Origin of the sequence: Enterobacter sp. Ag1, from assembly GCA_000277545.1 — a bacterium.
Taxonomy (GTDB): Bacteria; Pseudomonadota; Gammaproteobacteria; order Enterobacterales; family Enterobacteriaceae; genus Cedecea.
Genome location: AKXM01000026.1, coordinates 1 through 57671 on the forward strand (window position 1 = coordinate 1; position 57671 = coordinate 57671).

Here is a 57671-nt window from a genome sequence, read left to right on the forward strand (position 1 = left end):
TGTAATACCGCCAAAAATTACTGAAGCAATTACGTCAGACAGTTTTACTTCACCTGTTGTTCCATATTGAATACCTGCACTAGCTGCACCTGTAACACCCACAGCAATAAATTCTTGCTCAACAATATAATCATAGGCTGCACGCTGTTCCGGTGTTAGTTTTCCACCTGGTCCGCACGTCCGCCATTCATTGCCACAGAAAATACATACTGTTGTTCTGTTGACGACAGATTATCCAGCGCTGTTTTCGCTGCACCAATTCCGAGTAAAGCCCCCAGACCTTTCTCTGCCAGAGCATTACGACAGGCGGCGACTTTAGCACACCCCTGAATTGCCAGTTTTCCGCCCTGTACAACCAGACCCAGCGAGTTATTCTCAACTACATATCACGATAATAGAAAAACCATACTGGCAAACCTATCAATATTCCGACAAGAGCGACTTTAAAATAAGTAAACAGCTTAGCGATAAAAAATGACAGTATGTTCTCCCCTCCCCCAACCCAGTAACCAAGGAGACTGAACAACACAGCCATAATGAACAAAGCAATAAAAAGACTTGAGCATAGGTAAAATAAAGCAATAACAGACCTATATTTAATATTCATCACTATTTTCCCTTTTTATTTTTCAGCGCTTCATTCATACCCTCGGTAAACAACCCCGAAGCCGCAGAGTCCCCTGCGTTACCCACTATAGAAGGCAATGGGTTTTGAGTGACTGGTTTAGTAATTGTCCATACTCCTGTTGGGACCCATTCATACTGTTTTGATATTGGATTCAGTTTTTTATCAAACGGTACCTTAATAATGTTACCAGCGACATAGCCAACGGATGCACCAGCCTTACTCATCAGAGCGCCTATAAAGGGATCATCACCACTAATTTCAGCCTGGTAATAACCACTGGCTGCGTTCCATGTCACCGTAGGATTATATCCCTTACCGACTGTAATACCGCCAAAAATTACTGAACCAATTACGTCAGACAGTTTTACTTCACCTGTTGTTCCATATTGAATACCTGCACTGGCTGCCCCCGTAATACCCACAGCAACAAGCAACTCTTTGGAGTTATTCACCGCATTAGTAATAATCGCTTTGCCCCCCATTACCGCTACCGGCCAGGACGTTGGTGTCATAATCACATCCATAACTCTATCACTGGTTGTGATATTATCGTTCAGGAATTTCAGATCCGAGCCGTTAAGATATTTTACTATTGCCGCTGCATCCGGATCGTTCAGCTTCTCGCTTAACCTTACCTGATGCTTATTCGCATCCAGAGCAACGTTAGTGTTTGCCTGAATCAGCTCCTCCCAACTCACACAAGCCACACCGCCACCGGTACAGGCATCAATCAGTTCTTTACTATTTTTATTGCTGATATCGATATATTTTTCGACCACCTTTTTACAGTCACCACCAGATTTTTTGCATTCCTGCATTTCTTTATCAAGCTGACGAGCCTCTTTCTCACTCAGCCAGTTATTCTCAACCGTCGTTTTCCCGGTCTGTGCCCCTGCGACCGCATCTGCTGTACTGTTACCGGTTAATCCACCCGCCAGCCCTGCCGCCAGCGTTGCCAGCGCGCTTACCGTCTGCTTCTCCGTTTCACTCAGTTCGCTGACCGGCTTACCGTAGGCATTCGTCGCCACCATCCCGACCAGCTCTGCCGTGGCCGCTCCCGACGCGCCGACCAGTGCATTATTCCCCTGTGCCGCCGCCAGCGCCGCATTCACTGCCGCGTGAGCAAGTACCTTCCCGCCCGCGTCCAGCCCGCTGCTGCCGATGATATTCGCTATATACGGGGCCGAACCGCCCGCCACCGCTTTGGCCAGGTCGCCACCTGCCAGACCCTGTACCGCTGCCGTGGCCGCCTGAATGGCACGCTGCACTTTCCCGCCCGTACCAAAATCAGAGTCGGCAAACGCCCTGTCATAGAACGACTGATAAGCATGGCTGGCAACCTCTGCGTCAGTCGGCGTTTTATCCGGGCTAGCTTTAATCAACGCCTCTTTCGCCGCCTGAAGCTGCTCCGGGGTGACGCTCTTCATCTTCTCGTTCGCCACCCGGGTGGCTTCAATTTTGCCCTGCGTCGCCGCAATATTCCCCGCCTGCACCCCAACCTCGCCGATAAGCTGCGCCTCACGCAGCCGGTTCTGCTCTTTCTCTTTGTCGAAGATCGGGCTTAGCGTCTGGTTGGCGTGATCCGCGTCACGACTCAGGTTAGCCACATCCTGCTGCTGTTTCTCTTTATCGCGGATAACGATGGTGCCTTCGCTCACCGCCGACTTCGTCGTGGAGCTGGCACTGCCGGAGCCGTTCGCCCCCACCAGTAGCCCACTCGCCACGTTCCCCAGGAACTGGCTGCCCACGCTACCGCCCGAGCTGATGCCCACGCTCTGGTGCTCTACCTTGTACTCCGCGCTGTTCTCAATATCCTTAAAGCCCAGCGTCCCCGTATCCAGTTTATTTTTTCCGGCATCCGCCGTCGAGCCGATGACCGCCCCGTTCAGCTGCGTATGCTCGCCCACCGTAATATCAAACCCGCCTTTACCGGCAAAGATGCCCGTCTGCTCCTGCACCGACGCGTACGTACTGTGCATTTTATCCCGCGAGGCGTTGAGCGACAGCGAACCACCGCCCATACTTGCGCTCCCTCCGGCGCTCATATTGGTCTGCTTAGAGTCGTAATTGTCCGTGTCCTGCTCGCTGGTAAGCTGAAGGTTGCGGCCCACGTCCATCTTCACGCTGTTACCGCTCGCCTGCGCCCCGCTCAGCGTCGTGTCGCGCCCGCTGACGATATTGAGGTTATTCCCGGCATTCAGCGTCGTTTCGGTATGCGAGGTACCGGTGCCTTTCTCGTTGCCTTTGCCCTTATTGGCGCTGGCATTGACCGAAATGCCGTTCGCCCCGCTACCGAAGTTGATCCCCACGCCGTAGGCGCTGCCGTGACTTTCGTTTTTGCCGTCCAGCTTCTGGCTGTTCAGCGCGGACTCCAGCAACACGTCACGCTTCGCGTTCAGCAGCATGTCTTTGCCTGCCTGTAGCTCGCTGCCCTGTACGCGAATGTCGCCCTCGCTTGCCTTAATCGTCAGGTTATTCCCGGCGGTAAGCTGGCTGCCCTGGCTCTGGTTCGACGTCTGCGTTTGGGTCGATGTCGACGACTGGCTGCCCCAGGAGAGATTCACGCCCACCACGCTACCCGGCGAGCCGCCTTCGGCGTTATTCAGCTGATTCCCCTGGTAAGCCTCCACACCACTTAGCGCCGACTGCACGCCCTGTAGCGTGGCCAGGCGGCCGTTGCTCTCTTTTCTGGCGGAGTTTGCCTGGCTCACCGCCTGATTCACCGCGCTCCCCACCACGCCGGACAGCGCCAGCGTCAGGCCGCTGGTTTTTTGCTCGGTGATGTGGGTTTGCGTACTCTGATTTTCCGCCGCAAGAATGCTCACGTCCTTCCCGGTCAGCAGCAGATCCTGCTTCGCCAGCACCTCTGAGCCTTTCACCGTCAGCGCGTTACCGGTGCTCAGGTTCACGTTCCCGGCGGTGCTGCCCACCGTGCTGCCGGTGCTGCTCAGTGATTTGCCGTCGTCGGTAGTTTTCAGCTCACTCTTGCCATAGCTCACCCCAATCCCGCCGGTGCCGGACAGGCCGGAGGTTTTCTCCTGATACTGATGATTTTCCTGGCGGGTGTTTTCAGCCGTGGTTAAGGTCAGGTCGTTGCCGGCAGACAGATTAACGTCATGGGTTGCCGCCACGCTGCTGCCCTTCACGGTCAGATTATTTCCGGCCTGCAGGGTGATACTGTCGCCATCAAGCGTACTGCCCAGCGCGTCCGTTACCTTCACGTCGTCATGGGTGGTGATGGTCTTTTTCGACAGCCAGCCGCCGGAGCTTTGCCGGCTATTTTCGGTGACCTGATACGACGACTCGCCGCTGGTGATATTGATATCGTTGCCTGCCGCCACCGCAAGCTTATCTGCCGCAGTAACGCTTGCCGCGCGGGCGTTCACGTCGTGCCCGGCGCTCAACGCCACGGTGCCGTTACCGTTTATCTGGCTGCCGACATCCGTTGTCTGAACGACATGCCGGTCGTTGCCGCCGCCCCAGTCGCCGGATTCCGAGTGGGTGGTGGTCACGGTGTTCAGGCTCAGGTCATTGCCGGCCAGCAGCCGCGTTTTGCTATTTGCGCCGCTGTTGCTGACCAGGCTGCCGGTCAGGCTGATGTTGTTCAGCGCCTGCAGCCCCAGCTCGCCGCCATCGTTCTGCACGAAGATACCGGCAGGGCGGTCGATCCAGCTGTTGGTGCCATCTCCACGCGTGGTGGTGGTGCTATTGATGTCGCGGCCAGCCACGGCAATCAGGCCATCGCTGGCCTGCAGCGTTCCGCCTATGTTATTGATATCGGTCCGCGCCTGAAGACTGACGCGATTTCCACCAAGATATCCGCTGTTGGTGATGTTTTCGGCAGTGATTTGCGTAATTTCGCGTCCGCTGATATGTCCGCTGTTAGTGAGATCGTTTTTCACGTTCAGCGCAATGTTGCCGCCGGACATCAACGCCCCGCTGCCGTCGAGGTCTCCCGGCCGCACGCGGGCATAGACCTGCGGCACCAGTACGCTTTGTACCGACCCGTCAGGCAGCGTCACGTCCTGTTTCACCAGCCAGACCATATCGCTGGTCAGCAGCGCCATTTGCTGAGGCGTCAGCGCCACGCCCGGCGTGAGGTTGTATTGTTTACCAAACGCCACGCCTGCATCCATCAGCGCCCGATACTGATTCTCATCGTTATCAAACCCTTTCAGGAAGCGGTTCCCGGTCAGTTCAGTTATCTGCTGGCGGATCAGATTTTGCTCATAGAAGCCATCGCCCAGCCGCTTGAGGATGTTCCCGCCGTCCAGCGCGAACTGGCTTTGCATATAGTCGCTGCTGAGCCACTGCTTCTGATTGGTAAAACGCGGGTCGGTCTCAATCAGGAACGGGACGTCGTTCGACGGGTGCAGCTGATAAAGACTGTTATCGGGCAGGCGGAGGTCTGGCGGCGTGAGGCGAATTGCACTGTCCGGGCCGCTGGCAATCTCGACGATTTTCCCCGGTGGGACGGTAACAGGACGCTGCGCCAGCGCCGCATCCAGCTTGCCCGGATCGATTATATGGGTTGTAACACCACCGGTATCACGGCTTGAGATCGCCGTGCCGCTGCCGTTAATCAGGGCATTGCCCTGCCAGGCCATCTGCTTCAGGTCGATTTTTTGGATAATCACAGCCGGTTTGTAACTGCTGGTGTCTTTCCCCTGGCTGGTTTTGGTGCCGCCCAGTTTCTTTTTCTTCTTCTTGGCATACCAGCGCGTCTGGCTACCCACGTCGGTAATCACACGCTCGCCCAGGGTTGCCAGGTTATTCAGTTGAACTATCGTGCCGCCCAGCAGCCCACCGGCAACAACCGTGCTGTCCCGGTTGTTCAGCTGATTGCTGTTGATGGTCAGGTTGCCGCCGGCGATAATTTTGCCCGGATCGGTCTCCACGACCTGCGTCTCTTTCACCGTCCGCTGGTAGCTGTACTCATAAAACTCTTCGCTCTGTGAACCGTCCGGCATCTTAGCCGTATGCACGCCGTACTTATTCTTTTTACTGGTATCGACCTTACTCCAGTCGTAGTGCGTCGGAGAACCTTTCAGCGCCGCTTCGTGATGCGCAGAGTTTTCCGTCTCCAGTACCTGCGTTTTCAGGTTGTCATTGAGGTTATTAATCTCGCCAATATTGAGGGTCATATTACCGGCGGATTCCAGCGTCGAGCTGTGGTTATTGAACGTCAGCGCCTGCCCCTGAGCCTGCCATTGATCGTTGAGACTGCCGCCGATAGCCACATCACCTGCGCTGTAGATCATGGCGTGGCCGACGTTATTTAGCGTTCCAACGCCCAAATCCAGGCGCTGACGGGCAGCGATAACGGGGGCCACACTGTCTTTCGCTTCGTTATTTAGCGTTCCTGCCTGCAGGGCAACGCGGTCGCCATAAATACGCCCGGTGCCGTAGTTGTTAAGCGTGCCGGCGCTGATATGGGTTAAGCCGCCGTCCAGCAGCCCCCAGTTTGTCAGCGCCCCGCTTACCAGCAGGTGAGTTTCCCCGGCGCTTATCTCCCCGTTTGAACGGTTGAGCAATGCCGGAACGTTCATAGTCATTACGCCCCCGGCTTTCGCCAGGCCTTCATTAATTAGCCCCTCGGCAAAAGTGAAGCTGACGTTGCCGTTGGCAATAATCTGGCCGACGTTAAGCAGCGCTTTTTGCAGGTTCAGCGCCATTGCATCCTGCGAGAGAAGTTTGCCGTCGCCGGTCGCTGACCCGGCATCCAGCGTAAGCATCTTCCCGGCAATGAGCGTGCCCGCGCTGTTGGTCAGCGCCAGGCTCTGGCCGCCGTTCACCGTTAACTGATTGCCGGACGAAAGCAGGCCGCGCGTATTGTCCAGGACGCCACCCGAGTTAAGCGTCAGGGTATCGCTGCTGCGAACGGCGCCATCGATATTGTTGAGTGAGCCGGTATTCAGCGTTACCGACTGACCTTCGATGCCTTGCTGGTCTGAATGAGTGGTACGGTTGACTATGCTGGCGGCGTTAAGCGTCGCAGTTTTCCCGCTACGGATAAGCCCGCTGCCGTTTTCCAGCGCATTCTGCGTCGTGAGCTGCAGGTTACCCGCCACCTGAACCTGCCCGCCGGTGTTGTTGAGCGCGTGAGCGGTAATGCTCGCTTCACCTCCGACAGCAATCGTCCCGGCCTGGTTGTTGAACGGGTTACCGAGGGTGTCCAGCCGCGCATCTTCCGAGGCAACGATCCGCCCGGCGTCGTTCAGCAATACGCCACTCAGCAGGGTCAGATGCTTGCCTGAGGTCAGCTCGCCATGGCTGTTTACCAGCGCTCCGCCGCGAGTATCCAGCGAAAGCGATTTGCCCGCCTGAATCAGGCCCTGCTGGTTGTTGATGCCCTCATTGATAAGCGAAAGCGTGCCGTCGCTTGCCAGCGTGCCTGAGGTGTTATTCAGCGCCAGCGTGGTCAGGCTAGCGTCTTTGCCGGAGGCAATAAACCCGCCGCTGTTATCCAGCGCGCCGCTCTGCACGGTAAGCTGGCCCTGGCTCAGAACGCCGCCGTTTTTCCCGCTGTTGCGGTTGGTGAATGTACCGCCCGCTAAATCCAGAGAGAGATCCCCTCCCGCCTGGAGCAGGCCGGTGTCATTGTTTAGTTGGCTGCCGTTCAGGCTGAGGCTCTGCGTGCTGGCTATCACGCCGCTGCTATTATCCAGCGCTCCGCCTTTGAGGCTTAGCGCCCCTTTGCCCGACAAGTTACCGCCGCTGCGGTTTGTCAGGCTGCCGCCCTGCACGTTAACGTCCAGCGTTGAGCCGGACTGGAGCAAGCCCGCGTCGTTATTCAGCTGGCTGCCGTTGAGCTGGAGTCCCCCGGCGCTGGCGATAACGCCATGTTGGTTGTCTAACGCACCACCGTTTACCGTCAGCGCGCCATTGCTGAAAATGCCTTTCTTGCCGCTGTTGCGGTTGCTGAGCGCGCCGCCCTGCAGGTCCAGCGCTAAATCAGTCCCAGCCTGAACCAGCCCCTCGTCATTGTTCAGCCCGCCGCTTTGCAGCTTCACGCTTTTGCTGGCGGCGATTACGCCCTGCTGGTTGTTCAGGCTTTGCTTCGCGGTGTTGACCTCGACCGCATCTGCCTGAATTCTTCCCTGCTGGTTATCAAGTTTCGCCCCGCTAAGCGTCAGCTTTTTACTGTTTGCGACAATGTTTCCGCCGCGGTTATCAATGCCGCCCGCATGAGCCAGCGTCAGTTCGCTATCTCCGCTTTGCTGTAACAAACCCTGGCGATTGGAAAGCTGGCTGGCGGTAAGGTTAAGTTTATCGGCGCTCAGGCTGCCGCCGTCATTGTTCAGCATCCCGTTGGTGCTGACCGTTATCTGCTGCGCCGCGACATTCGCTTTTTGGGTATGAACATCGCCCTGCGCTGCCGCTAGCTCCACAGAACCCGCCCGGTTCTGGCTGGCGCTAAAATCAATGCTTGTGCCCTTTGCCGTCAGCTTGTTTACCGCGCTATTCTGCCCGCTAACGGTGAGTTTGCCCTCACTTTGCATCGCCAGGTCGCCCGCCGCGCTAGCGGTACCGTCCGCTTTCATCCCTGCAGCAAGCACGCCGTGACTTGAAATATCATTGCGTGAGGCAAGCTGCACGTTGTTGCTGGCCTGGATCAGGCCGCTGTTGGTGATTGAACCATCGGCATTGACCACGACGTCGCCTGCCGAGGCTCCTATTGTTCCGGCATTGTGTACGCCGACGCCGGATTCCGTCCCTCTCAGCTGGATTTTATTGGCGTACATGCCGCCAAGCTGCGCCACATCCACCGCAAACTGTGGGCGCGCGCTGCCATCATCGGATTTCGCCGTCGCAGAACGATCGCTGGCGCGGACGTTATTCCGCCCGGTGGTTATCTCAAGCTCTCTCGCCTGAATAGTGGCGTTCACTTTTACCGCCCGGGCAATCAGTTCGGTCGTGTTCTGGCGCGAACTGTCCATCCCTCGCCCCTGCACGGTAATAGTGCCCCGGCTCACGTCGTAACCGGTTATCTGGCCGTTCGACAGCTGCACCTGCCCGGTGGTCAACGTTGTGCGGTTGGCGTTGATAAAACCGCAGCCGTTACAGGTGATCCCGGCCGGGTTAGCAATGACGATTTGCGCCTGCCGCCCCGCCACTTCCAGCATCCCATTGAGCTGGCTTGGATCGCGCGAGTTCACTTCGTTCAGAATGACCTTCGCCTCGCCTTTCGCCAGCCACGGGTTAGCCGCCACCATGCCGCCCAGCTGGGTTTGGGTCATCTGATGGGAGTTGTTTAAAATCGCCCCTTTCTGGTCGATGTCGAACTGGCTGTACTTATTCTGGGAAACCCCGGCCGCGCTCGGCGTCTGGATGTTGATCTGCGGTGTGCCGTTCGCGCTGTTTATGATGGTCGGCTGCTGCTGGCCTGGCGCGCTGCCGTCGGCCACGATGTCTGCCCAGGCCGGCGTGCTGACACAGCCCATCGCCAGTAAAAGACTGAAGCTAATGCGCCCGAGGCGGCTCATGCAACGGTGCTGAGTATGGCCCACGCCCTCGGATGGAGAGGACGCAGCTCGACCCGAGGCGGCAATATCCGGCACTACCATCAGCACGCCACGCGCTTTGTTAAACACGATGCGATAGAGATTCTTATTCATCCTTGAGTCCTCAATATTGCCAGTTCAGATTGAAACCGAACGTCACCAGGTCGGTGGTAAAACCCTGCGGCTTTGACAGTGGAATACCGGCGAAAATATCGTAGCTTGCACTCAGTAACAGCCCGCGTAGCCCGAGCGCACCGCCCGCCAGGTGATTGCCTACAAGATAAGGGCTACTGTGACCGCTCACTTCCCCGTAATCCACGCCGAGATAGAGCTGCTGACCCGGCAGCGGCGTAAACCAGCCAAATTCATTGCGAACCGTCCAGCCGTTATCCGCGCTCAAGGTACGCTCGCCGTCGAAGCCTCTCACCGTCCAGCGGCTGCCGATAGAAAACTGCTCCTGCGGTGTTAAAGGCGTGTTGGTCTTCTGCCGCATATACTGCACGTTGTAGCGGAAGTTTTGCCCTGCCAGCGCGAAAGGCAACTCAAGCTGGGCGTTCATCAGCAGGATTTTGCTCAGCGCCGTTGCCTCGCCAAAATACTCTTCGGTAGCAGGGATCGAACCAAACCAGCGGGTGCCTCGCTGGTAGCTGATACCGGCATCCAGCGTAGCGGCGTAGATATAGTGGCGATGCTGTAACCCCACTTTCCAGGCAGCGGTTTTACGGCGCTGGGCGTCTATCTGGGTATCATCGAGAAAGTTTTTCGACTCACGGGTAATAATGTCGTAGGTAAAACTGGTCTTCTGGCTGCCGCTGCGGTGCAGGACGCGGCTTAGCTGAAAGGCGAGGTTATTGCTTTTTCCCCGGTAGCGGTAATCCCCGTTCAGCCCGGCGATAGTCTGGTAGTAGTCGTTGCTGCTGGCCGTCAGGCTCGTCATCCAGTAACCGAAAGGCACCGCGTATTGCCCGGTGTAGTTATGCGTCCCCTTTTCACCGTGAGGCTGCAGCGCACTGCCGGCGTTAAGGTAAAGCGTGTCGCTGAGGCTTAACGGGTTATCAACATAAAGCGTTACGCCGCCCTGATAGCGCCCTGTACTTCGGCTCCCGGAATCATCCAGCGACAGGCCAAGCCGCCACATACGCGACTGTTTCCAGTCCAGTAATATATCGCTCTCGCCCGGCTGTTCCCCGGGAATAATTTCCATATTGGCCTGAACGGTGGGTACGCGCTGGAAATTCTCCAGGCCTTGCTCGATATCGCGTAAATCCAGTAGCGCACCTGGTTTTGCCGGGAAACTATTTAATAACGAAACATAATTCCCGCTTTGCGGGGTAAATCTCACCTGCCGGATAGTGCCCGGCAAAATAGTAAGAATTAACTTACCTGAATTAAGATTTTGCTGAGGGGCAAGTACACGGGTCGTGACGTAGCCGCTATCAATAAGACGATTTTGTAATACGCTCATTAACTTATTAATGCCTTTACCACCCAGACAATGCCCGACCCCGCGATTGGCTAATTTTTGCAGCGGCAGCCAGTGAGGTATTTTTTCGCGCTGCTGTAATTCAACCTGCCGAATGGGAAAACAAGGCGTTTCCTTTGGAAAATCAAGGCTGAAAGAAGGCGTAGCCTGCGGTGACAGCCTGACGTCCGGCACCGGCGGTGCGAGTTGCGCCTCACGAGCACGCTGGCTTTCCTGTTGTCGAATAAGCTGCTCGTCAGCCAGTGGGGCGGAATATCCAGAATGAAGCAGTGAGAGTAAAACAATACCGCCATAAACAAAGAACTTTAGAACGCGCACAGAAATTCCCTTTAATTTTCACGCCATTATTGGCGCGAGGTCCATAAATCAACAGGTGAAAATTGCAGGCATTCCATTTACAGCAGCGTATTGATGAGAGCGTTAACAATTGTAGGAAGCCAATAATTGTTTCAGGTTATTAAGATATTAAATTAATGTCAATTTGTTATTTTTAGGAATTTTCCAATTATCGTACGTATTTATATAACGAATTAATTACTTGGATGAATACTTTAAATTTACCTCGCCAGACTCCCTATTAATTATAAGGGGGGATTACCAGCCAAGAAGGGTTGAACCGCCTCCGCCCCTCACTTACTGCCGTGGTTATGCTTTTATGCGGGATATAATTCATCGTATTTGGTTATGGAAAAGCATGGTTTTTTGCGCCGCCGCTTATGATGGCAGACAGCATTTTCCGCTGTGAGCGATGCAGATCACAAAATAAATCGTGCAACAATTCATCGTTTAACACAAAATTTTACCTATTCCGGACAATCGGTTCGCGCTATAGGTTGCAAATTAAGCAGTGCAATATTCTGGTAACAACCCTGTAGCATAAATTTCCCTGCTGGAAATCGTCCCGGAAGGTTTTTTTAATCTTTGCCCGCCGAATCCCACCTTGCTTGTAAATCCCCGTGACCTGTATTGACGTTTCCTTAATCTGTTGACAGATTGTAGGACGAGAGGGGCTATTTACGGACCGTCTGTGCTACCTCCATGCATGACTCGCGAAAGGAACTGCTAGCCTCACCACCGCCTCCGGGCACACCGTACCGACCACCCACCAATAACAATGGTCAGACGGTTACAAAACACAACACGACACATAATTGGAGCAGAATAATGAGTATTTCCTTGAAGAAGTCAGGGATGCTGAAATTTGGTCTGAGCCTGGTTGCCATGACCGTTGCAGCAAGCGTACAAGCCAAAACCCTGGTTTACTGTTCAGAAGGTTCCCCAGAGGGCTTTAACCCACAGCTGTTCACCTCCGGCACGACTTACGATGCCAGCTCCGTACCGATTTATAACCGTCTGGTGGAATTTAAAACCGGCACCACCGAAATAATCCCAGGCCTGGCTGAAAAATGGGACGTTAGCCCGGACGGTAAAACCTACACCTTCCATCTGCGTAAAGGCGTGAAGTGGCAGGACAATAAAGACTTCAAACCGACTCGCGATTTCAACGCCGACGACGTTGTATTCTCCTTTGACCGTCAGAAAAACAAAGACAACCCGTATCACAAAGTCTCTGGCGGCAGCTACGAATACTTCGAAGGCATGGGCCTGCCTGACCTGATCACCGAGATCAAGAAAGTCGACGATAACACCGTGCAGTTCGTGCTGGCGCGTCCAGAAGCGCCGTTCCTCGCGGATATGGCCATGGACTTCGCCTCTATTCTTTCTAAAGAATATGCGGACAACATGATGAAAGCCGGCACCCCGGAAAAAACAGACCTGAACCCAATCGGTACCGGTCCATTCCAGCTGCTGCAGTACCAGAAAGACTCCCGTATTCTGTATAAAGCCTTCCCGGGCTACTGGGGTACCAAGCCGCAGATCGATCGCCTGGTCTTCTCCATCACGCCTGACGCTTCCGTGCGTTATGCCAAACTGCAGAAAAACGAATGTCAGGTGATGCCGTTCCCGAACCCGGCCGACATTGCCCGTATGAAAGAAGACAAGAACATCAATCTGATGGAACAGGCTGGCCTGAACGTGGGCTATCTCTCCTTCAACACCGAGAAGAAGCCGTTTGACGACGTAAAAGTGCGTCAGGCGCTGACCTACGCGGTGAACAAAGAAGCGATCATTAAAGCCGTTTATCAGGGCGCGGGCACCGCGGCTAAAAACCTGATCCCACCAACCATGTGGGGCTACAACAATGACGTGAAGGACTACACCTACGATCCTGAAAAAGCGAAAGCGCTGCTGAAAGAAGCGGGTCAGGACAAAGGCTTCACCGTTGACCTGTGGGCGATGCCAGTTCAGCGTCCATACAACCCGAACGCTCGCCGCATGGCTGAGATGATTCAGGCTGACTGGGCGAAAGTTGGCGTGACCGCCAAAATCGTGACCTACGAGTGGGGCGAGTACCTGAAGCGTGCTAAAGCCGGTGAACACCAGGCCGTAATGATGGGCTGGACCGGCGACAATGGGGATCCGGATAACTTCTTCGCCACCCTGTTCAGCTGCGCCGCGGCGAAAGACGGTTCCAACTACTCTCGCTGGTGCTACAAGCCGTTTGAAGATCTGATTCAGCCGGCTCGCGCCACCGACGACCACAACAAGCGTGTTGAACTGTACAAACAGGCTCAGGTTGTGATGCACGATCAGGCGCCAGCGCTGATCATCGCTCACTCCACCGTGTTCGAGCCAGTGCGTAAAGAAGTTAAAGGCTACGTGGTTGATCCACTGGGCAAACACCACTTCGAAAACGTGTCCGTCGAATAATAAAAGTAACGTGCTTTATTCCCTCTCCCCCATGGGGAGAGGGTTAGGGTGAGGGGTATTGGCGTTGTCCAACCTCACCCCGACCCTCTCCCTCAAAGGGAGAGGGGGAAACATTTGTGAGCAATACAGACGGAACAGTTACCAGGCTTTCCGTCACTACAGAGAATCCGGGATATGCTGCAGTTCATCCTCCGACGACTGGGGTTAGTCATCCCCACGTTTATAGGTATTACCCTACTCACCTTCGCTTTCGTGCATATGATCCCCGGAGACCCGGTGATGATTATGGCCGGAGAGCGCGGTATTTCTCCTGAGCGTCATGCCCAACTGCTGGCCGAGATGGGTCTCGACAAGCCAATGTGGCAGCAGTACCTCCATTACATCTGGGGCGTAATGCATGGCGATCTGGGCATTTCATTAAAGAGCCGCCTCCCGGTTTGGGACGAGTTCGTGCCGCGCTTTAAAGCGACGCTGGAACTCGGCATCTGCGCGATGATTTTCGCCGTTGCCGTCGGCATTCCGGTGGGCGTTCTGGCCGCCGTGAAGCGTGGTTCAATCTTTGACCACACCGCCGTTGGCCTCGCGCTGACCGGCTATTCCATGCCAATTTTCTGGTGGGGCATGATGCTCATCATGTTGGTATCGGTGCACTGGAACCTGACGCCAGTGTCCGGGCGCATCAGCGACACCGTGTTCCTGGATGACTCCCTGCCGCTCACCGGGTTTGCGCTGATAGATACCGCTATCTGGGGCCAGCCGGGTGATTTTATTGACGCCGTCGCCCACATGATTTTGCCTGCCATCGTGCTGGGCACTATTCCGCTAGCGGTTATCGTGCGTATGACCCGCTCTTCCATGCTGGAAGTGCTGGGCGAAGACTACATCCGTACCGCTCGCGCCAAGGGTCTGACCCGCATGCGCGTGATCGTGGTTCATGCCCTGCGCAACGCGATGCTGCCGGTCGTCACGGTTATCGGCCTGCAGGTCGGTACTCTGCTGGCAGGCGCCATCCTGACGGAAACGATCTTCTCCTGGCCGGGTCTTGGCCGCTGGCTCATCGACGCCCTGCAGCGTCGTGACTACCCGGTAGTCCAGGGCGGCGTGCTGCTGGTGGCGACGATGATTATCCTCGTCAACCTGCTGGTAGACCTGCTGTACGGCGTGGTGAACCCGCGTATACGCCATAAGAAATAAGGGGCCATCATGACGCAACTAACAGAAAACAAAGTGGTGGCAGCACCCAAGCCGATGACGCCTTTCCAGGAGTTCTGGCACTACTTCAAACGCAATAAAGGGGCGGTGATCGGCCTGGTGTACGTCGCCATCATGATCTTCATCGCCGTCTTCGCTAACTTCCTCGCGCCGCACGCGCCAGCGGAGCAGTTCCGCGACGCACTGTTACACCCACCGGTGTGGCAGGAAGGCGGGAGCTGGAGCTACATCCTCGGCACCGACGACGTCGGTCGCGATGTGCTGTCCCGCCTGATGTACGGCGCTCGCCTGTCGCTGCTGGTCGGCTGCCTGGTGGTCGTCCTGTCGCTGGTGATGGGAATTGTGCTGGGCCTGGTCGCCGGTTACTTCGGCGGCGTGGTCGACAACATCATCATGCGCGTGGTCGATATCATGCTGGCACTGCCAAGCCTGCTGCTGGCGCTGGTGCTGGTGGCTATCTTCGGCCCGTCCATCGGTAACGCCGCGCTGGCGCTAACCTTCGTCGCGCTGCCGCACTATGTGCGTTTAACGCGTGCTGCGGTGCTGGTGGAAGTTAACCGCGATTACGTGACCGCCTCCCGAGTGGCGGGCGCTGGCCCGGTTCGCCAGATGTTTGTGAATATCTTCCCGAATACCCTTGCGCCGCTGATCGTTCAGGCGTCGCTCGGCTTCTCGAACGCCATTCTCGATATGGCCGCCCTTGGCTTCCTCGGCATGGGTGCGCAGCCGCCGACACCGGAGTGGGGCACCATGCTCGCCGACGTGTTGCAGTTCGCGCAGAGTGCCTGGTGGGTTGTGACCTTCCCAGGGGTTGCGATTCTGCTAACGGTGCTGGCATTTAACCTGATGGGTGACGGTCTGCGTGACGCGCTCGATCCCAAACTGAAGCAGTAAGAGGTTCGAGATGGCGTTATTAAATGTAGATAAATTATCGGTGCATTTCGGCGACGAAGACGCACCGTTCCGTGCCGTGGACCGCATCAGCTATAGCGTGGATCAGGGGCAGGTTGTCGGCATCGTGGGCGAATCCGGCTCCGGTAAATCCGTCAGCTCGCTGGCGATTATGGGGCTTATTGACTTCCCAGGCCGGGTGATGCCGGAAAAACTGGAATTCAACGGCCGGGATCTGAAGCGCATTTCTGAGAAAGAGCGCCGCAACCTGGTGGGCGCCGAAGTGGCGATGATCTTCCAGGACCCGATGACCAGCCTGAACCCCTGCTACACCGTCGGTTTCCAGATTATGGAAGCCATTAAGGTGCACCAGGGGGGTAACAAGAAAACCCGCCGCCAGCGCGCAATCGACCTGCTGACCCAGGTGGGTATTCCTGACCCGGCCTCACGTCTCGACGTTTACCCGCACCAGCTTTCCGGCGGGATGAGCCAGCGCGTGATGATCGCCATGGCGATCGCCTGTCGTCCTAAGCTGCTGATCGCCGATGAGCCAACCACCGCGCTCGACGTGACCATTCAGGCGCAGATCATTGAGCTGCTGCTGGAGCTGCAGCAAAAAGAGAACATGGCGCTGATCCTGATCACCCATGACCTCGCGCTGGTTGCCGAAGCCGCCCATAAAATCATCGTGATGTACGCAGGGCAGGTTGTGGAAGCGGGTTCGTCCCACGATATCTTCCGCGCGCCGCGCCACCCGTACACCCAGGCTCTGCTCCGTGCGCTGCCGGAATTTGCTCAGGATAAAGCGCGTCTGGCCTCGCTGCCGGGCGTAGTGCCTGGCAAATATGACCGCCCGAACGGCTGCCTGCTGAACCCGCGCTGCCCGTATGCGACCGACAAATGCCGCAGCGAAGAGCCAGCGTTAACCCTGCTGGCAGACGGGCGTCAGTCCAAATGCCACTACCCACTCGATGATGCCGGGAGGCCAACCCTATGAGTACCCAACAGGCCGCCGCGCAACCGCTGTTGCAGGCCATCGACCTGAAAAAACATTACCCGGTGAAGAAGGGCTTTTTCGCTCCTGAACGCCTGGTAAAAGCGCTGGACGGCGTGAGTTTTACCCTCGAACGCGGCAAAACGCTGGCGGTCGTCGGTGAATCCGGCTGCGGGAAATCCACCCTCGGCCGCCTGCTGACCATGATCGAAGTGCCGACCGGCGGGGAGCTTTACTACCAGGGCCAGGATCTGCTGATTCCGGACGCCTCGGCGGAAAAGCTGCGCCGGCAGAAAATCCAGATCGTCTTCCAGAACCCCTATGGCTCGCTGAACCCGCGTAAAAAAGTGGGGCAGATCCTGGAAGAGCCGCTGCAAATCAACACCAGTCTGAGCAAAGCCGAGCGCCGCGAAAAAGCGCTGGAGATGATGGCGAAAGTGGGTCTGAAAACCGAGCACTACGACCGCTATCCGCACATGTTCTCCGGCGGCCAGCGCCAGCGTATCGCTATCGCCCGAGGCCTGATGCTAGACCCGGACGTGGTGATTGCCGATGAGCCGGTCTCCGCACTCGACGTGTCGGTGCGTGCTCAGGTACTGAACCTGATGATGGATCTGCAGCAGGATCTGGGGCTGTCCTACGTGTTCATCTCCCACGACCTGTCGGTGGTAGAGCACATCGCCGATGAAGTGATGGTGATGTACCTCGGCCGCTGCGTGGAGAAGGGCAGCAAAGAGCAAATCTTCTCCAACCCGCGCCACCCGTACACCCAGGCGCTGCTGTCCGCCACGCCGCGCCTGAACCCGGACGAACGTCGCGAACGCATCAAGCTGACCGGCGAGCTGCCAAGCCCGCTGAACCCGCCGCCGGGCTGCGCCTTTAACGCCCGCTGCAGCCGTCGCTTCGGGCCATGCACCCAGCTCCAGCCGCAGCTGAAAGACTATGGCAATGGCCAGCTGGTGGCGTGTTTCGCGGTTGACCAGGATGTGAACGGGGAACTGCGTTAATCGTTTTCACCCTCTTCTTAAAAGGAGAGGGTTTTTTCACAACTCATTGATTAATTTATTTTTTCAAAGAAATCCTGGCAGGCTCCCGTATTATTCCCCCACAGAAACAGTGAAATCATAAATCCTGCATTTATCCCCCGCCGCTGACTGAGTAAATTGTGATCCCTGTCACTCATGCATGTCTCTGCGGAAGCGCAATACTATGTCGAATAATAAGGATAAACCTGCCACATCCCCGTGGATCGCGGTCTTTTCCCTGACCGTGGCCTGCTTTGTCATGGTTACCACCGAGTTTCTACCCATCGGTTTGCTGACCAACATCGCACCTTCCCTGAATATTTCCACCGGCACCGCCGGGCTGATGGTCACCATGCCGGGCATTGTTGCCGCCGTCGCGGCCCCGGTCCTGAGCCTGGCTTCGGGCAGCCTCGACCGCCGCCTGCTGATGCTTGGCCTGTCGCTGCTGTTGGTCGTCTCAAATCTGGTGTCCGCCCTGGCCGTTAACTTCCCGATGATGCTGCTGGGCCGCGTACTGCTGGGGATCTCCGTCGGCGGGTTCTGGTCCTTCTCGATAAACTATGGCCGTCACCTTGTGCCGGAAGCGAGCCAGGGACGCGCCGTGGCACTGATCATTAGCGGCGTGTCCGTCGGCGCGGTGTGCGGCGTCCCCGCCGGGGCATTAATCGGCGACCTGTTCGGCTGGCGTACGGCATTCTTTGCCAGCGCCTGTTTAGCCGCCATCACGCTGCTTGCCCAGTTTCGCCTGCTGGCTTCCGTGCCGCCTGGCCGGGCGCTCACCGTTCAGGATTTGCTGTCTCCGCTGCGCCTGCCTATGGCCCGCATTGGGCTTATCGCCATTGTGCTGCTGTTTGTGGGCCATTTCTCGGCTTACACCTACCTGCGTCCGCTGCTGCAGCAGGTCTTTGTGCTCAGCCCATCGACGATCACTTTCCAGCTGCTGGCCTACGGCGCAGTTGGCCTGCTGGGTACCTTTATCGGGGAACGCCTGGCGGAGCGCAGCCTGCGCGGGACCTTCATTCTGGCGACGGCAATGCTGGCCATTATCCTGCTCGTTTCCCCACTGCTTAGCGGCCTTGCGGGCGCCACGGTAATGGTGCTGGTGTGGGGCCTGGCCTTTGGGGCCGTGCCGGTCTGCGCGACAAACTGGATGTTTGAAGCGGTGCCGGACGCGCCGGAAGCAGGCCAGGCGCTGATGGTCACGGTGATTCAGGTTGCCCTGGCATCAGGTGCCCTGATCGGCGGTGAAGTCGTAGACTGGCACGGCGTCAGCAGCGCCATGCTGTTTGGCGGGGCGCTGATGCTCTCGGCCACGCTGGTTTTCGGCCTCTCCTTGCACAGCCGGATGATTAGCGCTAAACAATGTGGATGATTGTTTACGTGGATAAACAAAACCCTGCCGGAGGCAGGGTTTTTCGTTGAGGACGGCTATGGATCATCACTTACTGGCTATTCGGGTGTTTAATCGCGTGGTGGAAACCGGCGGGTTTACCCGTGCCGCCGACTCTCTGAGTATGCCGAAAGCGACCGTCACTAAACTGATTCAAAATCTTGAAAACCACCTGCAGACCAAGCTGTTTCAGCGCACAACCCGCAGCGTATCGGTCACCAAAGAGGGCGAATGCTACTACCGCCGCACCGTAAAATGGCTGGCCGACCTGGAGCAGATGGAAGGCAGCATGACCGAATCACAAACCGAGCCTCAGGGCGTGCTGCGCGTGGATGTCGGTGGATCTTTCTCTCGCGAGATACTGATTCCCGCGCTGCCGGAATTTCTTGAACGCTACCCGGGTATCTCCATAGATCTTGGCGTCAGCGACCGACTGGTCGATTTAATCAACGACAATGCGGACTGCGTGATACGCAGCGGCCCACTGGTTGATTCCACGCTGATTGCCCGCCGCCTGTTTACTATGGACTGGGTTACCTGCGCCACGCCGGACTACTTTCAGCGCTACGGCACGCCTTCCCGGCCCGAAGAACTTGAACAGGGATACCCGCTGGCGCATTACCGCCACGCGCGCAATGACCGCATCTCTCCGCTGCGCTTTGTCGATCGGGGAAAAACCATCGAGATGCAGCACCGCTATCAGATTAGCGTCAACGAAAGTAACGCCCATCTCGCCATCGCGCTTTCCGGGGCGGCCTTAACCCAGGTCGTTCGCTTTGCCGCCCAGCCATATCTCGACAGCGGGAGGCTGGTCAGCGTGCTTGAGGCTTACCCACCGCCGCCGGAACAGATGTACCTGGTTTATCCTTCCAACCGCCACCTTAGCGCCAGGCTGCGGGTATTTATTGAATGGGCCGTGGCGCGGTTTGCCTGACCGGTGTAAAGACGCCACCTCACTTTTCCCCGCATAAAAATATGTTACTCTCCGCAGGGTTAACCCTCTGGAGACGGCTATGAACGGCAAGGCAGCGCGCCCTACGATAAGCGATGTCGCGAAAGCGGCGAAGACCGGGAAGACCAGCGTTTCCCGCTACCTTAACGGTGAGCAGAACGCGCTGTCTGATGACCTTCGTGGGCGCATTGAGCGCGCCATTGCCGAACTCGACTACCGCCCAAGCCAGATGGCGCGCGGCCTGAAGCGAGGGCGCACCCGCCTTATCGGGCTGATCATTGCCGACATCACCAATCCTTATTCCGTCGACGTGCTGAGCGGTATAGAAGCCGCTTGCCGCGAGAAAGGCTTTACGCCGCTGGTGTGTAACACCAACAACGAAGTGGATCAGGAACTGCACTACCTCGACCTGCTGCGCAGCTATCAGGTTGAGGGAATTGTGGTCAACGCGGTTGGGATGCGTGAAGAGGGGCTCAACCGCCTGCAACAGTCCGCCCTGCCGATGGTGCTTATCGACCGCAAAATCCCGGACTTTGCCTGTGACATGGTCGGGCTGGATAACATTCAGGCCGCAACAACCGCCACCGAACACCTCATCGAGCAGGGCTTCGAAGCTCTCCTTTTCCTGAGCGAACCGCTTGGCATGGTGAACACCCGCCATGAGCGGTTGCGAGCATTTCACAGCACATTAGGCCGCCATTCCGGCATAATTGCCGAAAATGCAGAAACACCGCTGCATGAAGCCGAACTGATCGACAACACGCTTCGCGAGTTCCACTCCCGCCACCGCGGTATGCGTAAAGCGGTGATCTCCGCCAACGGGGCGCTAACGCTGCAGGTTGCCCGCGCAATGCGCCGCCTCGGCCTGAGCTGGGGCAGCGATATCGGCCTGCTGGGGTTTGATGAGCTGGAGTGGGCGGAACTTGCCGGCGTCGGCATCACCACCCTGAAGCAACCCACCTGGCAGATAGGCTACGCCGCGCTGGAGCAAGTTGTGAGGCGCATTGAAGGCACCGCTGAAACCGTACGTGAACAGCTATTCTCCGGCGAGCTTATCGTGCGCGGCTCCACCTCCCGCTAAATCTTTTGTTCGTGATGGCGCTCAAAAATTGGCAAGCAGGGTCTTTTCTTTGGAACCGGTTCCATCTAGCGTAAATAACATCAGTCGTTCGTTGTTATCGCCTGGAGACCACCATGCCGCGAAAAATTATTGTCGTCACCGCCGCCTACGGCCACGACCGCCTTGCCGCCCTCGGTGGCCAGCAGGCGGTGCTGCCGATCATTGCTGAAGCGGGGGCCGACGGCGTAGAAATCCGCCGCGAACTGTTCACCGCCACACAGCTGGATTTTCTGTCGACCGTGGCCGGAGAAATTACCCAGCACGGGCTTGAGGCCTGCTATTCCGCGCCGGAGCCGCTGTTCACGGGCGACGGCAAGCTAAACTCGCTGATCCCTTCACTTCTGCAGGAAGCCCACCAGCTAAATGCCCGCTGGCTGAAGCTCTCTCTCGGGCAGTTCAACACCGCCCGGGCATTCGACACGCTAAAACAGTGGCTCAGCGAAAGTCCCGTGGCACTGGTGGTGGAAAACGACCAAACCGACAGCGGCAAACTTGCGCCAATGCAGCGCTTCCAGGCCGCCTGTGGCGTTCACAACCTGCCGGTGACGCTCACCTTCGATATGGCCAACTGGCTGTGGGTGGACGACTCTCCACAGCAGGCCGCCCGCACGCTGGCACCTTCCGTGAGCTATATCCACGTCAAAACAGCGGTCGCCCAGCATAACCGCTACCGCGCTGTGGCGCTGGATGACGCCAGTTCAGACTGGAAAGGGCTGCTGAATATGCTGCCGCCAGATGCCCCACGCGGCATTGAGTTTCCGCTGGAAGGGCGAGACCTGGTCGCGGTTACCCGGCATTACGTCAATCTTTTACGCGAGGAATAACCATGCATCAGCTGGATGTCATCACGATAGGTGAAGCGATGGCGATGTTTGTCGCCAGCGAAACCGGCGACCTTGCCGCCGCCGAACATTTTGTGAAACGCGCGGCTGGCGCGGAGTTAAATGTCGCCACGGGGCTGGCTCGCCTGGGCCTGAAGGTGGGCTGGGTAAGCCGCGTAGGCAACGACTCTTTTGGCCGCTACGTGCTGCAACAGCTGGCGAAAGAAAACATCAACAGCCGCGGAGTAACGGTCGATGAGCAGTACCGCACCGGTTTTCAGCTCAAATCCAAAGTCGAAGATGGAACCGATCCCATCGTGGAGTATTTCCGTAAAGACTCCGCCGCAAGCCACTTATCTGTGGCCGATTTCAACGAGGAGTACTTCCTCTCAGCGCGCCATCTGCACCTAAGCGGCGTGGCGGCGGCACTCTCTGACACGTCTCTGGCGCTGCTGAACCACGCGGCCAAAACCATGAAACAGCTGGGCAAAACGCTTTCCTTCGATCCGAATCTGCGCCCGGTGCTGTGGCGCAGCGAAGCCGCAATGGTGAAACAGCTTAATCAGCTGGCATTCCAGGCCGACTGGGTGCTGCCCGGCGTAAAAGAAGGCATTGTGCTAACAGGTCAAAACACACCTGAAGGGATCGCCGATTTTTATCTGCATCAGGGCGTGAAGGTCGTGGTGCTAAAAACCGGCGCAGACGGCGCCTGGTATAAAACCGCAGACGGCGAGAAAGGCGCAGTCGCGGCGGTAAAAGTGGAAAACGTAGTGGACACCGTGGGGGCCGGAGACGGCTTTGCGGTCGGGGTGATCAGCGCCCTGCTGGAAGGGAAATCTTTGCATCAGGCAGTCAGCCGGGGCAACAAAATCGGCTCACTGGCGATACAGGTCATCGGTGACAGCGAAGGGCTACCGACCCGAAGCGCACTGGGCGAATAACGCCAAATCCATCGCTCTGTCCCCTACAAACAAAGCGATACGGTTAACCTCAAGATAGAGGCACTCTCATGAAAAACCAGACAATCGCGCCAAAGCGCTGGTGGTACATCATGCCTATCGTGTTTATCACGTATAGCCTGGCTTACCTCGACCGCGCCAATTTCAGCTTCGCTTCCGCCGCAGGCATCAACGACGACCTCGGCATCACCAAAGGCATTTCCTCGCTGCTGGGAGCCCTGTTCTTCCTCGGCTACTTCTTCTTCCAGATCCCTGGCGCGATGTACGCCGAGCGCCGCAGCGTGCGTAAGCTTATCTTCGTCTGCCTGATTCTGTGGGGCGGCTGCGCCTCGCTGACCGGGGTGGTGAGCAACATTCCAATGCTGGCCGCCATCCGCTTTGTGCTCGGCGTGGTTGAAGCGGCGGTGATGCCAGCGATGCTGATTTATATCAGCAACTGGTTTACCAAATCCGAACGCTCCCGCGCCAATACCTTCCTGATCCTCGGCAACCCGGTCACAGTGCTGTGGATGTCGGTTGTTTCCGGCTACCTGATTCAGGCCTTCGGCTGGCGTGAGATGTTTATCATCGAAGGGATCCCGGCGGTTATCTGGGCGTTTGCCTGGTGGATGCTGGTAAAAGATAAACCTGCCCAGGTGGGCTGGCTGTCCGACAGTGAAAAATCGGCCCTGCAGGCGCAGTTACAGAAAGAGCAGGAAGGCATCAAAGCCGTGCGTAACTACAGTGAAGCCTTCCGGTCACGTAACGTGGTTATTCTGTGCATGCAGTATTTTGCCTGGAGCATCGGGGTGTACGGTTTCGTGCTGTGGCTGCCATCGATTATCCGCAGCGCGGGCGCGTCAGGCATGGGAATGGTGGAAGTCGGCTGGCTCTCTTCCGTGCCTTATCTGGCCGCGACCATCGCGATGATCGCCGTCTCATGGGCGTCGGACAAAATGCAAAATCGGAAGCTGTTCGTCTGGCCACTGCTGCTGATTGGTGCCCTGGCGTTCCTCGGCTCATGGCTGGTCGGTGCCAACCATTTCTGGGTGTCCTATACGCTGCTGGTGATTGCCGGGGCCGCGATGTACGCCCCTTATGGCCCCTTCTTCGCCATTATCCCGGAGATGCTACCGAAGAACGTTGCCGGCGGCGCGATGGCCTTAATCAACAGCATGGGCGCGCTGGGCTCCTTCGTCGGCTCCTGGTTTGTGGGCTACCTGAACGGTGCCACCGGCAGCCCGGCGGCGTCCTATGTCTTTATGGGGCTGGCGCTGCTCGCCTCGGTATGGCTTACTCTGATTGTGAAGCCTGCTAATCATCAACAAATTCCGTCCGGCGCACATCACGCCTGACCCCGCGCCGGGCGCTCTGTCGCCCGGTTCGCGTTTAACCGAAAACGGAGAATCTCATGAAGCCGTCCGTCATCCTCTACAAGGCACTGCCTGACAATCTGCTGTCCCGGCTTGAAAGCCACTTTACCGTCACCCAGCTTGACGATATCAGCCCGGAAACCGTGCAAGCGAACGCAGCGCTGTTTGCCAATGCGGAAGGTATCCTCGGCTCTGGCGGCAAGGTCGACGCAGCGTTTCTCGCGCATACGCCAAAGCTGCGGGCAGCTTCTACCGTTTCTGTCGGCTACGATAACTTTAATGTGGACGCCCTGAACGAACGCGGCGTTGTGCTGATGCACACCCCGACGGTGCTGACCGAAACCGTCGCCGATACCGCCATGGCGCTGATCCTGTCCAGCGCACGCCGCGTGGTGGAAGTCGCCGAGCGCGTGAAGGTCGGCGAATGGCAAAGCAGTATTGGCGCTGACTGGTTTGGTATCGACGTGCATCATAAAACGCTCGGTATTCTGGGCATGGGGCGCATCGGCCTGGCGCTGGCACAGCGCGCGCACTTCGGCTTCAGTATGCCAATTCTGTACAACGCCCGCCGCCATCATAAGGAAGCGGAAGAGCGCTTTAACGCTCGCTACTGCGACCTGGACACCCTGCTGGCCGAGTCTGATTTCGTTTGTATTCTGCTGCCGCTAAGCGACGAAACTCGTCACCTGATTGGTGCAGAGCAAATTGCGAAAATGAAATCTTCGGCCATTTTAATCAACGTCGGGCGCGGCCCGGTGGTGGACGAGAAAGCGCTGATTCAGGCGCTGGAAGAGGGAATAATTCACGCCGCCGGGCTGGATGTCTTCGAACAGGAGCCGCTGCCGCTGGAGTCCCCGCTGCTCGGCATGCCGAATGTGGTCGCCCTGCCGCACATCGGCTCCGCTACCCATGAAACCCGCTACGGCATGGCGGAATGCGCGGTGGATAACCTGATTACCGCGCTGACCGGCAAGGTGGAAGTGAACTGCGTGAACCCGCAGGTACTGAAATAGTTTATTCGGCGGGCCAGAAAACGCTAGCCCGTCGAATAAATGACATTATGCCGGTATAGGGCGGACTCAGCCGAAGCCTTATACCGCATAATCATTTCCTGAATTTATGTTTGCTCGCATATAAATATAATTATTTTATCAATAATCCACGGCAGATTCCCCTGCACCTCACCATCTTAAGTATCTGGCAACGATATAAATCATAAATATGGCGAAAACACCAACAGGCCAGATGGGGCCATCAGGGAAAAAATAGACCCAGAGAATAGCGAACAAGGCCGTTGATGCTGTTGGAATACAGGGAAAAAATAAAGATCTAAAAAGTCGTTTAAAAAATCGTTTAATCACATTCATCATAGTTATCGAATAGCAAGGTAAAATACAATATAATTTACCATTTCAAGTAACGAACAGTTATATAAACCATAAGTATAAAGAAAACACCAACAGGCCAGATGGGGCCATCAGGAAAAAAATAGACAAGAACCACGGCAAACAAGAATGTTGCCGCTGTTGGGATGTACGGAGAGAATAAAGATTTTAAAAATCGCTTAAGAAGTCTTTTTATAATATTCATCATAGTTATCGAACCATGCTAGTGATAATGTCGATAATTTCGTCATCTGATGTCCAAACTACATCTCGTGCACGAGAATATTGAAACAATGGCTCAATCAGAAAGTACATCATCTCCAGATCTTGCGCGTATAGCGCTGAATAGTAACCTGGATAAGCGGCACGAAGCCGATGGGCGCTTTCTGCTGCTCTCTGGACGACACCATACATAGTCGCACCCATCGCCACTCTATTTGCTGTATGCCCAGCAAATATACTCACACCTTGTCTTGCGCCCATTCCAAAAGCAACTGTGCTCGCAACCATTAATGCGAGTCCGTGGCTGGTAAGTGTGTTGGACGCAATACGGGCATTTACAGCCATCAGTTTTTTCTGGATGTATTGTAATTGCTCAGATGTCCTAAATTTAATAAGATTAACAAAATAAATTTCCAACATATCACCAATGACGCCACCATTCTTTAACAGATAAATAACACCCTTAGTAAATCTGATATCTTCAGTTTTTTGCTGCTGGCACACATCCTGGTATTCTTCAGTAAAGCAGGATGTGTAATACAAAGCCCGCGTTGCCCCCGCGCCAATGGTTTCAATCTGATGTGAGACTGCTTTCCGAACCCCAATGACTGCACGATCAAGCTTTTGAGCAAGAATTTTATTTGACTGCAGATAACTAATAACGTCATTTCTGTAAAACATACATAGCCGCTCCGTGCTAATTATTAAGTCCTTTTTAAAAGGGTATATTTTAAAATCCGGCAAGTAAATAAAAAGCGTTTATTAAATAACCCAGCCGGCCATCCTTTTATCGAGAATATCAGCCATAATAAAAGCGGAGTCGCCGTGAAGCGCTCCGCCTTTTCTTAGTGCCTAAAACTTACTGCGTTGCAGTCTGCGCTGCGGCCCAGGCCTGAGTAAATGCCTGGTGCTGAGCGGACAGCGGGCCAATCAGCGAGTTGTACTGACTTGCCTGCAGGGAAGTCGGGAACTGAATCCCGCCGTTAGCAAAGCCAACTTGCGTTCCCTGCTGGGCGATAAAATCACCCACCTGCACCAGCTGCTGGGTCAGGGTCTGCGCGGCTGGGATCAGCGGCGCCATGGCGTTCGCCGGGCCGGTGACGACTTTCTGGTAAACCTGATAGTAAACGGTTTTCAGATCGTCAGGCTGCTTCAGCGCTGCAAGCGCACCGTCGGCCTGCATCTTGGCATTCTGAACCTGCTGACCTAAAACGTTCAGCGAACCGTTAGCCTGGCGCAGCGCATCGCGCTGGGTCATGTAATCCTGCGGAGCGCGGATGCTGCTCACGCTGTCCACAACCGGCTTCATGCCTTCGTCCATGGCCTGGCTCACCTGCTGGGAGAAGCCGTACAGAATGGCGTAGTCAGAGACCAGCGGGCCAAACTGTTTTTTCTGATCGGACGTCAGCGTCGGCAGGCGGTCGCCGCTACGCATAGCCGTATTTTGCAGAAAATCGATGAACGCCTTACGCTGATCGCCTTCTTTATCGAAGCAACCACTCAGGCTCACCACCATTAATAACGCCGCCAGCGGCGCAAACCAGCGAGACCAGGACTTACCTGTCGCCATCATTTCTACTCCTGTCACCAATGCACTACCTGGCAAATTGCCACCCAATAACGATGCTAAGAATAGTCCAACCGCCCTTCGCAAGATACCCTTTCGCAACAATCTCTTTCCGCTCTGAGCAAGCTTTGCCTCTCTGCCTGAACTTTGGCAAGGCACTGGCTGAGGAATAACAAAGCCCTTCTACTTAGCCAGGTTTAGTCATACAGAGTAAATAATAAAGCGGCCGCTAATCTGGCCGCTTATGCAAACACATCCTCGTCCAGGACCAATATCAGAAACTGTAGCTGGCGCTGACAAAACTCAGCGTGGCCACTTTCTTTGCAACAATTGGGCTGTCGGCGGCATCACCCACTAAGGCGGTGACTCCCGCCCCCGCCTGTAGCGCAATATTTTGGGTCCATTCATAATTTAGCGCTGCGGTCAGCGTGACATCCTTAAAACCACTGCCTGGTCGCCAGGTAGAAAAGGCCGTGCGCTGCGCCTGCTCGGGAGTCACGCCAAAATAGCCGCGTTGATAGCCGCTGTTTGCCCATGTTGTGGAGAGATTTGTTTGCAGAGAGAACTGATCGTTAAGAGGCGTTACGGTGCCAACCCCCAGTTCAGCCAGTAAAGTGCGGCCTAAATCCTCTCCGCCATAATGCCTTTTCTTCGTCGCCTGCAGCACCTTTACATAGCTGCGGAAGGGATCCAACAGATAGCTTAGCTCCATGCCCGCCTGCAAAGCGCCCCCCAGGTCGCCCATGCCCTTAAGCGTTCTGTCTTTGCCATCAAGCGTATTAATAACTTCATCCCGGCCTGAGTCATAATCAAGCAAGAGCGCCACGCCAAAAGGCTCATCCAGCGGCAGCGCCCAACTAAGGCCATTATTCCCAAGACTCACGCTGCCCCAGCTTCCGTGACTGTAGCCGATGCTCAAATCGTAAAGCGCCGTTGGCCGGTATTTATCCGCCCCCTGATAAGCCGGCGCAAACGCGACGCCGCCGCCAACGGTTAAATAAGCTTTTCCATCTTCAGCCTGGGCTAATACAGGAAATAAAAGGGATAAAGCAAATGCCGAGATTGCCAGAGATTTTTTTCAAAATTAAGTTCCTTTATTTAAAACCACGATTATATATTAAGGAATTGAAATCATTGAATTAATGGTAAATGTTAAAAACACATCTTTTTATATTCAGATACCGCAAAATACAACGTATAGCACTGACAGTGAAACGCAGGATAAATAAACAACAGCAAAACAAAACACACAATTAATTCATTAGACATCTAATTAATAACGGCCGATCTAATTTTATTTGGTTTTGTACCGCATCAGCGGATGAGTTATTTTTTAATGTGAGTACATTAGACAGTCCAGCAAAATTTTATCTTTGCCCGCTGCGGTCAACACCTCTGCCCCAGGCATGATGTCATAAACCGCATAACTATTTACATATTTATACTAAAAGCCCGCATCTATGGCTTTTCAAGCGCTTACTTCGACTGCGTATTCAGCTGAAACGCATAAGCATTTTTTGCAGCACGTTTAGCCACTAGCGTGATCCCACGCACGCTTTAAATCCAGCTACAGTTAATAGGCTTCTTTGCGTTCACGTTCTCGCTGTGTGATTTATGAGGAGTTCTCAATGGAATATAAAGATCCAATGATTGAGCTGCTTAGCAGTCTTGAGCAGATTGTTTTTAAAGATAATCAGGCCGTTAGCCTGAGTCAGAAACCCAGCGCCTTCTCGGAGTTTGAGCAGCTACGTAAAAGTACCGGACTAAAAATCGATGATTTTGCTCAGGTGATGGGGGTCAGCGTAACGATGGTGCAGGAATGGGAGTCCAGACGACTCAAACCCTCCATCACCGAACTGAAATTAATGCGTCTGATTCAGGCCAACCCAGGCCTTAGTAAACAGTTAATCAGTTAGAAAACCGCTGTACCGCAAGAAAACAACCCCGCCATGACGCGGGGTTTGTCATTAATAAGCCACCGTCTTAGCTCCTGTCTCTGGCAACATCGTGGGTACTAAAGAAAATCAGCGCCTGCTGCCAAAATCACTGTCCTCGCTCACCCCGTGAATCATCCGGGTTACCTCTTCGCAACGATGAATTTTTCCAGCCAGTAAGGTAAATCGGGCAAACACTTCGAATTCACTCCATTGAGCCTCATTTTTCTCGACCTTTACATAGTGCTGCGTAAATACGGTGTCTCCTTCCCCAACGGCGGCCTTAACTGCCAGATGCATTTTTTGGGTCTGCACTTTTAGCGCGCTCATATGATTAATGAAGTCATCATAGCTCAGTGATTTGCCATCGACGATTTGCCGGTAATCCGCAGCAAAGTACTGTGCAATTTTTTGTTCATCATGCTCGGGGCTACAAATAATTTCCTGTAATGCGTCAATGACGCTCTGGCTTTGCGATTTCATGGAAAACTCCTTTTGTTGGAGCCCCCAGTCTACAAAGCATTAATAACTGGATAATATCCGTATCAAGACAACTTTTACGGTTAATCAGCCATATGATAAAAACACAAAAAATTGATTATTTGCGTCAACACTCAACGCCCTGGCACAAACATACCTCGGGACAGCTTTATTGGCTTGAACAGGGCGTGATGGTGATTGAAACGCTACAGGCGCAGTGGCACGTTACCGCCGGCACGCTGGGTTGGTTTCCCACCGGAATAGAGCACCGGGCCTGGTTTCCGGGCAACGTCAAAGGAAGCAGCCTTTATCTCTCTGCAGCCTCCTGCACCTTATTCCCACCTGAACCGGGGATTTATGGGGCCGACCATTTTGTGTTTGCGCTGCTGGCGCGTTTAGAACTTAATGTTAACCAACCCCTGTCATCTGATTATTTATGTAGCCTTCTCACGCTCTTGAGCCATGAAATAAAGCAGCTCCCACAATGGCCTCTCGAGCTCACTTTGCCTTCGGATCGCCGGGCGCGTAACGTTGCAGAGGAATTATTGAGACATCCCGCCACCAGGCTCGATCAGGCGCAGCTTGCTCAGCAATGGGGACTAAGCGTCAGAAATCTCAGCCGTTTGTTCAATCAGCAAACCGGGTTAAGTTTCAGCCAGTGGCGGCAACAGGCGAAAATAGTGTCCTCACTCCAGTGGATAACTTCGGGTTTACCCATCAGTGAAGTCGCCGAGCGAAGCGGCTACAGCAATATCAGCGCTTACATAGAGGCGTTTCGGTTGAGATTTGGCAAGACGCCCGGACAATTTAAAGTGTCATCCTGCCAGCCGTCAGCAGGATGAATCATGCCTATTCGCGGAGGGTGGAATCGGAAGTCCTGTACCTTCGGCCCCCCCGAGTCTCTTCGCTCAGCACTGGCAATGAAAAAAATCAGAACGTTTCCCAGTTTGCATCAGAGGCTGAGGCCGTTTGCGGTTTCAACGTCGCTGGCTGCGGGCGAAGTTTTTCCTGCACCGCCTCCACACGGCGTCCGCCGGATTGCTGGAGCTGGAAAACCGCCACCGCCAGGCGTAGCTCGCTCGCCTGGTCTTCCAAAGCCGCAGCGGCAGAAGCGGACTCTTCCACCAGCGAGGCGTTCTGCTGGGTCACGCTATCCATCTCAGATACCGCCTGCGCCACCTGTTCAATGCCTTTGCTTTGCTCTTCAGAGGCCGACGCAATTTCGCCCATGATGTCAGTCACGCGGGTGACCGCCGAGACGATCTCTTTCATGGTCGCGCCCGCCTCTCGCACCTGGCTGGAGCCGGTATCAATGCGCGATACCGAGTTTTCAATCAGCACTTTAATCTCTTTCGCCGCCTGTGCGCTGCGGCTAGCCAGCGTTCTGACTTCTCCCGCAACCACGGCAAATCCACGCCCTTGCTCACCCGCACGCGCAGCTTCTACCGCGGCGTTCAGCGCCAGAATGTTGGTCTGGAAAGCAATGCTGTCGATAACGCTGGTGATATCCACGATTTTGCCAGAGCTTTCGGCGATTTCGTTCATGGTGCTGACCACGCTATCCACCACGCGCCCGCCTTTTTGCGCGGTTTCGGAGGCGTTTTTCGCCAGACCGGTGGCCTGACGAGCGTTATCGGTGTTCTGTTTCACGGTCGCGGTCAGTTGCTCCATGCTGGCCGCCGTCTCCTCCAGCGCCGCCGCCTGCTGCTCGGTGCGGGAGGAAAGATCGCTGCTGCCGGCAGAGATTTCGCTGGCACCGGTGTAAATAGAATCCGCATTGTCACGCACCACGCTCACGGTCTTCGCCAGCGATTGCTGCATGGATTTAAGCCCGGCAGACAGGCGGCTCATTTCGCTGCGCCCTTCGGCGTCGATCGTACGAGTTAAATCCCCCTCAGAGATCGCCTGGATATGCCCCATTACGTTTTTCAGCGGGCGCAGCAGCACGCGCTGCAACCCCAGCCAGATAACCACCAGCGCCGCGATGACAATCAGTAAAATGGTGCCCAGCGTCCAGAGCATACCGGTATAGCTGCTTTGGTTCTCCGCGCTGGCGGCCTTCAACAGCCGGGTGTTCTGAGTCAGCCACTGGCCGTAAACGGCTTTGAAATCGTCCTGAGCCTGCTGGGCGTCGAGGTTGCCATAAGCCTGGTAGTTATCGGCCTTCAGGAACTGAATAGACTGGGCCATGACGTCGTGCATTTGCTTGAAGCTGGCCGCCGCTTTGTCGTCGAGGGCTTTATCCTGACCCGGCACATCGTCGGAATCCATGTAGCTGGAGAACTGCTTTTGCGCGTCGGCCAGCAGCACACCGGCATTCGTTAGTAGCTTGTTCATCGCCTCCAGCGAGGCAGGATCACGCTGATTTTTCAGCACACGAATCGCCACGCGGTTGATGGTGACGCGAGTTTCAACCAGCGTCTGGAAGCTGCCGCCAAGCTGCTGCTGCTGGTAGTTCAGCAGGCCGGTATTCTGGAAGTTAAGGCGATCGCTGCTGACGGAGGAGTAGTACAGAGCCCCGGTCACCAGCAAGAGCACGCTGAAGATCCCCAGCGTAGTGACAATTCCGGTGATAACTTTGATATTTTTCATAGCGCCCAACGTTCCTGAGGTAATGGCCGATATGAGATATATCGGTTCGGCGCAGATTTCCCTTACCTCCTCTGACGCGACTTTCTGTTAATCCATTGATATTTGAAAGTAAAAAAATTAATAAAAAAACCCGCCGAAGCGGGTTTTGGGATTGCGTCACAACACAAGGCAATTACTGCAGCAGAGAGATGTCCGCCACCTGCAGGAACAGCTCGCGCAGCTTGGTCAGCAGCGTCAGGCGGTTTATACGCAGATCTTTATCTTCTGCGTTTACCATCACTTTGTCGAAGAACTCATCCACCGGCTCGCGCAGGTTCGCCAGCTCTTCCAGGGCTTCCTGGTAACGGCCTTCGGCGAAGTACGGCTGTAGCTTATCGCGCAGCACGACAACGTTGGTCGCCAGGCGAATTTCTTCGGCTTCTTTCAGCACGGTGGCCTGTACGGTGTCGTTCAGCACTTCGTCAGACTTGGCAAGAATGTTGGAAACACGCTTGTTCGCCGCCGCCAGAGACGCCGCCGCTTCCAGAGTACGGAAGTGGGAAACCGCCTTCATGCGAGCATCGAAATCAGCCGGTTTGGTTGGACGACGCGCCAGTACCGCCTGGATGGTATCAACCGCGTGGCCTTCTTCCTGATACCAGGTGCGGAAGCGACCCAGCATAAAGTCGATAACCTCATCCACCACGTTGGTGTTGGTCAGCTTGCTGCCGTAGAGGCGAACCGCTTCTTCGGTCAGGGTCTGCAGATCCAGCGGCAGGTTTTTCTCGACGATAATACGCAGCACGCCCAGCGCGGCACGGCGCAGCGCAAACGGATCTTTGTCGCCTTTCGGATGCTGGCCGATGCCGAAGATGCCCGCAAGGGTGTCCATCTTGTCGGCAATCGCTACCGCACAGGCTACAAGGTTGGACGGCAGAGCATCGCCCGCAAAGCGTGGCTGGTACTGCTCGTTCAGCGCAACAGCCACGTCTTCCGCTTCGCCGTCGTGGCGCGCGTAGTGCATGCCCATCACGCCCTGGGTGTCGGTAAACTCGAACACCATGTTGGTCATCAGGTCGCACTTGGACAGCAGGCCTGCTCGGGTCGCGTGGTTCACGTCGGCACCAATCTGGCCCGCAATCCAGCCGGAAAGGGCTTCGATACGGTTGGTTTTGTCGCGCAGGGTGCCCAGCTCTTTCTGGAACAGCACGGTTTCCAGACGCGGCAGATTGTCTTCCAGGCGTTTTTTGCGGTCGGTATTGAAGAAGAACTCGGCATCTGCCAGGCGCGGGCGAACCACCTTCTCGTTACCGGAGATGATCTGCACCGGGTCTTTGGACTCGATGTTCGCCACGAAGATGAAGTTCGGCAGCAGTTTGCCGTCGGCCGCGTAGACCGGGAAGTACTTCTGGTCACCCTTCATGGTGTAAACCAGCGCTTCAGCAGGCACGGCCAGGAATTTCTCTTCGAACTTCGCGGTCAGCACCACCGGCCATTCCACCAGCGAGGTGACTTCTTCCAGCAGGCTTTCGCTCAGGTCAGCCTGACCGCCGATTTTACGGGCGGCTTCTTCGGCATCACGTTTGATGACGGCTTTACGCGCTTCGTAATCGGCAATGACCTTCCCGCGCTCCAGCAGGATCTGCGGGTACTGGTCGGCATTGTCGATGGTGAACTCCGGCTCGCCCATAAAGCGATGGCCGCGAATGACGCGGGCGGACTGAATGCCCAGAATAGTGGCAGGGATCAGCTCGTCACCCAGCAGCAGCGTCACGGTATGAATCGGACGCACGAACTGGATATCGGACGCGCCCCAGCGCATCAGCTTAGGAATCGGCAGCTTCGCCAGAGAAGTGGCGATCATGTTTGGCAGCAGAGCCTGCACGCTTTCGCCCTTCACGTGGGCGCGGTACATCAGCCACTCGCCTTTGTCGGTAGCCAGACGCTCGGCCTGGTCAACGGTGATCCCACAGCCACGAGCCCAGCCTTCGGCGGCTTTGCTTGGTTTACCTTCAGCGTCGAACGCCGCAGACACCGCAGGGCCGCGTTTTTCGACTTCGCGATCCGGCTGTGAAGCCGCCAGATTAGCAATTTTCAGCGCCAGGCGACGCGGGGCAGCAAACCATTTTACTTCGCCGTGGGCGATGTTGGCCGCATCCAGCTCGGCGGTAACGTTGGCAGCGAAGGATTCAGCCAGGCTGCGCAGGGCTTTTGGTGGCAGCTCTTCAGTGCCGATCTCCACCAGAAAAGTTTTTTCAGACATGGCGGCCTCTTAGTTTTTCTTATTGCACATCGGGAAGCCAAGCGCTTCACGAGAAGCGTAGTAGGCTTCGGCCACGGCTTTGGTCAGGGTGCGAATGCGCAGAATGTAGCGCTGGCGCTCGGTCACGGAAATGGCCTTGCGCGCATCCAGCAGGTTAAAGCTGTGAGCGGCTTTCAGAATACGTTCGTAGGCCGGGAGCGGCAGCGGAGTTTCCAGCGCCAGCAGCTGCTGCGCTTCTTTCTCGTACTGCTCGAAGCAGGTGAACAGGAAGTCCACGTCAGCGTATTCGAAGTTATAGGTGGACTGCTCCACTTCGTTCTGGTGGAACACGTCGCCGTAGGTGGTTTCCCCCAGCGGGCCGTCGCTCCACACGAGGTCGTAAACGCTGTCTACGCCCTGAATGTACATGGCCAGGCGCTCTAAACCGTAGGTGATTTCGCCGGTTACCGGCTTGCACTCGAGGCCGCCAACCTGCTGGAAGTAGGTGAACTGCGTCACTTCCATGCCGTTGAGCCAGACTTCCCAGCCCAGGCCCCACGCGCCAAGCGTTGGGTTTTCCCAGTTATCTTCCACGAAACGAATGTCATGGATCTCCGGATCCATACCCAGCTCTTTCAGCGACCCGAGGTACAGCTCCTGAATGTTGTCCGGAGAAGGCTTAATCACTACCTGGAACTGGTAGTAGTGCTGTAAACGGTTCGGGTTTTCGCCGTAGCGGCCATCGGTAGGACGGCGGGACGGCTGCACATAAGCGGTGGCCATTGGCTCCGGCCCTAAGGCACGCAGGCAGGTCATCGGGTGAGAGGTGCCTGCGCCCACTTCCATGTCCAAAGGTTGAACAATGGTGCAGCCCTGGCGAGCCCAGTAGTCCTGTAAAGTCAGGATCAGGCCTTGAAAGGTCTTGGTATCAAACTTTTGCATGTTGAATTCGCACGCGTTCGGTGGATTTAAGAGAAGCGGCCAGTATATACGCAAACGCGGTCGAGTTGTATCAACACGGCAACGGAACGGCCGTGAGGGAGAAAGGCGTCAGGTTGTTGCGCGTTGGTTGAGGTTTTCGCGGCTGGAAAGGTGTGAAAATTGACCGCTTTCGTCAAACGAACAGGTAAACCCCTCTTTGCGGGCGGTGCTGCCCATCATTTCGTAGCTGGCCTGATACTGCTTAAAATCTGACAGATTAATACGCTGCGGCTGGGTGTTGTAGCGATAAGCGGCCTGATTTTTACAGGCAAGCTCCATTGCTTCGGTGTGAACCACCGGGCGCAACTTCTGCGCGGCCTGGCCTTCCTGCGGCGTAGAACTGCAGGCGCTGAGCATTAACGCCAGAAAAGCGGTTAAGAGGAGCCTATTTTTTCTTTCTGCCATCATCATTCGCTACCAGTACGTTAAACTCGGTTTCTTATATCAACTCCTCGTGCAGCAGGCATTTTGCGAAGCCGCCACGGGGATAGCAAGATGCGCCGGGCAAACTCAGACATTTCCGGACACGGGTAAGCAAGCGGGTTCAGAGGGACGAATGCAGCAAAAAATAAACTGGATAGATAACCTTCGGGGCATCGCCTGCCTGATGGTGGTCATGATCCACACCACAACCTGGTACATCACGAATCCACACACCGTCACCGCGTTTAGCTGGGACTTTTCAAACGTTCTGAACTCGGCTTCTCGCGTCAGCGTCCCGCTGTTTTTCATGATTTCCGGCTACCTGTTTTTTGGTGAACGCAGCGCGCAGCAGCGGCACTTTCTACGGATAGCCAGCTGCCTGCTGTTTTATAGCGCCATTGCGCTGCTGTATATCTGGCTGTTTACCCCCATCAGCACCGGCCTTGCGCTACGCTATATCCTGGTCAAGCCGGTGTTCTACCACCTGTGGTTTTTCTTCGCGATTATGGTGATTTACCTGCTTTCACCGCTGATACAGGTGAAGAAAGTCAGTGCCGTGACAATTCTGGGGCTGATGGTGCTGCTTGGCGTGGTGGCCAACCCCAACACGGTGCCGCAGACGGTGGGCAATATGCGCTGGCTGCCCGTTAACCTCTACATCAACGGCGACACCTTCTATTACGTGCTTTATGGGCTGCTTGGCCGGGCGATTGGGATGCTCGAAACCCAAAGAAAAGGCGTCAGCGGCCTGGCAGGCGGCCTGTTTGTGATTTGCGTCATCTCCATTGCGCTGGGCACGCATCGGCAGTTGGAAATCAACAAAAACTTCGCCGAAACCTTTTACGTCTACTGCGGCCCGCTGGTGTTTATCGCCGCCATCAGCCTGCTGGTCGTCGCCAAAAACTGCCTGAACCAGCGCCCGCTGCCCGGCCTGACGTTTATCTCACGCTACTCGCTGGGTATTTATGGGTTTCATGCGCTGATTATCCATTACCTGCGTACCCATAATATCGAGCTGACCCACTGGCCAGTGCTGGATATTCTGTGGATCTTCGGCGCGACGCTGGCGGGCAGCCTGCTGCTGGCCGTTGGGCTGGGAAAACTCGACCGCAAAAAGCTGGTGAGCTAAGCGTCGCGGCTCCGGCCTCTGGCCCGATGAAGCTGGCGCGGAGAGGAAAACCCGGCGGCGCTGGCGGCCTGTTCCATACGCTGCCCCTGCTGCAGCCGCTGTTCCGCCACCGCCAGCCGGAGCTGTTCCAGGTAGTCGCGCACGGAAATGCCCAGGTGATGCTGAAAAAGGCGGGATAAATGTCGGGGGCTGACGTGAACCCGGTTAGCAATTTCCGGGATCGGCCAGGCAGCCTCAGGTGCAGCCGAAAGCAGATCCTGCGCGCGATGCACCGCCGGGTGAATGTGGTTCCGGTAGCGAAGCCAGGGCGAAAGCTGCGGATCGTCTCCCGAACGGCGGAACCAGACCACCATCTCTCTGGCAACATCGAGTGCCATCCGTGGCCCGCAGTGGCGGTTAATCAAATGCAAAGCGAGATCGATCCCCGATGTAATCCCTGCGCTAGTCCATATGCCGCGATCTTCCACAAAAATGCGGTTATCTTTCACCTGCGCGCCCGGTGCAGCGGCTTTCAGTCTTTCAAGCACGTCATGGTGCGTTGTGCACTGAATGCCGTGCATCAAACCCGCACGGGCTGCCAGCAGCGCCCCGGAACAAACGCACATCAGATTAAGCTGCTGGCTATGGATTTGCGGCTGCAGCCGGGTTAACCAACGCCGGACTTCTTCCGCCTGCGGCGTGGCAAAAAAGCGGTTTGAATCGCATACACCGGGCAGCACCAGCAGACTTCCGGCGGGAAGGGTCTCAGGTAACGGCTGAATACCGCTGAACGTCAGGCCGATAGAGGTTTCGATCTCAGGGTCCGGGCCAATGTAGTGCAGATCAAACGCGTGCCTCGCCAGCACCAGCGTTTCCGCCGGGCCGCTCAGATCGAGGGACAAAACCCCCGGCAGCACCACAAACCAGACCCCCACACTCATTCCAGCGACTCCAGGCACTCGGCTACGGTTTGAATTTCGGCGAACCGCCCTGCCAGCACGGTTTCGGTGCGGTGGCGCAGGGTGGCGGCGTCCAGCGTAACGCCTTTCCAGGTCATCGGGAAGGTCAGCATCGCCTCGCTAACAAAAGAAACCCGGTAGCCCAGGTCGGAGGCCACCCGCGCAGTGGTTTCGCAGCATTGTTCGGTGCGGATCCCACAGATAATCAGGTGGTTGATGTCTCGGGCACGGAGCCAATGATCCAGCCCGGTACCGGTAAACGCGTTGTGGACGTGTTTCTGGAAACTGACCGCAGGCTGATGGCGTAAAAATGGCATCGGCGTAACAAACCCGGAGGCCAGCGAAAAGACATCGTCTTCATCCACATGGAAGATATCCACCACCGGCACGCCTTTCTGCCGGCAGCCTGCAATGAGTGCCAGCATCGCCCGTTGGAACGCCGGGACATCATCCTCCCGCCAATAATCCCGGTGAAAGAAAGACTGCTGGGTATCAATATTGATCAGCGCTGTACGTGACATTTTCGGACTCCTTGTTAGTGAGGTTAAAACCATTCTGACAAGGGATTTCACGGTTGCTAATACCAAAAACGGACAGGATAGTGTTGGTTTGAGACGATGAACGCCTCGCTGCACGTCCAGCATCTTCTTCAACCGCAATTTATTCCCTCTCCCTGGAAGGGAGAGGGAATAAATCATGCCAACCTTAGCTTGTGATCCCCCTTGCCACCTTGAGGGGAGGAACGAGGTGAGGGGAAAGTGAACACGACACTCAGGACATCAGCGGCAGCAGCTGCTGATAAATCTGGTTAAAGACCTGGCGCCGCCCGGCATAGCGCTGGTGGCGAGCCAAATCAGGCTGATGCCTTTGCTCCAGCGGCGGCTGAGGTAACAGAGTCTGTAAAGGCTGGCCCGGTGAGAGCGCGATTTGCGCCAGGCGCGCCGCCCCAAGCGCGGGCCCAACCTCGCCGCCGGTGCGGTAATCCAGCACCTGGCCGCTGATATCCGCCAGCATTTGCCGCCAGTACGGGCTACGTGCGCCGCCGCCAATCAGCGTGACGCTGTCCGGCGTAATACCGCATTCGTGCACAACGTCCATGCCGTCCGCCAGCGCGTAGCCCACGCCTTCCAGCACCGCGCGGGCAAGCTCGGCGGGGCCGTGCTGATGGGTCAGACCAAAAAAGGTGCCTTTAGCCTGCGGGTTATTATGCGGAGTACGCTCCCCGGAAAGATAAGGCAGGAACCAAACCACACCGGCGTCCTGATTTGCCTGTTCCGCCGCCGCCAGTAGAGCCGGTACGCTGCCGAGGCCAGTGAGTTTAGCTGCCCAGTCAAGGCAGGAGGCCGCGCTGAGCATCACCGACATCAAATGCCAGCGGTTAGGTAACGCATGGCAAAAACTGTGTACTGCACTTTCCGGCCTGCTGCGGAAACCGTCGCTGACGGCAAAGTAAACCCCGGATGTCCCGAGCGAAAGCATTGCCTGTCCGGCATCAACCATGCCGACGCCAATAGCCCCTGCGGCATTGTCACCCCCGCCAGCCACAACGGGCACAGCAGGCATTTTCCAGGCCTCTGCAACTTCTCGCGTTAGTACACCGGTTATTTCACTGCCCTCAAACAATTCAGGCATGTGCCGCCGGGAAAGACGGCAGGCGTCGAGCATCGTGTCACTCCAGTCGCGCTTAGCGACATCCAGCCACATCGTGCCTGCCGCATCGGACATGTCACTGGCGAATTCTCCGGTCATTCTCAGACGCAGATAATCCTTCGGCAGCAGCACGTTATTAATTTGCGCAAAGATCTCAGGCTCATGACGCTCGACCCACAAAAGCTTAGGCGCGGTAAAGCCGGGCATCATCAGATTGCCGGTTATCGCTCTTGCCTCTTCTACGTTGCTCTCCAGCAACGCACATTCCTCTCCGCTGCGGCCATCGTTCCAAAGGATAGCCGGGCGGAGTACGCGCTGTTTGCTGTCCAGCAACGTTGCCCCATGCATCTGACCCGCAAGCCCAATCGCCTTTACACCGCTGAGTGCATGTTTCACGCCCAACGCCCGCATTGCACGGTCCGTTGCCTGCCACCAGTGTTCGGGATCTTGCTCGGACCACAGGGAATGAGGCCGGGATACAGTCAGCGGCTCGCTGCATGTAGCCATCACCTCACCTGCTTCACTGAGCAGGACCGCCTTCACGCCTGAGGTGCCAAGATCGATGCCGATATACATGGTAGCTCCTTAATATCGCGCCGCTTTTCAGCGGCGCAGGCAAGTTTAGTTATCGAACAAATAGTGATTAATCAGGTTTTCCAGCCGCTCCTGATGCCCGCTTTGATGCTGCGGGGCCAGCTTGTGCTGCTCAGCGTACTGCGCCAGCTGCGTGAGCGATATCTGCCCTTTAAGAATTTGCTGGCCCAGCTCACTATTCCACCCGGCGTAGCGTTTTGCGACACGTTTATCAAGCTCGCCGTCTTCAACCATGCGGGCAGCCACTTTCAGCGCCAGCGCCATCGTATCCATGGCGCCGATATGACCATAAAACAGGTCATATTTGTCGGTACTCTGGCGGCGCACTTTGGCGTCAAAGTTCAGGCCACCCGTCGTGAACCCGCCAGCTTTCAGGATCTCATACATCACCAGCGCATTTTCCTCGACGCTGTTCGGGAACTGATCGGTATCCCAGCCCAGCTGCGGATCGCCCCGGTTAGCATCCACCGAGCCAAAAATACCCAGTGCAATCGCGCTGGCGATTTCGTGGTGGAATGAGTGACCGGCGAGCGTCGCGTGGTTAGCCTCAATGTTAACCTTTATCTCTTTTTCGAGACCAAACTGCTTCAGGAAGCCGTAGACCGTCGCCACGTCGTAATCGTACTGATGCTTGGTCGGTTCCTGCGGCTTCGGTTCGATAAGCAACGTGCCGCGGAAGCCAATTTTATGCTTATGCTCAACGACCATTTGCATGAAGCGACCAATTTGCTCACGCTCCTGCCGTAGGTCGGTATTCAGCAGGGTTTCATACCCTTCACGCCCGCCCCATAGCACATAGTTTTCCCCGCCCAGTTGATGCGTGGCGTCCATTGCCGTCACGACTTGCGTCGCCGCCCAGGTAAACACTTCGGGGTCGGGATTCGTTGCTGCCCCAGCGCCGTAACGAGGGTGGGTAAAGCAGTTAGCCGTGCCCCACAGCAGCTTCACGCCGCTGTCCTGCTGTTTTTGCGCAAGAACTTCCGTCATCTGTGCAAAATTGTTCAGGTATTCCTTAAGCGACGAGCCTTCAGGCGACACGTCAACATCATGAAAACAGTAATACGGCACGCCCAGTTTCTGGAAAAACTCAAACGCCACGTCGGCCTTGCGCTTCGCAAGCGCCATCGCGTCTCCGGCCTGCTGCCACGGGCGTTCGAAAGCACCCACGCCGAACATATCCGCGCCCGTCCAGCAGAATGTGTGCCAGTAGCAGGCCGCAAAACGCAGGTGCTCTTCCATGCGTTTTCCAAGAATTAATGCATCCGGATTGTAGTGACGAAACGCCAGTGGGTTGGTGGTTTTAGGTCCTTCAAAACGCACGCGATCGAGTTGGTCGAAATAAGCTTGCATAGTTAACTCCGTCATCAGAAAACTGCGGCAGGATTGCTGGTCAGCTCATCCTGAGTTTTCCCTGACGGTTGCTCAATTACGTTATTTCACTCTGGGATTGAGAGAATACTCAAATGTGCGTCACCTCGCAAAAAAAGAATAAAATAATAAATAAACATCGCGTAACTGCTTCCATAAATTAGTGCAACAGGCTGGTCATTCAATATGAAATCAGATCGCCATCATAATTTTACGATTAAACAAAAAAACATAACGCGAAGATAAAAATCAGTAATTGATGCTTTCTCCATGAACGATAACAATTCAAACCGTCTGCTGATATGAATCACTCTTTATTCCGATAAGCCACTTTCCTCCTACAGGTAAATAACATGAAGATAAAGAACATCTTAGTTACGCTATGCGCCTCACTTATCCTGACCAGCGTAAGCGGCATCGCAAAAGAAGTGAAAATCGGTATGGCGATTGACGACCTTCGTCTGGAGCGCTGGCAAAAAGATCGCGATATTTTTGTGAAAAAAGCGGAATCGTTGGGGGCGAAAGTTTTTGTCCAGTCCGCTAATGGCAACGAAGAAACCCAGATGTCGCAAATTGAAAATATGATTAACCGCGGCGTTGATGTATTAGTGATTATCCCCTACAACGGCCAGGTATTAAGTAACGTGGTTGCAGAAGCTAAACGCGAAGGCATTAAAGTGCTCGCCTACGACCGCATGATTAATAATGCTGACATTGATTTTTATATTTCTTTCGACAATGAAAAAGTCGGTGAATTACAAGCAAAAAGCATTGTGAGTAAAGTGCCGCAGGGGAATTATTTCTTAATGGGCGGTTCGCCGGTGGATAATAATGCGAAATTATTCCGCGCCGGGCAGATGAAAGTATTAAAGCCTTATATCGACGATGGAAAAATTAAAGTCGTCGGCGATCAGTGGGTTGACGGCTGGCTGCCGGAAAACGCGCTGAAAATTATGGAAAATGCCCTGACCGCGAACAATAACAAGATTGATGCCGTTGTCGCCTCCAACGACGCCACTGCGGGCGGTGCAATTCAGGCGCTTAGCGCGCAGGGGCTGGCGGGGAAAGTGGCTATTTCAGGTCAGGATGCCGATCTCGCGGGCATTAAGCGCATTATTGCCGGTACCCAAACAATGACCGTCTATAAACCTATTACCAAACTGGCAGATACCGCCGCCGAAATTGCCGTCGATCTGGGGGAAGGTAAACAACCAGCCGCAGATGCCACATTGAATAATGGCCTGAAAGATGTTCCCTCCCGCCTCCTGACGCCTATTGAGGTGGAAAAAACCAATATCGACAGCACCGTCATTGCCGACGGTTTCCACAAAAAGAGCGATCTGTAGCCACCGGGCCTGCGCATACGCGGGCCTTCTCTTTCACCAGGAGGAGCCTTATGCCTCATTTGTTGGAAATGAAAAACATCACCAAATTCTTTGGGCAAGTAAAAGCCGTGGATAACGTGAGTCTGGCCCTGGACGCTGGAGAAGTGATGTCGCTGTGCGGTGAAAATGGCTCGGGCAAATCCACGCTGATGAAAGTGCTGTGTGGTATTTACCCTCACGGCAGCTATGAAGGTGAGATCTGGTTTGCCGGTGAGCCGCTGCAGGCGAGTCATATTCGCGACACTGAGCGCAAAGGCATCGCCATCATTCATCAGGAGCTGGCGCTGGTGAAGCATCTTACGGTGCTGGAAAACATCTTCCTCGGCGTAGAAATTACGCGCCACGGCCTGCTCGACTTCGATGCCATGACGTTACGCTGCCAGAAGCTGCTTGCCCAGGTGAACCTTACGCTCTCCCCGGAAACTCGCGTAGGAGATTTAGGGCTGGGGCAGCAGCAATTGGTTGAGATCGCGAAGGCGCTGAACAAGCAGGTGCGGTTGCTGATTCTGGACGAACCCACCGCTTCGCTCACCGAGCAGGAAACCGCCGTACTGCTCGGGATAATTCGCGATCTGCAGGCGCACGGCATCGCCTGTATTTATATCTCCCACAAGCTCAATGAAGTCAAAGCCATTTCCGACACCATCTGCGTGATTCGCGACGGGCAGCCCATCGGCACCCGCGAAGCTAAGCAGATGAGCGAGGACGATATCATCACCATGATGGTTGGCCGGGAACTGACGGCGCTGTACCCCAGCGAACCTCACCAAACCGGCGATGAGATCCTGCGCGTCGAACACCTGACCGCATGGCACCCGGTCAACCGGCACATCAAGCGGGTCAACGATGCCTCTTTTTCTCTGCGAAAAGGGGAAATCCTGGGCATTGCCGGTTTGGTCGGGGCCGGAAGAACCGAGGCGGTGCAGTGTCTGTTTGGCGTTTGGCGGGGGCGTTGGGAAGGAAATATCTACATCGATGGGCAGCAGGTTCGTATCAATAACTGTCAGCAGGCTATCGCTCACGGCATCGCCATGGTGCCGGAAGATCGTAAGAAGGACGGCATCGTGCCGGTCATGGCCGTGGGGCAAAACATCACGCTTGCCGCATTGAGTCAGTTTACTGGCGCACTAAGCAGCCTGGATGAAGCGCAAGAGCAGCACTGCATGCTGCAGTCGCTGACACGCCTGAAAATCAAAACGTCATCGCCCAGCCTGGCGATTGGCCGCCTGAGCGGTGGGAACCAGCAAAAGGCAATTCTTGCCCGCTGCCTGCTGCTCAATCCGCGCATCCTGATACTCGATGAACCCACTCGAGGCATCGACATTGGCGCGAAATACGAGATCTACAAACTTATCAATCAACTGGTGCAGCAGGGGATCGCCGTCATTGTCATCTCCTCTGAACTACCGGAAGTGCTCGGCCTGAGCGATCGCGTACTGGTGATGCACGAAGGCCGCATTAAAGCCGATTTGATTAACCATAATCTGACCCAGGAAAAGGTCATGGAAGCCGCCCTGAGGAGTGACCCCCATGTCGAAAAGCAATTTGTCTGAAATGAAACTGACGGCACCAGGCCGCGCCTCCGTTAGAGCATTAAAATCGCTGAATTTGCAGGTTTTTGTCATGATTGCCGCCATCCTGGTCATCATGCTGTTCTTTACGTGGCAAACGGACGGCGCTTACCTGAGCGCCCGCAACGTCTCCAACCTCCTTCGGCAAACGGCCATTACCGGCATCCTCGCGGTGGGCATGGTGTTCGTCATTATTTCGGCTGAAATCGACCTCTCGGTTGGCTCAATGATGGGTCTTCTGGGCGGCGTAGCGGCCATTTTTGACGTCTGGCTCGGCTGGCCTCTGCCACTCACGATTGTTGTCACGCTGGCCCTGGGCCTGGTTCTCGGGGCATGGAACGGATGGTGGATTGCCTATCGCAAAGTGCCGTCGTTTATCGTCACGCTCGCGGGTATGCTGGCGTTTCGGGGAATTTTAATCGGCATCACCAATGGCACCACCGTGTCGCCTACCAGCGGAGCCATGTCGCAAATCGGGCAAAGCTACCTGTCAGACGGCATTGGCTTTACCGTTGGCGTTATCGGTTTGATGGGCTTTATTGCCTGGCAATGGCGGCTACGTATTCGCCGTCAGGCTCTGGGCCTTGCCGCGCCCGCGTCGGGTGGCTTTGTTGGCCGCCAGGCAATCACCGCCGTGATCGTACTCGGCGCCATCTGGCTGTTGAACGACTATCGCGGCGTTCCCACGCCGGTACTGATCCTTGCGCTGCTGCTGCTCGCCGGGATGTTTATGGCTACCCGAACTGCGTTTGGCCGCCGCATCTACGCCATCGGCGGCAATATTGATGCTGCGCGCCTTTCGGGAATCAACGTTGAACGTACCAAGCTAGCGGTGTTTGCTATAAACGGCCTGATGGTGGCGATTGCCGGGCTGATTCTTAGCTCGCGCCTCGGAGCAGGCTCACCTTCCGCCGGGAACATCGCCGAACTGGATGCCATTGCCGCCTGTGTTATTGGTGGAACCAGCCTGGCGGGTGGTATCGGCAGCGTTGCCGGTGCGGTGATGGGGGCATTTATTATGGCTTCGCTCGACAACGGCATGAGCATGATGGACGTCCCGACCTTCTGGCAGTACATAGTGAAAGGCGCCATTTTGCTGCTCGCGGTGTGGATGGATTCTGCGACCAAACGCCGGGCGTAATGTGCCTGGCGGGCAAAACGTGCAAACGATCACAATGCCGGGGTGGCGTTCCCCGGCTCGCTCGCGGCTGTGATATGCAGACATCTGGTTAGCTACGGGAAACTATCGGCATGTTTGAGAAACGTCATCGCATTACGCTGCTATTCAACGCCAATAAAGTCTATGACCGTCAGGTAGTCGAAGGCGTGGGGGAATATTTGCAGGCCTCTCAGTCAGAATGGGACATTTTTATCGAAGAGGACTTTCGCGCCCGGATCGATAATATCAAAGAGTGGCTGGGCGACGGCGTGATTGCCGATTTTGACGATCGGGAGATTGAACACTTGCTGGAAGGCGCCGAAGTCCCGATTGTCGGCGTCGGTGGCTCCTACCACACGCCGGAGCACTATCCCGCAGTGCATTACATCGCGACCGACAACCACGCGCTGGTGGAAAGCGCCTTCCTGCACCTGAAGGAGAAAGGCGTGCAGCGTTTTGCGTTTTATGGGTTGCCCGGCTCGAGCGGCAAACGTTGGGCGGCCGAACGAGAGCACGCTTTTCGTCAATTGGTTGCGAAGGAAAAGTACCGGGGCGTGATTTATCAGGGCATAGAAACGGCACCAGAAAACTGGCAGCACGCCCAAAACCGCCTGGCGGACTGGGTACAAACGCTGCCGCCGCAAACCGGCATTATTGCGGTCACGGACGCCCGAGCCCGACACCTGCTGCAGGTCTGCGAGCACCTGCATATCCCCGTCCCGGAAAAGCTTTGCGTTATCGGCATCGATAACGAGGAGCTGACCCGTTATTTATCGCGGGTCGCGCTTTCGTCAGTAGCGCAGGGTACGCGTCAGATGGGCTACCAGGCCGCCAAACTGCTACACCGCCTGCTGGACAGCGAAATCCTGCCGCTCCAGCGTGTGCTAGTGCCGCCGGTGAGGGTTGTGGAACGCCGCTCCACGGATTATCGCTCGCTGCATGACCCGGCGGTAATCCAGGCGATGCACTACATCCGCAATCACGCCTGCAAAGGGATCAAGGTCGAACAAGTGCTGGATGCGGTCGGGATCTCACGTTCGAACCTGGAGAAACGTTTTAAAGAAGAGGTCGGCGAGACGATTCACGCGGTAATCCACGCCGAAAAACTGGAAAAAGCGCGCAGCCTACTGATTTCAACTTCTCTATCTATCAATGAAATATCACAGATGTGCGGCTACCCGTCTTTGCAATATTTCTATTCGGTATTTAAAAAAGAGTATGACGCCACGCCTAAAGAACACCGCGATCGCTTTAGCGAAATTTTAGTTTAAACCTCTAAATAACAATGCCCTCCGAAGAGGGCATTGTTTATTTCATTCAGGCAATGAAAATTAATTCGGCAGCATTAAACGCTGGTTGCTCTGATACATCGCGAACAGGAAGTTATTATAGCTTGAGCCTTTCGCCGAATACCCTTTCAGCTTGTGAATCATATTATTAGCCGTCACTTCCTGATCCGCTTTGCGCAGCTTGGCACGCTCTTTACGGAACGAAGAATAGGCCGGATGGGTATTCAGGTTAGCGACGTAAGCATTCACGCCTTCATTCACAGAGCCGTAATGCAGGTAACCTTTCACTTTACCGGGCTCGCTGTTGCAATGGCGCTTGGTGCACTTCATGCCAAACAGATTGTTGTTGCTGCGGGCAAGTTTAGATGTGCCCCAGCCGCTTTCCGCCGCTGCCATTGTCGCCACCATATTGGTAGGAATGATATCGACTTTTTCCAGCAGGCTGTTCCACGGCACACGGTTGGTATTGCCGCGCCACGCCACCTTGTAACGCTGGGTAATTTCTTTCAGACGTGCACGCTCAGTCGGCGACCAGCGCTTTTCGTACTGCTTTGAAATCAACCAGTTACGGTCGGCAGTTATCGCTGCATTTTGGCGGGTAATATATGGCATGACCGTCCGGAGAAACGCTTTTTTCCTTGGTGTCCCGGAAGGGTATTTTCGCAAATCAGGAAGCGAACCATTTTCACTATTGCGAGAATACTCTTTTTTACTACTTGCCAGTTTACTGCTTACCGCTTTCTTGCTGCTTACTTTCGTTATATGGGCCTTGCTGTGCGATTTAGGCTCATGTTTACTGGCGAGCGCGTGACTTGAAAAGCCCACGGTCAGCAGCATGAGTATCGCGGCCCCGAATCGTCGAAATGGGGGTGATATCATTAGCTCTCCTGGTCGGATCGATCGTTTCCAGTGCCTTATTTTTTAAAAGGTTTTAGAAAAACAGAGGCGAATTATATCAAAATTAACCGCTCAGAGCACCTTTAGAAATAGTACTATTCCGAAACAATGTCACCTATGAACTTCTTATGGTGATAAAAAGTATTGTAAAATTCGGGGCTTAATCACACTTCGCGGCACAGTAAAAAAATGCACTGCGGAGGATGATTCCCGCATTTAGAGAGTGAGATTATTGGTTATATTTTTAAGGTGGCGGCGGCAATAGCCTGACGGCGGAACGACCGGGGTTAAGGCGCTCAAATAACATTTGATACAGGAAAACTGGCAACATGAGCCTGGTGCAGAACCTGATAAAAAAAGCCTTTGCAACGGCGAACGCTAACGAAGCCGCAAGCTTCCTTGCCAGCGCGTGCAACCGTATGAAAGCGCATAATAAAGAGCAAATTCAGGCCGAGGTTAGCGCAGCATTAGTTAACGTTAATCTTGTTCGCATCAGTGAAAAACCGCCGCAAACCAAAACGGTTTACCAGGACTCGCCGGAAACCCTCCGTCGCCTGAGAGAAGCTGAGTCACTCTCCACCAGCCTGCTTGCCCAGCTGCGAGAAGCCCAGCAGCGCTCCGCTCAGGGTAACACCGTAGAAACAACCACCCGCCTGCAACGATATGAAAAACAGGTCACAGAGCTCCAGAAAGCGCTGAATATCAGTCAGGAAATGCACCTGAAAGAATCTGCCCTGGTGCGCAGCGTGATGCAGCGGGAAATCGACGAGCTGAAAAGCCTGCTGAACCGCCAGAAAGAGTCCGGCTCCGGGCTGCTGGAGACACATCAGCGGGAAAAGGCCGAGCTTCATCAGCGCCTGGAAGCCGCCGACGAACTGATTAAAACCCAGCAGGAAGCGCGCTACAAAGCGGAAGCGGAAGTGGCGATCCTGCAGGAAAAACTCGAGAATCTGCGCGCCGATAACCATTACAGCTTTGAGCAGTGTGAAACCCTGAACGCCAGGCTCACCAAAACAATCGATGAGCTGCTCGCCACCCGCAACACGCTGAGCGCCCACTTCGGCCACTGGTTAACGAACAAATAAAAACGTTAACACCGTCACTCACCCCGGCGGCTACACCCTGTAAAACACACGGGCAGGATGAGCGCATGTTTCCAGGGGCATGGCAAACTGCGCAATAAATCCTCACTGGATGATGCGTATGACACGACTCTCTCTCTGCCTGTTGTTCACGCCCTGCCTTGCATTCGCGGGCTGGAACGCGCCTGGGCTTTCTGCTTTTCAGGCCACACATCCGGGCTTGTTTACCAGCGCAACACACCTCGATAAAAGTATCCTTCCCCTCAGGCTGACGCAGGATAATCAATGCTGGCAGCCCTCAGAGGCCATCAAACTTAATCAGGTTCTGTCCCTGACGCCTTGCGCCGGGGATGCCCCGACGTGGCGGGTTTTCCGCGCCGGAGAGTACCAGGCGCAAATAGATACCCGCAGCGGGACGCCAACGCTGATGCTGACCCTTCAGCCGGAGGCCAGCAGTCAGCCCCTGCAAGTGATGGCGCAGTGCCCGAAATGGGATGGAAAGCCGCTCAACGTCGATGTCAGCAGCACTTTTGCTGAAGGATCGGTTGTGCGGGATTTCTACAGCGGGAATACGGCCCAGGTTGAGCAAGGCCACATCACGCTGATGCCCGCGGCCGGAAGCGGCGCTTTATTGCTGCTGGAATCTGCCACTGTGGCGAAGCCTGCCCCGTTTAGCTGGCAGAATGCGACGGTCTATTTCGTTCTCACCGACCGTTTTGAAAACGGCAACCCGGCGAACGACCACAGCTATGGCCGCCATAAAGACGGCATGCAGGAAATAGGCACCTTCCACGGCGGCGACCTTGCCGGGCTGACCAGCAAACTGGATTACCTGCAGCAGCTTGGCGTTAACGCGCTCTGGATAAGCTCCCCGCTGGAGCAAATTCACGGCTGGGTGGGCGGCGGCACCAAAGGTGATTTCCCGCATTACGCCTACCACGGCTATTACACCCAGGACTGGACGAAGCTTGATGCCAACATGGGCAACGAAGCCGATCTCCGCCGACTGGTGGATGAAGCCCATCAGCGCGGGATCCGCATTCTGTTTGACGTCGTGATGAATCACACCGGATACGCGACGCTCGCCGACATGCAGGCATACCAGTTTGGTGCCCTCTATCTCAAAGGTGATGAACTTAAAAAAACCCTCGGCGAGCGCTGGACTGACTGGAAGCCAGCCCCGGGCCAAAGCTGGCACAGCTTTAACGATTACATCAACTTCAGCGACAAGGCCGCGTGGGATAAGTGGTGGGGCAAAGCCTGGATCAGAACGGATATTGGCGATTACGACAATCCCGGCTTTGACGATTTAACCATGTCGCTCGCCTTCCTGCCCGATTTGAAAACCGAAGCGACCGCGCCAGCAGAATTACCGGCGTTTTACAGCCGCAAGCCGGATACCGCTGCAAAGGCGATTCCGGGCTACACGGTTCGCGATTACCTGACCCACTGGCTAAGTCAGTGGGTGCGTGACTACGGCATTGATGGCTTCAGGGTCGATACGGCAAAACACGTCGAAAAAGCGGCCTGGCAGCAATTAAAAACGCAGTCCAGCGCGGCATTGGCTGAATGGAAACAAGTCAACCCGGACAAAAAAATTGACGATGCTCCGTTCTGGATGACGGGCGAAGCCTGGGGGCATGGCGTGATGAAAAGCGACTACTACGCCAGCGGCTTCGACGCGATGATCAACTTCGACTATCAGGAACAGGCGGCCAAAGCCGTAGATTGCCTGGCCACGATTGGCCCGACCTGGCAGCAAATGTCTGACAAACTTCAGCAATTCAACGTGCTGAGCTACCTCTCCTCCCACGACACCCGCCTGTTCCGGGAAGGTGGACAAAAAGCGGCGGAGCTGTTGCTGCTCACGCCAGGCGCGGTGCAAATCTTCTACGGGGATGAAACCCAAAGGCCGTTTGGCCCGACGGGCTCTGACCCACTACAGGGCACCCGCTCAGACATGAACTGGCAGGATGCCACCGGCCCGCAGGCCACAACGCTTGCCCACTGGCAGAAGCTGAGCCAGTTCCGCGCCCGCCACCAGGCCATCGGCGCAGGAAAACAAACCACGTTGAGCATAAAACAGGGCTATGCCTTTAGCCGGGTCAGCGGGGATGACAAGGTGATCGTGGTGTGGGCGGGCAATCCATAGGCGTTAAAGCCCCTCAGCAAGGGAGAAAATAAGCGGTTTATTCCCTCTCCGTGAGGGAGAGGGTTAGGGTGAGGGTAATAACGCCACATCCCTGAAAAGAGCGCCCGGCTTCAACATATCCTGCTGCACAGCACAAATCACACAGCATATTCGCCAACAGTGGCTATGCTTACCGGGTTTGCACGGCGTTATTTGTAGCGCTATGGTTAGCCTCTTTTCAAAAGTATTCAGCAGACCCACGTTATGACGTTTTCACTTTTCGGCGATAAATTCACCCGCCATGCAGGCATCACCCGCCTGATGGAGGATCTCAACGACGGCCTGCGCACACCAGGCGCCATCATGCTTGGCGGTGGCAACCCTGCGCAGATCCCGGCGATGAACGACTACTTCCAGCAGCTGCTTTCCGAGATGCTGGCCAGCGGTAAACTGACCGACACACTATGCAACTACGACGGTCCGCAGGGGAAAAGTGAACTGCTAAAATTGCTTGCCGGTATGCTGCGCGATGAACTGGGTTGGGACATCGAACCACAGAATATTGCACTAACAAACGGCAGTCAGAGTGCATTTTTCTACTTGTTTAACCTTTTCGCCGGACGTCATGCGGATGGTCGCACCAAAAAGGTGCTCTTCCCGCTGGCGCCGGAGTACATTGGCTACGCGGATGCCGGACTGGAAGAAGAGCTGTTTGTCTCCACCCGTCCGAACATCGAACTGTTGCCGGAAGGCCAGTTTAAGTACCACGTTGACTTCGAACACCTGCATATCGGCGAAGATACCGGCATGATCTGCGTATCTCGTCCGACGAACCCGACCGGCAACGTAATCACCGACGAAGAACTGATGAACCTGGACGCGCTGGCGAACCAGCACGGCATTCCGCTGGTGATCGATAACGCCTACGGCGTGCCTTTCCCCGGCATCATCTTTAGCGAAGCCCGCCCGCTGTGGAACCCGAACATCATCCTGTGCATGAGTCTGTCCAAGCTCGGCCTGCCGGGCAGCCGCTGTGGGATCATTATCGCTAACGAGAAAATCATCTCCGCCATCAGCAACATGAACGGCATTATCAGCCTGGCGCCGGGCGGCATTGGCCCAGCCATGGCCTGCGAAATGATTAAGCGGAACGATCTGCTGCGCCTGTCTGAAACGGTTATCAAGCCGTTTTACTACCAGCGCGTGCAGGAGACTATCGCCGTACTCCGCCGCTATCTGTCGCCGGAACGCTGCCTGATCCACAAGCCGGAAGGCGCTATCTTCCTGTGGTTGTGGTTTAAAGACCTGCCGATCACCACCGAGCTGCTGTACCAGCGCCTGAAAAAGCGCGGCGTGCTGATGGTGCCGGGCGATTACTTCTTCCCGGGGCTGGACAAGCCGTGGCCGCACACGCACCAGTGCATGCGCATGAACTATGTCCCGGAGCCGGAAAAGATCGAGGCAGGGGTGAAAATCCTGGCTGAAGAGATTGAGCGAGCCTGGGCGGAAGCCGAATAACGAGTAACAATGTAAAACGGGGCTTAATGCCCCGCTTTCTTATCTCACCACTAAAGCGTCATAGCCTTTCCAGCGGTAGTTCAGCATCGAAATCCCCCAGCAGGCGATAAACAGCCCGACCACAACAAATCCGGCGTTGCCGAGGTTGTCGTTGAGCGCACCAACCCACTGCCAGATCCCGTCCTCTAACTGGAATTTATCAGCCAGCAGGCCCAGCGCTTCAAGCCCACCGATAAACAACGCCACCACCACAGAAGTGCCGGTAATCGTCATGTTGTAGTAGAGCTTGCGCTGCGGTTTGTTAAACGCCCAGCCGTAGGCACCCACCATAATCACGTTGTCGAGGGTATCCACCAGCGCCATGCCGCTGGCAAACAGCGCCGGGAATACCAGAATCGACCAGATGGACATGCCGCTGGAGGCGCTGGCGGCAGAAATGCCCAACACACCAATTTCGGTGGCGGTGTCAAAGCCGAGGCCGAACAGGAAGCCGACCAGGTACATGTGCCAGCTTTTGCCGATCAGGCGAAAAACAGAGTTAAACAGCCAGCTCATCATGCCGCCGCCGGTCATTTCCGTCGCATCTGCAGCCAGCGGTTCACCGCGTTTAAGCTGGCGGAAGTTGCGCCACACGCCACGCAGGATGACCAAGTTAACCAGCGCCATCGCCAGCAGGAAGCAGGCCGACACGGCGGTGCCGATCACGCCGCCAACGTCATGGAACCAGTCCATTTTTTGCTGGAAAGCCGCAGCAGTAGCTGCAATGGCGACAGAAGCCAGAATCACAATGCTGGAGTGACCCAACGAGAACCAGGCTCCCACGCCAAACGGGCGTTTGCCCTGCTGCATCATTTTGCGGGTGACGTTATCAATCGCGGCGATATGGTCGGCGTCTACCGCGTGGCGCAGGCCGTAGCACCAGGCCAACAGGCTGGCCGCCATCAGCGCCGAGCTGTGGTTAAACGCCGCCAGCGCCCAGGCCCAGGCGGCAAAGTTAGCAGCCACTAAAACCGCCAGCAGCAGGCCGGCGCGCGGGTTGTCACGAAGAACACGCATTAACATCTTTTTTATCCTTGTGGTGATTCAAATAGCGGGCAGCGGCAACCACTGCCTGCCCCAGGGAAAGCGCCCCGTCACCGGCGGGAAGCCGCGTCGGGAAGAGAGGGGTGAAATCGGAGAGATAGAACGCCAGGCGCTCGCGCAGCAGCCGGTTGTGCAGCACGCCACCGCAGCAGGCCACGGTGGTCACGCCGGTGAGCAGGGCATGATGGCGAACCAGCGCCGACAGGCCTTTCGCCAGGGCATCGTGAAACGCCCAGGCCCGCGCTCCGGCCTCGCCCTGCCAGCCAAACCATTGCCGCCAGAAGGCCGCCAGATCGAGATGACCGTTCACCAACGGCAGCGTGACAGGGTGCGAGCAGGGGCCAGCGTCCAGCGCCAGGGCTTCAAGGTGACAGGCGGCTTCGCCTTCATAGCTTTGTTGGTAAGGCGCACAGTTGAGCGCGGTGGCAACGGCATCAAACAGCCGCCCGCAGGATGAGGCTAGTGGGGCATTAACTCCGCGAGCCACCGCTTTTGCCAGAGGTCGCCAGGCCTGCGCCCGCACAGCTTCTGTTTCGGGATAACGCTGCCAGCCGGGCACAAACGCCTCGCACTGAGCGAGCAGGTTACGCCACGGCTGCACGGCGGCCAGATCTCCCCCCGGCAACGCCACGGCCGGCAATCCGCCGAGAGAGACACAGCGCCGGTAATTCACCAGCAGGCATTCGCCGCCCCAAAGCTGGCCAGCTTCGCCATAGCCAATGCCGTCCAGCGCAAGGGCAATGACGTTGCCGCCGTTCAGCGGCCAGCCGTGTTCGGCCAGGCAGGCCGCCGTATGGGCGTGGTGATGCAGTACTTCAGTAACAGGAAGCGCCATGTCATGCCCCACCTGCGCGCTGCGGTAGTAAGGATGTGCGTCGAGCGCGACATGCTCTGCCTTAAAGCCGTAGATCTCGCTCATCAGCGCCAGCGAGCTTTGCCATTGGGCCTCCACGCCCTCCTGAGCCAAATCGCCAAAATGCTGACTCAGCACCGCCTGCCCGCCGCGAACCAGGCAGAAGGTATTTTTGAGATCGCCCCCCAACGCCAGAATCGGCGGCAGGTCTTTAAAGCCAGCGGGCAAAGGAAGCGCATCCGGCACAAAACCTCGCGCACGGCGCAGCATTTCGCCGCTGGCTCGCATCACCGAGTCGTCCATGCGCTGAAGAATGTCCCGGTTATGCAGCAGAAAACCGTCGGCAATACCGTCCAAATCCTGAAGCGCCTGAGCATTGTCGATGGCTGGCGGCCTGCCGTTGAGGTTCCCGGAGGTCATCACCAGCGGGCCACCAAAGTCCTGAACCAGCAGGTGCTGGAGCGGGTTAGCGGGCAGCATTACGCCGGTTTCGTTTCGCCCCGGCGCCACGGCAGCGCTCAGCTCAGGCAAAACATCACTCGCCACCAGCACCACCGGTGCTGCAGGCGTGGCAAGCCGCGCCATGGCCTCATCAGGCAACCCTTCGGGCGTAGCAATCATCACCGCCAGCGGTTTGGCGGGCCGCTGCTTACGCGCCCGGAGGCGTTCAACGGCGGCATTGTTACGGGCATCCACGGCAAGGTGAAAACCGCCCAAACCTTTAACCGCCACGATTTTTCCCTCACGCAGCGCGGCAACGGCCAGGGCGACCGCCTGCTCGCCGTCCAGTCGCTGCGCGCCCTGCTGCCAGTAGATCTGCGGCCCGCAGTCCGGGCAAGCTACCGGCTGAGCGTGAAAACGCCTGTCCATCGGGTTGCGATATTCTTCCTCGCAGGCGGCACAGAGCGGAAACGCCGCCATCACCGTGGACGGACGGTCATAAGGCATCGCCCGGATGATGGTGAAACGTGGCCCACAGTGAGTGCAGTTGATAAACGGGTAGCGGTAGCGGCGGTCGGTCGGATCGTTAAGCTCGCGCAGGCATTCCGGGCAGGTGGCGGCATCCGGTACGATTTGGGTGTCCATCGCGCCATGGCCGCTGTGGCGAATGCTAAAGTCCTGGGGCAAAACGTCCCAGAAAATTGGCTGCTGCGCCACGCTGTCGATGCGCGCCAGCGGCGGGCAGTATTCGTGCAGTTCGCTCAGAAACGCTTCCGGGTTGGCCACCAGACGAACCACAACGCCTTCGCCATCGTTGCAGACATCGCCCATCAGCTTCAGCCGCTGTGCGATTTGCCAGACAAAGGGGCGGAAACCAACGCCCTGGACTTTACCGCGAATGCGGAGTTCGGTGCCCCTCACCCTGGCCCTCTCCCCAGAGGGGAGAGGGGACAAATCGAGTTCAGACTCCACGATTCCTTCATCCGGGGTGAGGGTAAAAATCACGCTTCCACCGCCTCGCGCAGCCGCGCCTTCATGCTGTTATAGGTCGTTTGCGCATAGCTCTCCGCCCACGCCTGATCCTCAATCGCGCTAACGTTCACCGCGCAATATTTGGTTTCCGGCGTTTTGGAGATCGGGTCGAGATTGTCCTGCGTCAGCTCGTTACAGGCGCCAATCCACCATTGATAGGTCATATAGACTGAGCCTTTGTTAATGCGCTCGTTCACGTCCGCGCGGCTGATAACCTTGCCGCGACGCGAACTTACCCAGACCAGTTGCCGATCTTTGATACCTAGCGCGTCCGCATCCAGCGGGTTGATTTGCACAAAGCCGGGTTCATCCGCGAGGGTTTGCAGCGCCGCGCAGTTGCCGGTCATCGAGCGGCAGGAGTAGTGCCCGACTTCGCGGACGGTGCAAAGCACCAGCGGGTAGGTATCGTCAGGCACTTCAGCGGGCGAACGCCAGGCGGCGGCAAACAGTTGCCCTTTGCCGCTTGGCGTGTCGAATTTGCTGTCTTTGTAGAGATACGGCGTACCGGGGTGGTCCAGCGTCGGGCAAGGCCACTGCACGTGTCCCATATCGCCCATTTTTTCGTAGGTGACGCCGTAAAACAGCGGGCACAGCTCACGCAGCTCATCCCAGATTTGCTGGTTGTTTTCATAGTGCATTGGGTAGCCCATCGCCGTCGAAAGCAGGCTGATGATTTCCCAGTCGCGCTTCACGTTGTATTTCGCCTCGATGGCTTTCTCGAAGCGCTGGAAGCCCCGGTCGGCACAGGTAAAGACGCCGCCGTGCTCGCCCCAGGACGTGGCGGGCAGCAGCACATCAGCGACTTCGGCGGTTTTGGTCATGAAGATGTCCTGCACCACCACAAAGTCGAGCGCCTCAAATCCTTTGCGCACCAGGCCCAGGTCCGCTTCGGTCTGGAGCGGATCTTCACCCATGATGTAGTAGGCTTTGACTTTGCCCTCTATCGCCAGGTGCGGTACTTCGGTAATACGCACGCCAACTTTGTCATCCATCACCGCCGGGTCAATCCCCCAGGCTTTAGCAAACTTCGCGCGCACTTCAGGATCAACCACATCCTGGTAGCCGGGGAACTGGTTAGGCAACACGCCCATATCGCAGGCTCCCTGCACGTTGTTCTGCCCGCGTACTGGGCCAACGCCAACGTTTTCACGCCCCAGGTTGCCGGTGAGCAGCGCCAGGCTGGACAGCCCTTTGACCACGTCTACCGCCTGGCCGAACTGGGTTACGCCCATGCCCCACATGATGGTGGCGGATGGCGCTGCGGCGAAGGTGCGCATCGCCTGGCGAACCTGCAGAGCCGGTACGCCGGTTAAATGCTCGACGTCCTCCGGCGCGTAGTCCTTCACGGTTTCGCGGTAAGCCTCCAGCCCTTCGGCATATTTGGCGACGTACTCTTTGTCGTACAGCTGCTCTTCCAGCAGGACATAGCCAAAGGCGTTCACCAGCGCCATGTTGCAGCCGTTTTTGATTTGCAGATGCTGATCGGCAATGCGGGCGGTTTCGATGCGGCGCGGGTCGCAGACAATGATTTTCGCGCCGTTGCTTTTGGCTTTAATCACCCGACGAGCCACGATAGGGTGAGAGTCGGCGCAGTTGTAGCCCACCACCAGCAGGCATTTGGAGTTTTCGATATCGCCGATGGA

The 57671-nt window shown here is 56.1% G+C and carries 40 protein-coding genes (1 of these 40 running past the window's edge); 22 read left to right on the forward strand and 18 right to left on the reverse strand.

From position 1 onward, the window contains the following. Window positions 1-609 precede the first annotated feature (609 nt). Window positions 610-9246 (reverse strand): hemagglutinin repeat-containing protein, encoded by an 8637-nt coding sequence (locus A936_RS10685; RefSeq protein WP_008457604.1) that lies wholly within the window; start codon window positions 9244-9246, stop codon window positions 610-612. Window positions 9247-9256: 10 nt separating this feature from the next. Beyond that, entirely contained in the window at window positions 9257-10933 is a 1677-nt protein-coding gene (locus tag A936_RS10690; RefSeq protein ID WP_008457606.1) for a ShlB/FhaC/HecB family hemolysin secretion/activation protein, read from the reverse strand. An 846-nt stretch (window positions 10934-11779) separates the two neighbouring features. Here A936_RS10690 and dppA point away from each other — a divergent pair. The 12 genes from dppA to ghrB all read left to right on the forward strand — a co-directional run bounded on the left by dppA (window position 11780) and on the right by ghrB (window position 25116). Then, a complete protein-coding gene (dppA, locus tag A936_RS10695; protein WP_008457607.1) occupies window positions 11780-13387 on the forward strand; it encodes a dipeptide ABC transporter periplasmic-binding protein DppA in 1608 nt (535 codons plus the stop codon). A gap of 174 nt (window positions 13388-13561) precedes the next feature. Next, window positions 13562-14581 carry a dipeptide ABC transporter permease DppB gene (gene dppB / locus A936_RS10700; protein ID WP_008457609.1) on the forward strand — a complete coding sequence of 340 codons (1020 nt, stop codon included), beginning with the start codon at window positions 13562-13564 and terminating at the stop codon, window positions 14579-14581. Window positions 14582-14590: 9 nt separating this feature from the next. Beyond that, window positions 14591-15493: a dipeptide ABC transporter permease DppC gene (dppC, locus tag A936_RS10705; protein ID WP_008457611.1), complete on the forward strand. Its 903-nt coding sequence runs from the start codon at window positions 14591-14593 to the stop codon at window positions 15491-15493. A 10-nt stretch (window positions 15494-15503) separates the two neighbouring features. Beyond that, the gene (dppD, locus tag A936_RS10710; protein WP_008457613.1) at window positions 15504-16487 is read left to right on the forward strand and encodes a dipeptide ABC transporter ATP-binding protein; all 984 of its coding nucleotides are present in this window, start codon (window positions 15504-15506) and stop codon (window positions 16485-16487) included. Further along, window positions 16484-17491 carry a dipeptide ABC transporter ATP-binding subunit DppF gene (gene dppF / locus A936_RS10715; RefSeq protein WP_008457615.1) on the forward strand — a complete coding sequence of 336 codons (1008 nt, stop codon included), beginning with the start codon at window positions 16484-16486 and terminating at the stop codon, window positions 17489-17491. Before dppD ends, dppF begins: the two co-directional genes overlap by 4 nt. Before the next feature lie 202 nt (window positions 17492-17693). After that, on the forward strand, window positions 17694-18881 hold the full coding sequence (locus tag A936_RS10720; RefSeq protein WP_008457617.1) for an MFS transporter: 1188 nt from the start codon (window positions 17694-17696) through the stop codon (window positions 18879-18881). Between the two features lie 58 nt (window positions 18882-18939). Further along, window positions 18940-19833: a LysR family transcriptional regulator gene (locus A936_RS10725; RefSeq protein WP_008457619.1), complete on the forward strand. Its 894-nt coding sequence runs from the start codon at window positions 18940-18942 to the stop codon at window positions 19831-19833. A gap of 79 nt (window positions 19834-19912) precedes the next feature. After that, window positions 19913-20932, forward strand: a complete 1020-nt coding sequence (locus A936_RS10730; protein WP_008457621.1) for a LacI family DNA-binding transcriptional regulator — start codon at window positions 19913-19915, stop codon at window positions 20930-20932. Between the two features lie 113 nt (window positions 20933-21045). After that, window positions 21046-21795, forward strand: coding sequence for a sugar phosphate isomerase/epimerase family protein (locus A936_RS10735; RefSeq protein ID WP_008457623.1), 750 nt, complete (start codon window positions 21046-21048; stop codon window positions 21793-21795). A 2-nt stretch (window positions 21796-21797) separates the two neighbouring features. After that, window positions 21798-22733, forward strand: a complete 936-nt coding sequence (locus A936_RS10740) for a sugar kinase (protein ID WP_008457625.1) — start codon at window positions 21798-21800, stop codon at window positions 22731-22733. Between the two features lie 68 nt (window positions 22734-22801). After that, window positions 22802-24085: an MFS transporter gene (locus A936_RS10745; protein WP_008457627.1), complete on the forward strand. Its 1284-nt coding sequence runs from the start codon at window positions 22802-22804 to the stop codon at window positions 24083-24085. A gap of 56 nt (window positions 24086-24141) precedes the next feature. After that, window positions 24142-25116 carry a glyoxylate/hydroxypyruvate reductase GhrB gene (gene ghrB, locus A936_RS10750; RefSeq protein WP_008457630.1) on the forward strand — a complete coding sequence of 325 codons (975 nt, stop codon included), beginning with the start codon at window positions 24142-24144 and terminating at the stop codon, window positions 25114-25116. 582 nt (window positions 25117-25698) lie between these two features. Here ghrB and A936_RS10755 read toward each other — a convergent pair. From A936_RS10755 to A936_RS10765, 3 genes are all read right to left on the reverse strand, one after another. Further along, window positions 25699-26391 carry a hypothetical protein gene (locus A936_RS10755; RefSeq protein ID WP_008457632.1) on the reverse strand — a complete coding sequence of 231 codons (693 nt, stop codon included), beginning with the start codon at window positions 26389-26391 and terminating at the stop codon, window positions 25699-25701. A gap of 178 nt (window positions 26392-26569) precedes the next feature. After that, window positions 26570-27280: a DUF3053 domain-containing protein gene (locus tag A936_RS10760; RefSeq protein WP_008457633.1), complete on the reverse strand. Its 711-nt coding sequence runs from the start codon at window positions 27278-27280 to the stop codon at window positions 26570-26572. Between the two features lie 271 nt (window positions 27281-27551). Beyond that, the gene (locus A936_RS10765) at window positions 27552-28346 is read right to left on the reverse strand and encodes a MipA/OmpV family protein (protein WP_034808797.1); all 795 of its coding nucleotides are present in this window, start codon (window positions 28344-28346) and stop codon (window positions 27552-27554) included. A 559-nt stretch (window positions 28347-28905) separates the two neighbouring features. On the opposite strand from A936_RS10765, the gene A936_RS10770 reads away from it, so the two are divergent. Continuing rightward, complete coding sequence (locus A936_RS10770; protein WP_008457638.1) at window positions 28906-29193, forward strand: HTH-type transcriptional regulator; 288 nt, start codon at window positions 28906-28908, stop codon at window positions 29191-29193. Between the two features lie 108 nt (window positions 29194-29301). Here A936_RS10770 and A936_RS10775 read toward each other — a convergent pair whose 3' ends face one another. Continuing rightward, a complete protein-coding gene (locus A936_RS10775) occupies window positions 29302-29694 on the reverse strand; it encodes a nuclear transport factor 2 family protein (protein ID WP_008457640.1) in 393 nt (130 codons plus the stop codon). A 92-nt stretch (window positions 29695-29786) separates the two neighbouring features. Here A936_RS10775 and A936_RS10780 point away from each other — a divergent pair, with 92 nt between their 5' ends. Further along, a complete protein-coding gene (locus tag A936_RS10780) occupies window positions 29787-30533 on the forward strand; it encodes an AraC family transcriptional regulator (protein ID WP_008457642.1) in 747 nt (248 codons plus the stop codon). An 88-nt stretch (window positions 30534-30621) separates the two neighbouring features. On the opposite strand, the gene tcp is transcribed toward A936_RS10780, so the two are convergent. The 4 genes from tcp to A936_RS10800 all read right to left on the reverse strand — a co-directional run bounded on the left by tcp (window position 30622) and on the right by A936_RS10800 (window position 35842). Further along, window positions 30622-32283 (reverse strand): methyl-accepting chemotaxis citrate transducer, encoded by a 1662-nt coding sequence (gene tcp / locus A936_RS10785; RefSeq protein WP_008457644.1) that lies wholly within the window; start codon window positions 32281-32283, stop codon window positions 30622-30624. Window positions 32284-32455: 172 nt separating this feature from the next. Beyond that, window positions 32456-34525: a glycine--tRNA ligase subunit beta gene (glyS, locus tag A936_RS10790; protein WP_008457646.1), complete on the reverse strand. Its 2070-nt coding sequence runs from the start codon at window positions 34523-34525 to the stop codon at window positions 32456-32458. Window positions 34526-34534: 9 nt separating this feature from the next. Then, window positions 34535-35446, reverse strand: coding sequence for a glycine--tRNA ligase subunit alpha (gene glyQ / locus A936_RS10795; RefSeq protein ID WP_008457647.1), 912 nt, complete (start codon window positions 35444-35446; stop codon window positions 34535-34537). A 108-nt stretch (window positions 35447-35554) separates the two neighbouring features. Beyond that, window positions 35555-35842: a YsaB family lipoprotein gene (locus A936_RS10800; RefSeq protein ID WP_157141404.1), complete on the reverse strand. Its 288-nt coding sequence runs from the start codon at window positions 35840-35842 to the stop codon at window positions 35555-35557. Window positions 35843-36041: 199 nt separating this feature from the next. Here A936_RS10800 and A936_RS10805 point away from each other — a divergent pair, with 199 nt between their 5' ends. Further along, window positions 36042-37037, forward strand: coding sequence for an acyltransferase (locus A936_RS10805; protein ID WP_008457652.1), 996 nt, complete (start codon window positions 36042-36044; stop codon window positions 37035-37037). Here A936_RS10805 and A936_RS10810 read toward each other — a convergent pair. The 4 genes from A936_RS10810 to xylA form a co-directional block, all read right to left on the reverse strand. Further along, window positions 37034-37957: a GlxA family transcriptional regulator gene (locus A936_RS10810; protein WP_008457654.1), complete on the reverse strand. Its 924-nt coding sequence runs from the start codon at window positions 37955-37957 to the stop codon at window positions 37034-37036. The genes A936_RS10805 and A936_RS10810 overlap by 4 nt on opposite strands. Beyond that, window positions 37954-38496, reverse strand: a complete 543-nt coding sequence (locus tag A936_RS10815) for an isochorismatase family protein (protein WP_008457655.1) — start codon at window positions 38494-38496, stop codon at window positions 37954-37956. Before A936_RS10815 ends, A936_RS10810 begins: the two co-directional genes overlap by 4 nt. A 250-nt stretch (window positions 38497-38746) precedes the next feature. After that, entirely contained in the window at window positions 38747-40201 is a 1455-nt protein-coding gene (gene xylB / locus A936_RS10820) for a xylulokinase (RefSeq protein WP_008457656.1), read from the reverse strand. A 45-nt stretch (window positions 40202-40246) separates the two neighbouring features. Beyond that, entirely contained in the window at window positions 40247-41569 is a 1323-nt protein-coding gene (gene xylA / locus A936_RS10825) for a xylose isomerase (protein WP_008457657.1), read from the reverse strand. Window positions 41570-41940: 371 nt separating this feature from the next. Between xylA and xylF the strand changes: the two genes are divergently transcribed. The 4 genes from xylF to xylR all read left to right on the forward strand — a co-directional run bounded on the left by xylF (window position 41941) and on the right by xylR (window position 46973). Beyond that, on the forward strand, window positions 41941-42933 hold the full coding sequence (gene xylF / locus A936_RS10830; protein ID WP_008457658.1) for a D-xylose ABC transporter substrate-binding protein: 993 nt from the start codon (window positions 41941-41943) through the stop codon (window positions 42931-42933). A gap of 50 nt (window positions 42934-42983) precedes the next feature. Beyond that, window positions 42984-44525 (forward strand): xylose ABC transporter ATP-binding protein, encoded by a 1542-nt coding sequence (locus A936_RS10835; protein WP_008457660.1) that lies wholly within the window; start codon window positions 42984-42986, stop codon window positions 44523-44525. After that, a complete protein-coding gene (xylH, locus tag A936_RS10840) occupies window positions 44503-45684 on the forward strand; it encodes a xylose ABC transporter permease XylH (protein WP_008457662.1) in 1182 nt (393 codons plus the stop codon). The genes A936_RS10835 and xylH overlap by 23 nt, the downstream gene beginning before the upstream one ends. 110 nt (window positions 45685-45794) lie before the next feature. Further along, window positions 45795-46973, forward strand: a complete 1179-nt coding sequence (xylR, locus tag A936_RS10845; RefSeq protein WP_008457664.1) for a D-xylose utilization transcriptional activator XylR — start codon at window positions 45795-45797, stop codon at window positions 46971-46973. 60 nt (window positions 46974-47033) lie between these two features. On the opposite strand, the gene A936_RS10850 is transcribed toward xylR, so the two are convergent. Beyond that, window positions 47034-47870, reverse strand: a complete 837-nt coding sequence (locus A936_RS10850; protein ID WP_008457665.1) for a protein bax — start codon at window positions 47868-47870, stop codon at window positions 47034-47036. Window positions 47871-48217: 347 nt separating this feature from the next. On the opposite strand from A936_RS10850, the gene A936_RS10855 reads away from it, so the two are divergent. From A936_RS10855 to avtA, 3 genes are all read left to right on the forward strand, one after another. Beyond that, window positions 48218-48973, forward strand: coding sequence for a hypothetical protein (locus A936_RS10855; RefSeq protein WP_008457667.1), 756 nt, complete (start codon window positions 48218-48220; stop codon window positions 48971-48973). Between the two features lie 118 nt (window positions 48974-49091). Continuing rightward, complete coding sequence (locus tag A936_RS10860) at window positions 49092-51122, forward strand: alpha-amylase (protein ID WP_008457668.1); 2031 nt, start codon at window positions 49092-49094, stop codon at window positions 51120-51122. Between the two features lie 243 nt (window positions 51123-51365). Continuing rightward, on the forward strand, window positions 51366-52619 hold the full coding sequence (gene avtA / locus A936_RS10865) for a valine--pyruvate transaminase (RefSeq protein ID WP_008457670.1): 1254 nt from the start codon (window positions 51366-51368) through the stop codon (window positions 52617-52619). A 39-nt stretch (window positions 52620-52658) separates the two neighbouring features. Here the strand turns inward: avtA and A936_RS10870 are convergent, their stop codons facing one another. From A936_RS10870 to fdhF, 3 genes are all read right to left on the reverse strand, one after another. Then, the gene (locus A936_RS10870) at window positions 52659-53681 is read right to left on the reverse strand and encodes a HoxN/HupN/NixA family nickel/cobalt transporter (protein ID WP_008457672.1); all 1023 of its coding nucleotides are present in this window, start codon (window positions 53679-53681) and stop codon (window positions 52659-52661) included. Further along, window positions 53659-55917, reverse strand: a complete 2259-nt coding sequence (hypF, locus tag A936_RS10875) for a carbamoyltransferase HypF (RefSeq protein ID WP_008457674.1) — start codon at window positions 55915-55917, stop codon at window positions 53659-53661. The genes A936_RS10870 and hypF overlap by 23 nt, the downstream gene beginning before the upstream one ends. Before the next feature lie 80 nt (window positions 55918-55997). Beyond that, window positions 55998-57671: the 3' portion of a formate dehydrogenase subunit alpha gene (gene fdhF, locus A936_RS10880; RefSeq protein WP_008457676.1), read on the reverse strand. 477 nt of this gene lie beyond the right edge of the window; the window shows 1674 of its 2151 coding nt (coding positions 478-2151); its start codon lies beyond the right edge, outside the window; its stop codon occupies window positions 55998-56000.

Bases quoted from the DNA above. Each gene is read 5' to 3' on its own strand.
- A936_RS10685 (WP_008457604.1), bottom strand. From the start codon at position 9,246: ATGAATAAGAATCTCTATCGCATCGTGTTTAACAAAGCGCGTGGCGTG.
- dppA (WP_008457607.1), top strand. From the start codon at position 11,780: ATGAGTATTTCCTTGAAGAAGTCAGGGATGCTGAAATTTGGTCTGAGC.
- dppB (WP_008457609.1), top strand. From the start codon at position 13,562: ATGCTGCAGTTCATCCTCCGACGACTGGGGTTAGTCATCCCCACGTTT.
- dppC (WP_008457611.1), top strand. From the start codon at position 14,591: ATGACGCAACTAACAGAAAACAAAGTGGTGGCAGCACCCAAGCCGATG.
- dppD (WP_008457613.1), top strand. From the start codon at position 15,504: ATGGCGTTATTAAATGTAGATAAATTATCGGTGCATTTCGGCGACGAA.
- dppF (WP_008457615.1), top strand. From the start codon at position 16,484: ATGAGTACCCAACAGGCCGCCGCGCAACCGCTGTTGCAGGCCATCGAC.
- A936_RS10720 (WP_008457617.1), top strand. From the start codon at position 17,694: ATGTCGAATAATAAGGATAAACCTGCCACATCCCCGTGGATCGCGGTC.
- A936_RS10725 (WP_008457619.1), top strand. From the start codon at position 18,940: ATGGATCATCACTTACTGGCTATTCGGGTGTTTAATCGCGTGGTGGAA.
- A936_RS10730 (WP_008457621.1), top strand. From the start codon at position 19,913: ATGAACGGCAAGGCAGCGCGCCCTACGATAAGCGATGTCGCGAAAGCG.
- A936_RS10735 (WP_008457623.1), top strand. From the start codon at position 21,046: ATGCCGCGAAAAATTATTGTCGTCACCGCCGCCTACGGCCACGACCGC.
- A936_RS10740 (WP_008457625.1), top strand. From the start codon at position 21,798: ATGCATCAGCTGGATGTCATCACGATAGGTGAAGCGATGGCGATGTTT.
- A936_RS10745 (WP_008457627.1), top strand. From the start codon at position 22,802: ATGAAAAACCAGACAATCGCGCCAAAGCGCTGGTGGTACATCATGCCT.
- ghrB (WP_008457630.1), top strand. From the start codon at position 24,142: ATGAAGCCGTCCGTCATCCTCTACAAGGCACTGCCTGACAATCTGCTG.
- A936_RS10755 (WP_008457632.1), bottom strand. From the start codon at position 26,391: ATGTTTTACAGAAATGACGTTATTAGTTATCTGCAGTCAAATAAAATT.
- A936_RS10760 (WP_008457633.1), bottom strand. From the start codon at position 27,280: ATGGCGACAGGTAAGTCCTGGTCTCGCTGGTTTGCGCCGCTGGCGGCG.
- A936_RS10770 (WP_008457638.1), top strand. From the start codon at position 28,906: ATGGAATATAAAGATCCAATGATTGAGCTGCTTAGCAGTCTTGAGCAG.
- A936_RS10775 (WP_008457640.1), bottom strand. From the start codon at position 29,694: ATGAAATCGCAAAGCCAGAGCGTCATTGACGCATTACAGGAAATTATT.
- A936_RS10780 (WP_008457642.1), top strand. From the start codon at position 29,787: ATGATAAAAACACAAAAAATTGATTATTTGCGTCAACACTCAACGCCC.
- tcp (WP_008457644.1), bottom strand. From the start codon at position 32,283: ATGAAAAATATCAAAGTTATCACCGGAATTGTCACTACGCTGGGGATC.
- glyS (WP_008457646.1), bottom strand. From the start codon at position 34,525: ATGTCTGAAAAAACTTTTCTGGTGGAGATCGGCACTGAAGAGCTGCCA.
- glyQ (WP_008457647.1), bottom strand. From the start codon at position 35,446: ATGCAAAAGTTTGATACCAAGACCTTTCAAGGCCTGATCCTGACTTTA.
- A936_RS10800 (WP_157141404.1), bottom strand. From the start codon at position 35,842: ATGCTCAGCGCCTGCAGTTCTACGCCGCAGGAAGGCCAGGCCGCGCAG.
- A936_RS10805 (WP_008457652.1), top strand. From the start codon at position 36,042: ATGCAGCAAAAAATAAACTGGATAGATAACCTTCGGGGCATCGCCTGC.
- A936_RS10810 (WP_008457654.1), bottom strand. From the start codon at position 37,957: ATGAGTGTGGGGGTCTGGTTTGTGGTGCTGCCGGGGGTTTTGTCCCTC.
- A936_RS10815 (WP_008457655.1), bottom strand. From the start codon at position 38,496: ATGTCACGTACAGCGCTGATCAATATTGATACCCAGCAGTCTTTCTTT.
- xylB (WP_008457656.1), bottom strand. From the start codon at position 40,201: ATGTATATCGGCATCGATCTTGGCACCTCAGGCGTGAAGGCGGTCCTG.
- xylA (WP_008457657.1), bottom strand. From the start codon at position 41,569: ATGCAAGCTTATTTCGACCAACTCGATCGCGTGCGTTTTGAAGGACCT.
- xylF (WP_008457658.1), top strand. From the start codon at position 41,941: ATGAAGATAAAGAACATCTTAGTTACGCTATGCGCCTCACTTATCCTG.
- A936_RS10835 (WP_008457660.1), top strand. From the start codon at position 42,984: ATGCCTCATTTGTTGGAAATGAAAAACATCACCAAATTCTTTGGGCAA.
- xylH (WP_008457662.1), top strand. From the start codon at position 44,503: ATGTCGAAAAGCAATTTGTCTGAAATGAAACTGACGGCACCAGGCCGC.
- xylR (WP_008457664.1), top strand. From the start codon at position 45,795: ATGTTTGAGAAACGTCATCGCATTACGCTGCTATTCAACGCCAATAAA.
- A936_RS10850 (WP_008457665.1), bottom strand. From the start codon at position 47,870: ATGATATCACCCCCATTTCGACGATTCGGGGCCGCGATACTCATGCTG.
- A936_RS10855 (WP_008457667.1), top strand. From the start codon at position 48,218: ATGAGCCTGGTGCAGAACCTGATAAAAAAAGCCTTTGCAACGGCGAAC.
- A936_RS10860 (WP_008457668.1), top strand. From the start codon at position 49,092: ATGACACGACTCTCTCTCTGCCTGTTGTTCACGCCCTGCCTTGCATTC.
- avtA (WP_008457670.1), top strand. From the start codon at position 51,366: ATGACGTTTTCACTTTTCGGCGATAAATTCACCCGCCATGCAGGCATC.
- A936_RS10870 (WP_008457672.1), bottom strand. From the start codon at position 53,681: ATGTTAATGCGTGTTCTTCGTGACAACCCGCGCGCCGGCCTGCTGCTG.